This window comes from Sphingomonas azotifigens NBRC 15497, from assembly GCF_002091475.1.
Lineage (GTDB): Bacteria > Pseudomonadota > Alphaproteobacteria > Sphingomonadales > Sphingomonadaceae > Sphingomonas > Sphingomonas azotifigens.
Genome location: NZ_BCTR01000002.1, coordinates 55,950 through 106,575 on the forward strand (window position 1 = coordinate 55,950; position 50,626 = coordinate 106,575).

At 65.9% G+C, this 50,626-nt stretch carries 42 protein-coding genes and 1 pseudogene (1 of these 43 running past the window's edge); 15 read left to right on the forward strand and 28 right to left on the reverse strand.

The genetic code is table 11. From position 1 onward, the window contains the following. Positions 1-559, forward strand: partial view of a response regulator gene (locus SAZ01S_RS01660; RefSeq protein ID WP_245824500.1) — the 3' portion only. The gene continues 59 nt to the left of window position 1, outside the view; only the last 559 of its 618 coding nucleotides appear in the window; its start codon lies off the left edge, out of view; the stop codon is at positions 557-559. A gap of 15 nt (positions 560-574) precedes the next feature. Here the strand turns inward: SAZ01S_RS01660 and SAZ01S_RS01665 are convergent, their stop codons facing one another. Then, positions 575-955: a winged helix-turn-helix domain-containing protein gene (locus SAZ01S_RS01665; RefSeq protein WP_084579423.1), complete on the reverse strand. Its 381-nt coding sequence runs from the start codon at positions 953-955 to the stop codon at positions 575-577. Positions 956-1,166: 211 nt separating this feature from the next. On the opposite strand from SAZ01S_RS01665, the gene SAZ01S_RS01670 reads away from it, so the two are divergent. Then, positions 1,167-4,256: a sensor histidine kinase gene (locus SAZ01S_RS01670; RefSeq protein ID WP_167693030.1), complete on the forward strand. Its 3,090-nt coding sequence runs from the start codon at positions 1,167-1,169 to the stop codon at positions 4,254-4,256. Here the strand turns inward: SAZ01S_RS01670 and SAZ01S_RS01675 are convergent. After that, positions 4,253-4,549 carry a GNAT family N-acetyltransferase gene (locus tag SAZ01S_RS01675; protein WP_084579427.1) on the reverse strand — a complete coding sequence of 99 codons (297 nt, stop codon included), beginning with the start codon at positions 4,547-4,549 and terminating at the stop codon, positions 4,253-4,255. The genes SAZ01S_RS01670 and SAZ01S_RS01675 overlap by 4 nt on opposite strands. 38 nt (positions 4,550-4,587) lie before the next feature. Then, the gene (locus tag SAZ01S_RS01680; protein ID WP_084579429.1) at positions 4,588-5,463 is read right to left on the reverse strand and encodes an alpha/beta fold hydrolase; all 876 of its coding nucleotides are present in this window, start codon (positions 5,461-5,463) and stop codon (positions 4,588-4,590) included. A gap of 207 nt (positions 5,464-5,670) precedes the next feature. Between SAZ01S_RS01680 and SAZ01S_RS01685 the strand changes: the two genes are divergently transcribed. From SAZ01S_RS01685 to SAZ01S_RS01695, 3 genes are all read left to right on the forward strand, one after another. Beyond that, a complete protein-coding gene (locus SAZ01S_RS01685; protein WP_084579431.1) occupies positions 5,671-6,645 on the forward strand; it encodes an alpha/beta fold hydrolase in 975 nt (324 codons plus the stop codon). A gap of 194 nt (positions 6,646-6,839) precedes the next feature. Continuing rightward, positions 6,840-7,814 carry a proline iminopeptidase-family hydrolase gene (locus SAZ01S_RS01690; protein WP_084579433.1) on the forward strand — a complete coding sequence of 325 codons (975 nt, stop codon included), beginning with the start codon at positions 6,840-6,842 and terminating at the stop codon, positions 7,812-7,814. Positions 7,815-8,061: 247 nt separating this feature from the next. Continuing rightward, positions 8,062-9,282, forward strand: coding sequence for an MFS transporter (locus SAZ01S_RS01695; RefSeq protein WP_245824502.1), 1,221 nt, complete (start codon positions 8,062-8,064; stop codon positions 9,280-9,282). A gap of 63 nt (positions 9,283-9,345) precedes the next feature. On the opposite strand, the gene SAZ01S_RS01700 is transcribed toward SAZ01S_RS01695, so the two are convergent. Then, complete coding sequence (locus SAZ01S_RS01700; protein ID WP_167693031.1) at positions 9,346-10,017, reverse strand: GntR family transcriptional regulator; 672 nt, start codon at positions 10,015-10,017, stop codon at positions 9,346-9,348. A 66-nt stretch (positions 10,018-10,083) separates the two neighbouring features. On the opposite strand from SAZ01S_RS01700, the gene SAZ01S_RS01705 reads away from it, so the two are divergent. The 3 genes from SAZ01S_RS01705 (at position 10,084) to SAZ01S_RS01715 (ending at position 15,321) form a co-directional block, all read left to right on the forward strand. Further along, positions 10,084-11,352, forward strand: coding sequence for an FAD-dependent monooxygenase (locus SAZ01S_RS01705; protein ID WP_167693032.1), 1,269 nt, complete (start codon positions 10,084-10,086; stop codon positions 11,350-11,352). Continuing rightward, a complete protein-coding gene (locus tag SAZ01S_RS01710; RefSeq protein ID WP_084579441.1) occupies positions 11,352-12,806 on the forward strand; it encodes a GH39 family glycosyl hydrolase in 1,455 nt (484 codons plus the stop codon). The genes SAZ01S_RS01705 and SAZ01S_RS01710 overlap by 1 nt, the downstream gene beginning before the upstream one ends. Before the next feature lie 85 nt (positions 12,807-12,891). Next, positions 12,892-15,321 (forward strand): TonB-dependent receptor, encoded by a 2,430-nt coding sequence (locus SAZ01S_RS01715; protein ID WP_139809893.1) that lies wholly within the window; start codon positions 12,892-12,894, stop codon positions 15,319-15,321. Between the two features lie 94 nt (positions 15,322-15,415). Here SAZ01S_RS01715 and SAZ01S_RS01720 read toward each other — a convergent pair whose 3' ends face one another. Both SAZ01S_RS01720 and SAZ01S_RS01725 read right to left on the reverse strand, forming a co-directional pair. After that, on the reverse strand, positions 15,416-16,759 hold the full coding sequence (locus SAZ01S_RS01720) for an NCS2 family permease (protein WP_084579445.1): 1,344 nt from the start codon (positions 16,757-16,759) through the stop codon (positions 15,416-15,418). A gap of 64 nt (positions 16,760-16,823) precedes the next feature. Beyond that, a complete protein-coding gene (locus SAZ01S_RS01725) occupies positions 16,824-17,615 on the reverse strand; it encodes a PEPxxWA-CTERM sorting domain-containing protein (RefSeq protein WP_167693033.1) in 792 nt (263 codons plus the stop codon). Between the two features lie 256 nt (positions 17,616-17,871). Between SAZ01S_RS01725 and SAZ01S_RS01730 the strand changes: the two genes are divergently transcribed. Further along, on the forward strand, positions 17,872-18,954 hold the full coding sequence (locus tag SAZ01S_RS01730) for a helix-turn-helix domain-containing protein (protein ID WP_084579449.1): 1,083 nt from the start codon (positions 17,872-17,874) through the stop codon (positions 18,952-18,954). Positions 18,955-19,110: 156 nt separating this feature from the next. On the opposite strand, the gene SAZ01S_RS01735 is transcribed toward SAZ01S_RS01730, so the two are convergent. Further along, positions 19,111-21,171 carry a TonB-dependent receptor gene (locus SAZ01S_RS01735; RefSeq protein ID WP_084579451.1) on the reverse strand — a complete coding sequence of 687 codons (2,061 nt, stop codon included), beginning with the start codon at positions 21,169-21,171 and terminating at the stop codon, positions 19,111-19,113. 174 nt (positions 21,172-21,345) lie between these two features. Next, positions 21,346-21,450, reverse strand: coding sequence for a hypothetical protein (locus tag SAZ01S_RS24345; RefSeq protein WP_245824504.1), 105 nt, complete (start codon positions 21,448-21,450; stop codon positions 21,346-21,348). A 100-nt stretch (positions 21,451-21,550) separates the two neighbouring features. Here SAZ01S_RS24345 and SAZ01S_RS23910 point away from each other — a divergent pair. Continuing rightward, positions 21,551-22,051: pseudogene (locus tag SAZ01S_RS23910) on the forward strand (integrase core domain-containing protein); the annotation flags it as partial. Positions 22,052-22,073: 22 nt separating this feature from the next. On the opposite strand, the gene SAZ01S_RS01745 reads toward SAZ01S_RS23910, so the two are convergent. The 11 genes from SAZ01S_RS01745 to SAZ01S_RS01795 form a co-directional block, all read right to left on the reverse strand. Next, positions 22,074-23,432, reverse strand: coding sequence for an LLM class flavin-dependent oxidoreductase (locus SAZ01S_RS01745; protein ID WP_084579453.1), 1,359 nt, complete (start codon positions 23,430-23,432; stop codon positions 22,074-22,076). A gap of 24 nt (positions 23,433-23,456) precedes the next feature. Next, positions 23,457-24,416, reverse strand: a complete 960-nt coding sequence (locus SAZ01S_RS01750) for an ABC transporter substrate-binding protein (RefSeq protein WP_167693035.1) — start codon at positions 24,414-24,416, stop codon at positions 23,457-23,459. Beyond that, positions 24,416-26,713: a TonB-dependent receptor gene (locus SAZ01S_RS01755; protein WP_218018000.1), complete on the reverse strand. Its 2,298-nt coding sequence runs from the start codon at positions 26,711-26,713 to the stop codon at positions 24,416-24,418. The genes SAZ01S_RS01750 and SAZ01S_RS01755 overlap by 1 nt, the downstream gene beginning before the upstream one ends. 123 nt (positions 26,714-26,836) lie before the next feature. Then, positions 26,837-28,174, reverse strand: coding sequence for an LLM class flavin-dependent oxidoreductase (locus tag SAZ01S_RS01760; protein ID WP_084579459.1), 1,338 nt, complete (start codon positions 28,172-28,174; stop codon positions 26,837-26,839). A 166-nt stretch (positions 28,175-28,340) separates the two neighbouring features. After that, positions 28,341-29,129: a class II aldolase/adducin family protein gene (locus SAZ01S_RS01765; protein WP_084579461.1), complete on the reverse strand. Its 789-nt coding sequence runs from the start codon at positions 29,127-29,129 to the stop codon at positions 28,341-28,343. Between the two features lie 30 nt (positions 29,130-29,159). Further along, positions 29,160-30,110 carry an ABC transporter substrate-binding protein gene (locus tag SAZ01S_RS01770; RefSeq protein ID WP_167693037.1) on the reverse strand — a complete coding sequence of 317 codons (951 nt, stop codon included), beginning with the start codon at positions 30,108-30,110 and terminating at the stop codon, positions 29,160-29,162. After that, positions 30,100-31,188 (reverse strand): LLM class flavin-dependent oxidoreductase, encoded by a 1,089-nt coding sequence (locus SAZ01S_RS01775; RefSeq protein WP_084579465.1) that lies wholly within the window; start codon positions 31,186-31,188, stop codon positions 30,100-30,102. Before SAZ01S_RS01775 ends, SAZ01S_RS01770 begins: the two co-directional genes overlap by 11 nt. Positions 31,189-31,205: 17 nt before the next feature. Further along, the gene (locus SAZ01S_RS01780) at positions 31,206-32,435 is read right to left on the reverse strand and encodes a rhodanese-like domain-containing protein (RefSeq protein WP_084579467.1); all 1,230 of its coding nucleotides are present in this window, start codon (positions 32,433-32,435) and stop codon (positions 31,206-31,208) included. Then, positions 32,432-33,055 carry a cysteine dioxygenase family protein gene (locus tag SAZ01S_RS01785; RefSeq protein ID WP_084579469.1) on the reverse strand — a complete coding sequence of 208 codons (624 nt, stop codon included), beginning with the start codon at positions 33,053-33,055 and terminating at the stop codon, positions 32,432-32,434. The genes SAZ01S_RS01780 and SAZ01S_RS01785 overlap by 4 nt, the downstream gene beginning before the upstream one ends. Beyond that, the gene (locus tag SAZ01S_RS01790; RefSeq protein ID WP_084579471.1) at positions 33,052-33,843 is read right to left on the reverse strand and encodes an ABC transporter ATP-binding protein; all 792 of its coding nucleotides are present in this window, start codon (positions 33,841-33,843) and stop codon (positions 33,052-33,054) included. Before SAZ01S_RS01790 ends, SAZ01S_RS01785 begins: the two co-directional genes overlap by 4 nt. Beyond that, the gene (locus SAZ01S_RS01795) at positions 33,840-34,628 is read right to left on the reverse strand and encodes an ABC transporter permease (RefSeq protein ID WP_084579473.1); all 789 of its coding nucleotides are present in this window, start codon (positions 34,626-34,628) and stop codon (positions 33,840-33,842) included. Before SAZ01S_RS01795 ends, SAZ01S_RS01790 begins: the two co-directional genes overlap by 4 nt. Before the next feature lie 190 nt (positions 34,629-34,818). Here SAZ01S_RS01795 and SAZ01S_RS01800 point away from each other — a divergent pair, with 190 nt between their 5' ends. Together SAZ01S_RS01800 and SAZ01S_RS01805 are read left to right on the forward strand one after the other, a co-directional pair. Further along, the gene (locus SAZ01S_RS01800; protein WP_084579503.1) at positions 34,819-35,655 is read left to right on the forward strand and encodes a LysR substrate-binding domain-containing protein; all 837 of its coding nucleotides are present in this window, start codon (positions 34,819-34,821) and stop codon (positions 35,653-35,655) included. Positions 35,656-35,750: 95 nt separating this feature from the next. Continuing rightward, positions 35,751-36,407: a peroxiredoxin-like family protein gene (locus SAZ01S_RS01805; RefSeq protein ID WP_084579475.1), complete on the forward strand. Its 657-nt coding sequence runs from the start codon at positions 35,751-35,753 to the stop codon at positions 36,405-36,407. On the opposite strand, the gene SAZ01S_RS01810 is transcribed toward SAZ01S_RS01805, so the two are convergent. The 7 genes from SAZ01S_RS01810 to epsC form a co-directional block, all read right to left on the reverse strand. Further along, positions 36,408-37,355 carry an NAD(P)-dependent oxidoreductase gene (locus tag SAZ01S_RS01810; protein ID WP_084579477.1) on the reverse strand — a complete coding sequence of 316 codons (948 nt, stop codon included), beginning with the start codon at positions 37,353-37,355 and terminating at the stop codon, positions 36,408-36,410. Continuing rightward, positions 37,352-38,527, reverse strand: coding sequence for an acyl-CoA dehydrogenase family protein (locus tag SAZ01S_RS01815; RefSeq protein WP_084579479.1), 1,176 nt, complete (start codon positions 38,525-38,527; stop codon positions 37,352-37,354). Before SAZ01S_RS01815 ends, SAZ01S_RS01810 begins: the two co-directional genes overlap by 4 nt. A 2-nt stretch (positions 38,528-38,529) precedes the next feature. Continuing rightward, a complete protein-coding gene (locus SAZ01S_RS01820; protein ID WP_084579481.1) occupies positions 38,530-39,519 on the reverse strand; it encodes an ABC transporter substrate-binding protein in 990 nt (329 codons plus the stop codon). A gap of 131 nt (positions 39,520-39,650) precedes the next feature. Further along, positions 39,651-41,825 (reverse strand): TonB-dependent receptor, encoded by a 2,175-nt coding sequence (locus tag SAZ01S_RS01825; protein WP_245824505.1) that lies wholly within the window; start codon positions 41,823-41,825, stop codon positions 39,651-39,653. A 197-nt stretch (positions 41,826-42,022) separates the two neighbouring features. Continuing rightward, on the reverse strand, positions 42,023-42,973 hold the full coding sequence (locus SAZ01S_RS01830; RefSeq protein ID WP_218018001.1) for an ABC transporter substrate-binding protein: 951 nt from the start codon (positions 42,971-42,973) through the stop codon (positions 42,023-42,025). Then, entirely contained in the window at positions 42,963-45,539 is a 2,577-nt protein-coding gene (locus SAZ01S_RS01835) for a TonB-dependent receptor plug domain-containing protein (RefSeq protein ID WP_084579487.1), read from the reverse strand. The genes SAZ01S_RS01830 and SAZ01S_RS01835 overlap by 11 nt, the downstream gene beginning before the upstream one ends. Before the next feature lie 175 nt (positions 45,540-45,714). Then, the gene (epsC, locus tag SAZ01S_RS01840) at positions 45,715-46,707 is read right to left on the reverse strand and encodes a serine O-acetyltransferase EpsC (protein ID WP_084579489.1); all 993 of its coding nucleotides are present in this window, start codon (positions 46,705-46,707) and stop codon (positions 45,715-45,717) included. Positions 46,708-46,958: 251 nt separating this feature from the next. Here epsC and SAZ01S_RS24205 point away from each other — a divergent pair, with 251 nt between their 5' ends. After that, complete coding sequence (locus SAZ01S_RS24205; RefSeq protein ID WP_139809895.1) at positions 46,959-47,570, forward strand: MetQ/NlpA family ABC transporter substrate-binding protein; 612 nt, start codon at positions 46,959-46,961, stop codon at positions 47,568-47,570. Here SAZ01S_RS24205 and SAZ01S_RS01850 read toward each other — a convergent pair. Beyond that, positions 47,531-48,247, reverse strand: coding sequence for a DOPA 4,5-dioxygenase family protein (locus SAZ01S_RS01850; RefSeq protein WP_084579491.1), 717 nt, complete (start codon positions 48,245-48,247; stop codon positions 47,531-47,533). The two genes, SAZ01S_RS24205 and SAZ01S_RS01850, sit on opposite strands and share 40 nt — an antisense overlap. 35 nt (positions 48,248-48,282) lie before the next feature. Further along, positions 48,283-48,771: a thioredoxin family protein gene (locus tag SAZ01S_RS01855; RefSeq protein WP_084579507.1), complete on the reverse strand. Its 489-nt coding sequence runs from the start codon at positions 48,769-48,771 to the stop codon at positions 48,283-48,285. A gap of 294 nt (positions 48,772-49,065) precedes the next feature. On the opposite strand from SAZ01S_RS01855, the gene SAZ01S_RS01860 reads away from it, so the two are divergent. After that, a complete protein-coding gene (locus tag SAZ01S_RS01860) occupies positions 49,066-49,707 on the forward strand; it encodes a peroxiredoxin (protein WP_084579493.1) in 642 nt (213 codons plus the stop codon). A gap of 4 nt (positions 49,708-49,711) precedes the next feature. Then, complete coding sequence (locus SAZ01S_RS01865; RefSeq protein ID WP_174596072.1) at positions 49,712-50,512, forward strand: gamma-glutamyl-gamma-aminobutyrate hydrolase family protein; 801 nt, start codon at positions 49,712-49,714, stop codon at positions 50,510-50,512. Positions 50,513-50,626 lie beyond the last annotated feature (114 nt).

The window sequence follows — 50,626 nt, forward strand, 5'->3', positions numbered from 1 at the left end:
ACTGATCGCGCGCCAGCCCGACATGGAGATTGCCGGCGAAGCGGCGAACGGCACCGAGGGCATTGCCATGTTCCGCGCGCTCGCCCCGGACGTGACCCTGATGGACCTCCAGATGCCGGACATGGGCGGGGTCGATGCCATCGCCGCGATCCTGGCGCTGAACCCCAAGGCGCGGATCCTGGTGCTCACCACCTATTCGGGAGATGCGCAAGCGATCCGCGCGATTCGTGCGGGCGCGGCGGGCTATCTGCTGAAGAGCTGCCTGCGCACCGAATTGCTGGACGCGATCCGCACCGTCCATGCCGGCCGCCGCGCGATGAGCCCCGAAATCAGCCATGCCGTGGCCGAACATGCGCTCGACGATCCGCTGACCGACCGCGAGATGGCGATCCTCGGCATGGTCGCCGAGGGGCATCCCAACAAGCAGATCGCCCGCAACCTCGATGTCTCGCCGGACACGATCAAGTCCCACCTCAAGAACATCTTCGCCAAGCTGGGGGTGGACGATCGCACCCATGCCGTCACCGTCGCGATCCGGCGCGGCTTCTTCCGTCGCTGACCTCCGGCGCGCGGCTCAGTCCTGCACGTCGGCGACGAAGCGATAGCCGCGACCGGTGACAGTCGCGATGTAGCGCGGCGTCTCCACCACCTCGCCCAGCACCTTGCGCAGGCTGGCGACATGCACCTTGAGGTTGCCGTCCCCGACGAAAGTGTCGGGCCAGGTACGGGCGCGCAATTCGCGCTTGCTGACGACCTCCCCCGGCCGCTCGGCCAGCACGGTGAGTATATCAAGTGCACGGGCACCGATTTTGACCGGCTCGCCGTGCTTGAGCAGCAACTGCCGGCCGGGCTTGAGAACGAACGGACCGAAGCGGAAGCACCGCTCGATCGCCCGCACCAGCGGCGCCGGATAGGCGGGTATCGGCACGGGCACCGATAGAGCAACAGACGGCATGGCGACGACCTCCCGATGGCATCGCTCCGGTCGCCCCAGGCGGGCGCCGCACTGGGTAGGAACGACGATGTTGTGGCGCGAAGACTATGCCGATGGCGCGCCGGCGGCACCCTACCCCCGGGTTCGCCGGCTTCACCCATTTGGGGGATCGACAGCGCGCGGTACCATCGCCCCGCGTGACACCCGCTCCGCTTTGGACGAGATACAGCGCATGTCGCCCGCCGCGAAATTTTGGGTCCTGGCCCTGCTGGTCCCGCTGTGGAGCCCCGGCGGCGCCTGCGCAGCGGGCGCCCCGCGCAGCCTGCAGCAGCTGCGGCATACCGCCTGGACCGTCCGCGAGGGCGCCCCGCCGGAGATCTGGGCGCTCGCCCAGTCGCACGACGGCTATCTGTGGCTGGGCACGGGGAGCGGCCTGTACCGCTTCGACGGCGCGCACTTCGAGAAGTTCCGCCCCTTCCAGGGCGAGCACCTCCCCTCGCTCAACGTCAATTCGCTGCTCGCGACCCGCAGCGGCGACCTGTGGATCGGCTTCGCTGCGGGGGCCGTGGCGCGACTGCGCGGGGGACATCTGGCCTCGTTCGACCTCGGCATCCCCTCGGTTCCCGTGCTGGCGCTGGCCGAGGACCGGTCGGGAGTGATCTGGGCGGTGCTGGGCGAGGACAATCGCGGGGGCGTCGCCCGCTTTCGCCAAGGTCGATGGGAGATGCTCGGTGCCCGCCACGGCGTGGCCGCGGGCGCTGCGACCAGCGTCGTTGCGGGCATGGACGGATCGGTATGGGTCGCGGTGGGGGGCGAACTGGTGGTGCTGCGTCCAGGCGCCGCCCGCTTTGTCCCCGTGCCCGCCTCGGCCACCGAACGCCCCCAGTTGAAGCAGGCTCCGGACGGCGCGATCTGGCTGAGCACCGGAGCCCGTCCCGGTCTCCAACGCATTGCGGGATCTGGGGCCGGCGGCCCCGCGACATGGGTCCAGCCGCCTCCTGCGGCCAATCCGCGCGCAGAGAGCATGTTGTTCGATCGGCGTGGCAGCCTGTGGGGCAGCTATGGCAGCGGCGGCGTCTTTCGGCTGGGCCTGGGCTGGGCGGGTGGCGCCCTGCTTCCCAACGGCGTGCGCGAGCGGTTCGGCGGCGAGCGCGGGCTGACGTCCAACCTCGCCAACCCCCTGCTGGAAGACCGCGAGGGCAATATCTGGGTGGGGACCAATCTCGGCCTCGACCAGTTCCGCGAGACCAGCGCCGTGGTCGCCACCGGGCTGCCGCCGGATTCGCGCAACGGCTTCCGGATCGCGCCGGGTCCCGAAGGCGCGATGTATGTGACGACCAATGACGCCCTTTTCCTGGCAGAGCCCGGCCATGCCGCCCGGAAGCTGGCCCGCCTCCCCCGGCGCCCGCTGATCCTGCACAGGGATGCGCAAGGCCGTGTCTGGATCGGCACGGATCGGACGCTGGGGATCTGGTCCCGCGGCGCCGTGCGCGACGTGCCCCTGCCCTGGCTCCAACCGATGCCGTTTGCGCTGATCGAGGCGTCGCCCGGACGGATCTGCATCGCCTCGGCCAAAGGCGCCTTTTGCCGGGAGGGCGGCCGGTGGACGCCCGACCCGCGGCTCGCGACGACGGGCAATCCACCGACGCAGATGCTGCGCGACGGTGCCGGCCGCGTCTGGATCGCCGAAGGCGACCGTATCGCACTGATCGATGGCGCCGCGCGACGCGTATTCTCCGCCCGCAAGAATCTGGCGCTGGGCACGGTCGTGGTCATCGCGGTGCGGGGGCGCCATGTCTATGCCGGCGGCGATTTCGGCCTGGCGCGGTTCGACGGCAGGCGCTTTGTCACGCTCCGCTCGGACGTGCACCCCTTTCTGAGCCGCACCGCCGGGATCGTCGAAACCGAAGCGGGCGACCTCTGGCTCAACACCGCCGGCGGGGTGGTCAGGATCGCACGGGCCGACCTCGAGCAAGCGTTCGCCCACCCCGCTCGCCCGATGCAGGCGCGTGTGTTCGATCGCGACGACGGCATGCCCGGCGTGGCCCAGCAGGATTCCTGGTCGCAGACCGCGATGGAGGCCTCGGACGGCCGCCTCTGGTTCCTCACCCGCGTCGGCGTTGCCTGGATCGATCCGAACCAGCTTTTCTTCAACCGGCTGCCGCCGCCGGTGATTATCCAGTCGCTGACCTCGGGCGGGCGCAGCTATGTGGGCGAGGCGTCGATCCGCCTGCCGAAGGGCACGTCCAGCCTACAGATCGCCTATACCGCGACCAGCCTTTCCGTGCCCTCGCGCGTGCAGTTCCGCTACCAGCTGGAGGGCGTCGACGAAGGCTGGGTAGATGCCGGCACGCGCCGCGAGGCCTTCTACACCGGGCTCGCGCCGGGCAACTACCGCTTCCGGCTGATGGCGGCGAACGAGGACGGCGTGTGGAACCGGCAGGGCGCGACCCTGGCGTTCGAGATCCCGCCGACCTTCGTGCAGAGCTGGCCCTTCCGCCTTCTCTGCGGCGTCGGCGTGCTGGTGCTGCTCTGGCTGCTCTACAAGCTCCGGCTTCGTGCGCTCGCCCATCGCATCCGCGCGCGGATGGCGGAGCGCATGGGCGAGCGTGAGCGGATCGCCCGCGAGCTGCACGACACGCTGCTGCAATCGGTCCAGACGCTCACCTTGTACGTCCAGGTGGCAGTGGAGGACCTGCCGCGCGGCACCCCCGAACGCGCCAAGCTCGAAAGCGCCCTGATCCGCGCCGATCGCGCGATCTCGGAGGGGCGCGACCGCGTGCACGACCTGCGCACCCAGCTCGATCCCGAGGGTATCGTCGAGATCCTCGCCGCCCTCGTCGCTCAGCAGGGCTTCGATCCTGCGACGAGCGTCCGCATCCAGGCGATCGGCGAGCCGCGCCCGCTCGCGGCGATCGCGCTGGACGAGATCGTCCGCGTCGCCGGCGAGGCGATCGCCAATGTCCGCCAGCACGCGAACGCCACCCAGTTGCGCATCGACATCCGCTTCGCCCGTCCCTTCGCGATCCGGTTTTCGGACGACGGCGCGGGGATCCCGGCGCCGGTCCTCGAATGCGGACGCAAGGCCGGCCATTACGGGCTGCAAGGAATGCGGGAGCGGGCGAGGAAGCTCCGCGGGTCCCTCTCCATCCGTCCGCGCGCCGGCGGCGGCACCGAGCTGCTGCTCACGATTCCCGCGCATGTCGCCTATGCCCGTCGCGGCGGCTCGCGCTGGTCGGCGTGGCGGGACCGGCTGCCGCGGCTGCGCAACCCGCGCCTGTGGCGGCGGCTGGCCGCGTCCCGGCATATCACCATCGATTAGGCGGGCGAGGATTCCGCCAGAAGATCGCGGTCTTCGGGATGGCGCTGGAGATAGGCACTGACGAACGGGCAGCGCGAGACGATCCGCAAGCCCTGCGCGCGCACGTCTGCCAGCGCCCCGGCGACCAGCCGGGTGCCGATCCCCTGCCCTTCGAGCGCCTTGGGGACGATCGTGTGGGTGAAGACCAGGATGTCGTCGCGGCGCTGATAGGCCGAAAAGGCGATGCCCTTCTCGGTCGCCAGTTCGTATCGGCTTTCCGCCGGGTTGTTCCGTACGTCCGTATCGCCTTGCATGGTCGCTCCTTCCCTTGTCGAACGCAGCACGATCCCGTCTAGCCCCAATGGCGCCGGAGAAAATCGCGCATCCGGTCCGCGATCTCCCGCGCGTGCGTCTCCAGCGCGAAATGGCCTGTATCGAGCAGGTGCACCTCGGCGTCGGGCAGGTCGCGCCGGAATGCCTCGGCGCCCGCCGGCAGGAAGAACGGGTCGTTCGCGCCCCATATCGCCAGCAGCGGAGGTTGCCGCTCGCGCAGATAGGCATGGATGGCAGGGTAGAGGGCGACGTTGCGGGCATAGTCGGCGATCAGATCCAGCTGGATCGCGTCCTGCCCGGCGCGCGCGAGCAGCGCGGCATCCAGCCAATAGCCTTCGGGCGCGATCCGGCCTGGGTCCGGCGCGCCTTGGGTATATTGCCAGCGCGTGGTCTCGAGCGTGAGCATGCCGCGCATCGCGTCGCGGTTGGCGGGCGACGGGTCCGCCCAATAAGCGCGAGTCGGCGCCCAGCCCTCACTCATCCCCTCCGCATAGGCGTTGCCGTTCTGCGAGACGATCGCACGAATCGCGTCCGGACGCTCCAGGGCAAGGCGAAAGCCCACCGGTGCGCCGTAATCGAACAGGTACAGGGCATATCGGGTCAGGCCCAGCGCATCGCAAAAGGTGCCGAGGGTCTCGGCGAGGCGGTCGAAGCTGTACACGAAGCCATCGGGGACCTCGGTGAAGCCGAAGCCCGGCAGGTCGGGCGCGATCACGTGATACCGGTCCGCCAGGCGCGGCATCAACGCGCGGAACTGGTGGGACGAGCTCGGAAAGCCGTGCAGCAACAGGATCACCGGCAGCCCGGGATCGCCCGCCGCGCGGTAGAAGAACGAGACGCCGGCCGCCTCGATCCGGTGGACCGTCGTCTCGAGCGGCTCGGTGGTGCGCTGCATGGATGCCTCATGGTGAAACGCCGACGCGGTGCCGGACGCGGTCCCATCTCCGCAGACAACAGGCATGGCGCAAGTAAATCGCTGTATATTAGGGTCTAGGTCGCCATCCCATTTCACGGGATTTTACCACACGCGACACCATCTTGCGCCCGACTTGGCTAGTTCTTGCGGGAACCGACACATGCCCAACCCGCAAGGAGATCCTGCATGAAACGACTGCTTACGGTCGCAGCGCTTGCTGCCGCGACGATCACCACCGCACCTGCGGCGCTTGCTTTACCCGAGGACGCGCCGCCGCCTCCCTCCATCAGCGTCCCGGTAATCCACTATCGCACCGCCATGATCGACGGGGTGAAGGTCTTCTATCGCGAGGCAGGCCCCGCGGACGGTCCGGTGGTCCTGCTGCTGCATGGCTTCCCCACCTCCTCGCACATGTTCCGCAACCTGATCCCGCTGCTCGCCGACAAATATCGCGTCATCGCGCCCGACTATCCCGGCTATGGCCAGAGCGACGCGCCCGACCACAAGCAGTTCGCCTACACCTTCGCCAACCAGGCCGAGATCGTCGACAAGCTGGTCACGCAGATCGGCGCCCGGCGCTACGCCCTGTACGTCAAGGATTACGGCGCGCCGATCGGCTACCGCCTCGCGCTCAAGCACCCGGAGCGGGTGAGCGGGCTGATCGTCCAGAACGGCAACGCCTATGACGAGGGCCTGCAATCGCCCTTCTGGGATCCGATCAAGGTTTATTGGCGCGACCGTTCGCAGAAGAACCGCGATGCGCTGAACAATCTCGTCACGCTCGACATCACCAAGTTCCAATATACCGACGGGATGGGCGACGTCGCCCGGATCAGCCCGGACAACTGGGTGCACGACCAGGCGCTGCTCGACCGCCCCGGCAACCGCGACGTCCAGCTCGACATGCTCGGCGATTACAGCTCGAACGTGCCGCTCTACCCGCAATTTCAGGAATTTTTCCGCACCCGCCGGCCGCCGACGCTGATCGTCTGGGGCAAGAACGACAAGATCTTTCCAGAGGAAGGCGCGCATCCCTATCTGCGCGATCTGCCCAAGGCCGAGATCCACATCCTCGATTCCGGCCACTTCGCGCTGGAGGATCGGCTCGACGTGATGGCCCCGCTGATCCGAGACTTTCTCGATCGCAATCTCACCAAGTAATCGACGCTGCCGTGCCCGCGACATCAGTGCGTCGCGGGCGGCACATTGTGGCGGAGGCCCTGGCGCCTGCCTGTCTGGCCTTGGTCAATTCTGGTAAAACCAGCGCAGCGTCGGTCGCAATAAGATGGCCTGGCGATATAGCGCAGCAGCCGCGCGAGGATTGTCCCGGCGGCGCTGTAGAGAGGGAGTAACGGATGTCGAAGCCGATGGGTTGGACGAGACGATCGACGCTGAAGACCATCGGTGCGATGGCGGGAACGAGCCTGTTCGGTGCCAATGCATGGGCATGTTCCGCCAATATCCCCAGCAGCGACGGCTATGCTTCGGTACCGGGCGGCAAGATCTACTGGCGGCGGTTCGGCACCGGCGGCAAGACCCCGCTGCTCACGCTGCACGGCGGCCCGGGCGCGGCGCACAATTACCTGCTGTCGATGCAGGCGCTGGCCGACGAGCGCCCGGTGATCTTCTTCGACCAGCTGGGCTGCGGCAAGGCGGACGCGCCCGAGGACGAGGGCGTCTACACCATCCAGCGTGCGGTCGACGAAGTCGATGCGGTGCGCGAGGCGCTGGGGCTCCGACAGGTGGTGCTGTACGGCCATAGCTGGGGCACGCTGCTGGCAACCGAATATCTGTGCCAGGGCCGCGGGGTCGGCGTCGAGCGGCTGATCCTGGGCGGCGCCTTTGCGAGCATTCCCCAGGCGGTGGCCGGCATGCAGCGGCTGATCGCCGGCATGCCGAACGGTTTTGCCGCGCAGCTCCACGCGCTGGAGAAAGCGGGCAAGGCCGGTACGCCCGAATATGCAGCGCTCGTCCAGCAATTCTACGACCGCTTCCTGCTGCGCGTGCCGCCCACGCCGGAGGCCGCGGCAAGCTTCGAGGCGCTCGGCAAGTCGATCGCGTACCGGGTGCTCAACGGGCCGAACGAGTTCACCATTGTCGGGAAGATCAAGGACTGGGACCGCCGCAAGGACCTGAAGCGGATCACCCAGAAGACGCTGCTGACCACCGGCGAATTCGACGAAGTGACGCTGGACTGCCACACCACGCTGCGCGACGGCCTGGGCGGCAAGGCGCGGCTGGCGGTGCTGAGCGGGTGCTCGCACATGACCATGATCGAGAAGCCGGAGCAATATAATGCCCTGCTGCGCAGTTTCCTGGCCGAACCCTGATCGCGCGACACCGTAGCGGCCTGCAGCAGGCCGCTACGCGCTTCCGCGCTGCCTCAACAGAACCGCATGCGCCGGGTCGGCGATAGGTAGAGTTTGGCCCGTGGCTGCACACCGAAGGCGTACCGGGCGTCGACACTCCGGACGAGGGCGTTGATCCGAACCCGCAGCCGGCCATGTACTTGTCCCCGCGCGCTTAGTGATATATTACGGCGAATATATGCGCCAGTCAGGCTGAACGGAGAGGGTCGTGGCAAGCTTGCAGCATGAACAGAGCCGCCGGGCAGGCGCGCCACAAGGCTTGACCGTTGTGATCGCGGGATTTTTGCCGATGATCGCGGTCGTTTCGATGTTTCCCGCCGTCCCGTCGATCATCGACCATTTCCACGACGATCCGACGGCAGGCTGGAAAGTGCCATGGATGGTCACGGCGCCGGGGCTCGCGATCGCGGTGATCGCCCCTTTCGCCGGCGCGCTCATCGATCGCTTCGGACGCCGCGCGCTGGTCGTCTGGTCCACCTTGCTCTACGCCATGGCGGGGACGGCGCCCTTCTTCCTCACCAGCCTGAATGCCATGTTCCTGTCACGCATTGCGCTCGGTATCGCCGAAGCGGCAATTCTCACGACGGTGAACACGCTGATCGCCGATTATTGGGACGAGCAGGGCCGAAGGCACTGGCTGAGCATCCAGGGCATGGTCGGCCCGTTCCTGGGCAGCGCGCTGATCCTGGGTTCCGGGTATCTCACGGGCATGCGGTGGAACGGGGTGTTCCTCATCTACCTGACCGCCTTCCCGATCTTCCTCGCCATGCTGGCATTCGTCTTCGAGCCGGACGTCGACGCCCCCCGCGCGACGGCGGAGCAGGGGCCGCACGACCGGCCTGCGTTCCCGGTCCGGAAGATCGGACGGATTGGCTTGGTGACTCTGTTCTGCTCGGCGCTTTATTATGTTTACGCCGTGAATGGCGGCCTGGCCTTTCGCGAGGTCGGCGTGGCTTCGTCCGACGAACTCGGCCGCATCACCTTCCTGCCGAGCCTCATGGTTTCCGTCGGGGCCGGCATCTTCTGGCTCACCGGCAAGCGTCGCTCGGAAGTCGCCTTCGTCCTCCTGCTTGGGCTGGTGGGTGCGGGCCTCTGCGTGATCGGTTTCGCTCCTGACTGGGAGTGGATGAGCGCGGGGGTGATGATCCAGCAGACCGGGGCTGGAATGATGATCCTGGCGCTGGTCGCATGGGCGCAGCGCGAGCTTCCGGCGCAACATCGCGGGCGCGGCATGGGCGTCTGGACCGGCTGCTTCTTTCTCGGGCAGTTCCTGAGCCCGCCGCTCGTCACGTTGGCACAGACCGCCACCGGCAGCATGCAGGGCACCTTTGTCGCCGCCGGCATCATGGCCTTTGCGGGGATGCTGATCGCGCTCGGGTCGCTACTGCTGCGTGGAAACTCGGCAAAGCTGGCTGTCGTCGCGACCTAGCGCTGGGGCTCGCAAACGCCACAGGATGCAGGCGGCAAGGCGAATGCTTCGTGGGAACCAGGCCTAGCTGCCCTGCGTGTAGTCGAACCCCTTCTCGATGATGATCTCCGCGATTTTCGCGCGGCTTATCCTGATGAACTCGCTCGTGTCGTCGACCGACGGAATGGCGGCGTCGAACCGCGTTGCGAGCTCGAAGATGGTACGGACATCCTCGCCGTGATTGCTGATCGAATAAAAAATCCGGTCCATCTCCGCAGACAGATTCCGGTAGATTGTCTCAAGGTGCGGATTGCGCGTAGCCTCTACAAGCAGATCGAACCGTTGCCGCGAGAGTTGAATCCAGTGCTCGGGATTGAGCTTCGCCTTTCTGATCGCCCGCAAATGCTCGCGCTGGATGGCGTTCAGAACGGCGGCCTGCTCCGGCGTCATGCGCTCCTGTGCCAGCTGCATGATCAACGGCGACACGGCGCTCCAGACCGTGAAGAAGTCATCCACGGACTTCAAGGTAAGTCCAGCTACGCGATAGCCGCGGCGGGGGATCGTTTCGACGAGACCATCGTGGTTCAGCCGGTCCAAGGCCTCCCGCACCGGCATCGCCCCGAAGCCAATGTCCTTTGATATCTCTCGTTCGGTAAACCGCATGCGGGGTGGCATTTTGAGGGACACGATCCGCTGCCGCAGAACCGCATAGGCCTGGTCCGCCAGCGTCTGTTTTCGTCCCTCGGCCTCTGCCATCCAGCACCTCCTGCTCGGCACCGTGCCGAGGGCGAACCATGCCCCCGTCGAGGAGCACTGGCAAGATTGGAACCCTTGACCCAAATTTGCGCGCATGCCATCGTAATATATCACCAGCGCGGTGCAGCCGGCGATTGCCTTACGCACGCGGAAATTTCGGGAGAGGTCGAATTGGCAAGGCCTGACAGGATTCTCATTGTCGGCGCGGGCATTGGCGGCCTGTGCACAGCGGTGGCGCTTGCGCAGATCGGCGCGGAAGTCGACGTCATCGATATCAAGCCGGACAACGCGGTGGCTGGTGTGGGATGGGGGCTGCGGACCAACGGCCTTCGTGCGCTGCGCGAGATCGGCCTTCTCGAACCGACGCTGTCGATCGGGTTTCCAACGCCGCCACTTTCCTATTTCGACAGGAACGGCCACCATGTCGTCGACATCCCGTACGGGCGCCAGCTCGACGGCATGCCCAACAACGTCCAGCTCCCCCGCCTGGGCTTCCTGGAGATGGCCAGCGCCCGCGCCCTGGAGGCCGGCTGCTCGATCCGAATGGCGACGACGGCAACCGACATCCAAGAGGATGCCGACGGCGTGACGGTGGAGTTGAGCGACGGATCGTCGCATCGATATGATCTGGTGATCGGCTTTGACGGCATCAACTCGAGTATTCGCCGTTACCTGTTCGGCGAGACCTACGTCCCCGTTCGCAGCGGCGGCGTCGCCTGGCGTGCGCCGGTACGCGCCCCGGACTCGCTGAAGGGCGCCATATTCTGCCATGGCTTTGGCGGCAAAGTGGGCTTCGTACCGCTGGCCGGCGGCATGATGTACGTGATCGTCACCCATTACGAGCCAGGCCGCCCGCGTCACGACCCCGCGGCCTTCCCGCACATCATGCATCAGAGAGCGCGGGAGATGATGGGAGACTCCGCATTCATGGCGGCGGAAATCGACTCGCTGCGCGCCGCCACCAACGTTGCGTACACGCCGCTCGATACGGTCCTGGTCCCCTATCCGTGGCACCGGGGGCGGGTCATGATCATGGGCGACGCCGCCCACGCCATGACGCCCTATCTCGGATCGGGCGCGGCGATGGCCATTGAAGACGGGGTGGTCTTTGCCAAGCTCCTGTGTTCGGACGACACGCTCTACGACGTACAAACCAAGTTCATGGCAAGACGGTACCCGCGCGTGAAGGCCATCTGGGACCAGTCGCTGAAGATGATGCACGAGGAATTCGATTCGGCGACACCCGAGGCGCTCGATCGAAGGCTTGCATATCTCGTGCACGAGGAGCCGGCCGTACTCGATTACATTCACCGCATTCTGGAAAGTGAATATTGATGAACACGAACCGTATCGCGAAGGTGTCGGTCCATGCGGGCGTTTCGACCGGCGACATGCGCAAGCTTCACGGAACATCGGGCATTCCCGGGCCAGCGGCTGGAACGGACGGTGTTCCCGACATCCTGAACGTGTGGAAGGCTGCGCATGTAACGCTCGTTCGGTCGTATGATTGGGTTTCGAGGCTGGACACCGTCGATAACCCGAGGAGCCTGTTTCCCGACTGGTCCGCGGATCCCAGTGACCCAGCCAATTACAATTTCGACGCGACCGATTCCTGGGTGCGGCAGGTCCGTTCGATCGGGGCGGATATCCTTTTCACGATCGCCAGCGAAATCCCGTCGAACAAGCAACCGATCGAGGACTTGGCGAAGTATGAGCAAGTCGTCGAAAACATCGTCCGCCACTATGTATGCGGATGGGGCAACGGCTTTACGGGGGCTGTGACGCACTGGGAATTCGGGGATCAGCCGGACTTCGGGACGCTGCACTTCTCCGGTATCCCGGATCAATTCTATGAAATGTACGCGGCCGCGGCGCGCGCCGTGAAGCGTGTCGACGCCGGCCTGAAGTTCGGCGGCCCCTGTGTCGCCTTTCCACTGAACGAAGGTCCGTTCCGCGAAGGTTTTCTCGGGTTCATCAAAGACAAGTCGCTGCCTTTGGATTTCCTGTCCTGGATGTGGTACGCCGACAATTCACGCGATCCGCTTGATTTTCGAACGATTGCAGCAGACGTCCGCGCGATCCTCGACAAGCACGGCTTCGGCGATACCCAGCTTCTGCTCTCCTACTGGAGCATGACCGGCATCCCGACGGCCAAGTTCGAGGATTCCGAAAATGCAGCGTTCATCGCTGCAGCAGCCGTCTACTTGCAGGACTCGGCGGTCGACCAGGCGATCTTCTTCCGCGCCGATACCGGCACCGACTTTCACTACAATTTCAGGGATCCCGCCGGAATTTTCGAGGCCGACGGCAGCGAGAATGCGAGAACGAGCGCGTTCCGCCTGGTAGGACAGACGCTGGCCGCGACGGAGCGCCTCCCCAGCACGGGTGGCGATGAGAACGGATTTGCCGTGCTGGCCGGCCGCACCGCAAATGGGGATGTCATTCGCGTGCTGATCGCCAATTATGCGATCCCCGATGCGTACTTGATCGCCCGAGAGCGCGACGTGTTCGAATTCCAGGTGCCGATCGGCACCGAACGCGTGAACATGTCTTTGAATGTTCCTTCCAGGCGCGTGCACGCCGGCAGTGCCGGCTATACCGGCTATACGCTCGACATCACCGACATGCCCTGGGGCCAGGGCCGCCACAAAGTGGTTCGGTACCGGGCAGATGCGGATCATTTCGGCGACATCCTCGACTCGCAGGAAGGCGAAGGCGGTTCGATTACCATCCAAGGCACGCTGGCGGCACCGGGCGTGGAACTGATCGAAATCACTCGATCCTCATAATCAAATAACGACCAATTCCAGACGATTGCCCGTTCCTTAAAAATAGATCGCCGAAATCGAGCGACAATATAGGGAGGATGTATTGATGAGGCGACGTATATTATTGCTCTCCGGCACCGCAGCCGCGTTTATTGGCGTCAGCGCGGCGTCAGCCCAAACCACCGCTTCGCCGGGCTCGACGGCGTCGGACGGCACCACCGCGAACGCCGCTTCGGCAGCCGACGGTCCAGCCGTCGCGGACATGGCGGATCCCGCAGGCCAGTCCGCGAACAGCGGCGGGCTTCAGGAAATTATCGTCACCGCCCAGAAAACCGCGTCCAGCGTTCAGAAGACGCCCATCGCGCTCCGCGTCGTCAGCGGCGACGATCTTCGGACGTCCAACATCACCGATGTCAACGGGTTGCAGCGGCTGGCGCCCGATCTCGGCGTGACCACGGACACGATCTACACGAAACTGTCCTTGCGCGGCGTTACCGCGGAGTCGATCGCGGAGGGCGCCGACGCGGCGCTGACGGTCAACATCGATGGCGAATATATCAATCGGCCGGCGGCGCTGAATGCGAGCTTTTTCGATCTTGATCGCATCGAGGTTCTGAAAGGGCCACAGGGAACGCTCTACGGCCGCAATTCCACCGCGGGCGCCATCAACATCATCACCAAGAAGCCGGAGGACAGGTTCGGCGGGTATGCGAGCGCCGGATACGGCAACTACAACGCGTGGAATGTCGAGGGCGCGGTCAACCTGCCGATCGCTGACGGCCTCGCGTTCCGCGTAGCCGGGATCCACACGCAACATGATGGCTATCGCAACAACAGCGTCGACGGCGGGACCGCCGGCAGGAACGACGGCAACAAGACCGATGCCGGCAGGGCCACGCTCGCCTATACCGGGAGCACGCTAAGCGGCTTCCTTCAAGGCGAATATGTCCGCTCGCGATCCTCTGCCTTCGCGCAATATGGCGTTCCGATCACCACCACCACGCCGGGCGTCGTTCAAGTACCCACCGTCGGCGGCGGGAGCGATTTCATCCCGCGCAACAGTTCGTTCAACCTACCAAAGCATGATTTCCCGCTTGTCACGGACGGCTTCACCAACATCGAAAATATCAGCTTTCGCGGCAGCCTGCGCTACGCCATCAGCGACGGCTTGGAATTGTCGTATGTCGGCGGCTATCTGATCAACAAGACAGGCACCTATGTCCCGCTGAGTGGAACGCCGAACTATCTGCAGTTCGTGTCGAACCAGCCGAATGCGGACTCCAGGGACTGGAGCAACGAACTCCGCCTGAGCTACCACGGCCCACGCGGCTTGTTCGTGCAGGGTGGCGCCTTTTACTTTCATGAAAAGCAGGTGGTCACGCAGAGCATTCAAATCTTGAACCCGCCCTTCGGCCCTCCGGGCTCCGAGTACGCCTATGTCAACATTTTCTATCGGCCGTTCGTCAATCTCGATTCCACGGGTCTGTTCCTGCAGGGCGACGTCCCGATCGTGGATACGTTGAAACTCACGGGTGGGGTTCGGTGGTCCCGCGACGAGAAGCACGCGCTCTACGTGAATTCCGGCCTTGGGTTCGTAAATCCTCGCTTTGGACTCACCTTCCCGAGTGCCACGGACATTCTCGCCGTGACCGGACGGCCCGGCCGCTGCAAGGAAGCCGATAGCGGCAACTACCAGTCGCTCGACCAGTGTTACAACCATAGCGAGGTCAACTGGCTGGCGGGCGCCGAGTGGACGCCGGGCGCGGGCCATTTGCTCTATGCCAAGGTTTCGACGGGCTATCGCTCGGGCGGCTTCGACAATCTCACCAACGTCGTCGTCAATGGCCAAACGATCGGCACGTTCCAACCCGAGAAGATCACGTCGTACGAGATCGGCACGAAAAATCGCTTCCTGCACAACACGGTCGAGTTCAACGTCTCGGCATTCCATTATGACTATACCGATCTTCAGATCGACAACTTCATCAACACCACGGTCGGGCACGCGACCGTCAACGCCGGAAGGGCGCGTTTCAACGGTGTCGACACGGATTTTTCGGCAGCGTTGACGCCCAACGACCAGTTCCGCGTCACGTTCAATTATCTCGACGCCAAATTCACGAAGTTCAATGCCTTCGCCACCGGCGTGAACGGGGGAACGGCGGTTCTCGATCTCAAGGGCAATCGGCCGCCACAGGCTCCCAAGGTTACGATTGCGGTCGGATACGACCACATTTTCGATATGGGCGCGGCCGGAAGCCTGCGTGCCAGCGCCTATTCCCGCTTCAAGTCGGACTACCACCTGACGTCGTATAACTATGCGGCCGATCTTCAAAAAGCGTATACCCAGACAGATCTTTCAGTCACCTGGACGGATTCGAGTGGAAAATACAGCGTTCAAGGATTCGTGCGCAACGTAGAGAATTATGTACCAATTACGTTTGCGCAGTTTACGGCAGGCCCTCCGATCAACCTGTACAATTATGCATTCGGTTCGCCACGTACATTTGGCGCGAACCTCTCTGCCAAGTTCTAGATCTTTAATCCCAGGCTTTGATGATGCATTCTTCACGTCCAAGTGGAAGGAGCGCTATGGGCCGGGGTCGCGCGCCAGTGATCGTTTGGAAGTTTTACGGCATACGTTGTGCTATAGCCCAGGCAAGAACGAAGAAGCCACAAACGACAAGCGTTGTTCGGTGCGCTCCGGCAATATTCCAATTCACTATAAGATAGGCTGCAGCCCCGCCGGCAAGTGCGCTCACCAGATCACCGAACATCGAGGTAATGACGACCATCGTCGTGACCACCAGGAGACGAGCCCAAGTCCAAAGAGCGATTTTCATGCCGTCGCAAAACATCCAGACGCCCAGCACCAGCAGGGTTGGTGTTGTGGCGGCAGGCGGAATGGCTGAAATGAGCGGAATGAAGAAGAGCGTCGCGGCGAAGCCGGCTGCGGCGACGAGGGCGGTCAAGCCGGTTCGCCCCCCTGTCTTCACGCCCGCGACCGACTCCACATAGGGGCTGACCGTCGCGGTGCCGACCAACGAGCCGAGAAGCGTCGCAAGTGAATCGCTGACATAGGCGGCGCGCGCGCTCTTCCCCGACATCTCGATATGCGCTGCTCGCGCAACTGTCACCGTCGTCGCCACCAGGCCGACGCATTCGTTGAATGTGACAAAGGCCAGAGCCAGCGCAGCTTGCAGGGGGCACGCCGATAAGGACGAAACGTTGATTGCAAAGGCGGTCTTGTAGGGCCAGTGCGGAAGGACCGGCGAAAGGAGCGTCACCATGTCGGTCGCACCATGCCGCGTCAGCACGGCGAAGATCGCCCATGTAAGCAAGACTGAGATGATCAGTGCGCCGGAGACGCCGCGCCAGGCCAGGACGAACGTGCCGAGCGTCACAAAAGTAAGGATAATGGCCGGCGCCACCGGCGCAGACCAAGCAGCCGGCGGAGGCATGGCCTGACTCAGGCCGATCTGACACAGAAACAGGCCGAAGGCCGCCTGGAGCCCGATCTTGATATCGTCAGCGATGCTGTTCGTCATCCACTCGCGCACGTGAAGCGCGCCGAGAGCGAGGATGATCAGGCTCGACCCCAGCATGATGCCGAGCGCCGCGGGCCAGGGAAATCCCATATGCCGGACGACGACGAACGAGAAGAATGCGTTCGACCACATGGAAGGGGCCAGGCCAAGCGGCAGGTTCGCCCACAGCCCGGTCGCTACGCTCCCGACGATGGAGACGATGATCGTCGCAATCGCCACGTCCTCGCGGTCCATCCCGGCCTGCGCCATGACCGTCGGATTGACGGCGACGATATAGGCCATGCCCGCAAAGGTCGTGCCGCCGGCAAGGACCTCGGTTATCGCGGTGCTACCGCGCTGCGAAATGGAAAAACGACGATCCAGTCGAGCGCCCAGCTTTTGGATCACACCGCGCCTACTGTGGTCGAGCGCATCAGAGATAGCCACGGATTCCTCGCTTGGAGGGCAGGACGTCACGTCCGATCCTTGATCCGTGGCTATCTGCCCGATGTCAAATCGCCAGCCGGACGGGGAAAGCGCGCTTTGGTCTGCGCATTGCTGCCCCGACAAAGCCAAATCCGAGCACCATCATCAACCACGCCGACGGCTCCGGCACAGACGCGATGGACACGTTGAAATTGTCGGCGCGCAGCGTGCCCGCCGAAGGCAGGTTAACAGGCGCCCCGTTGCTATCGACGGCGCCCGCTGCGCGCATCGCAAAACCGAAGGTAATCGCGCTGCCGGCATAATCGAGGCCGGTCAGCGAGCCCGGGGCACTGAAATTGGCGGGATCGAATAGCTTGAAATCGCTGGCCTGAATGTTGCTGGTCGCAAGTGTATGCCAATCGCCGCCCAACTGATTGAACGGGCCGAATGTGAAGACCGCCTGGTATATTTTTCCATTCTGCTCGGCCAGGATGCGTAGCGAATAGCTGCCGACCGCGATGGGAATGGCGTCGACGGTGGGGCTGAAGAACCGATCGAGAGAGGCGGAGATCGATGTGATCGCCCCCCTTACGGTGGGATCGTAGACGAAATTCTGATTGAGGGCGGTGAAGAGGACGCCGGCGCCATTGCCGTTGAAGGCCGCGTAGGTTCCTTCAAGCGCCGTCCCCGGATTCCCCGAAGTGCTTTGGGCGAGTGATGTCGTGACCGACGGGCCGCCAAAACTGGTCAGGATGTAATCGCTCGAACTGAATGTCGTGTCTGAAAAGCGTGTTGAGGCCACTGCCGGAGCGGCCATCAGCACGGCCGACAGAGCGCCACTTGCGAGACATGTTTTCGCTGGCTTGAAAGCAATCATGGTCTTCAACTCCTCCATAGGCGCGCGCAACGCCAAGGAGCACACGGAGCCGAGATGGCCGCAGATCGACCTCGACCATCTCCCCACATCCGGCCCACAGATCATTGTTGCGCCAAGCCCCAGATAGGATAGCTTCCGAGGGACATTATTTCAGAATCCATCGCGCTTTTATCACCAGACGCCGCCGTTCGCAGGGAGGGAGACCTTTGCACAGAATAGCGTATCGTCATGACACACTGCGCCGGCGATCATAGCCATGATGATCGCCGAGCATCTGTGTTTCGACAGCCTCGACTCCGAGCAGGTGCGGATGGGATTGAGCGCGCTTTACGGCGACAACCGCTTCACATTTCACGGACATGATCGGAGTCCTCGAGCATCGATCCTGCGCATCTCGGGGCCGATGGCCGCCATCGTTCGCGCGCGATTTTCCGCCGGTTTCTGCTTGAATCTGGAAGGAATTGGGCCTGATGACGGAGGTCTGGCGATCTTCCACAGAAAGGCCGGCTCGGCGAAGGTTCGGACTTCAGACGGCGTGATCGATTGTCAGCGAGGCAGCATCGTGCCCTTCGCCGTCGGCGCGGCGCGCGAAGTGAAGGCGCCGAGTGGACTTGCCGACACCGCGATTTTCCTGCCGTCGTCGTCGGTCCGGGCGGCATGCCGTGCCTATCTTGGAACGGAGCCCAACGCCCCCCTGAGACTTGATGCCACGCCATTCTCACCATTTCTGGCCACGCGCTGGCGGCAAATCGAAGCTGCGCTGGATGCGCTCATCGACATACCAGGCCGCCCGCCGGAATTGATCCGGGGCCTCCTTGACCATGCGTTGGGTCTGCTGCTGGACCATCACCCACATAATTTCGCTTCGTATCGCCGTCCCGCGGTCGCGTTCGCGGGGCCGGCGGGCGGACAGGAAGACGGCACGCATGGACGAAAGGGGTCGGAGCAACTGGAGCTCACGGCTGCCCAGACCGATCTTCTCAACGCCTATATCCAGGATAATCTCGACCAAAGCATCAGAGTGGCTGCACTTGCCGGCATTGTGGGGATGGGCAGAACCCGCTTCTCGGCGGCCTTTCAAGCGACCTTCGGAACGACGCCCGCGCATCACATCCGGACTGAACGCCTGCGCCGCGCCAAGTGGCTGCTGGACTCCGACACGATGAGCATTGCGGCCGTGGCCGCAGAGTGCGGCTTCTCTAGCCAAAGCCACCTTACATCCGCCTTGCTTGCAAACACGGGCTGCACACCCCGGGAGTATCGCCGTCGCGCCGCGATTGATGAGACGAGCAAGAGAGGCGGCTTCCAGGAAGCCGAAATGGCGCCTACTGAGCGCTAAACGGGCCGATCAGCGGACGGGCTTGAGCAACCCGAATAACATCTGTGGCCCTCGGGTAATCGCGGGTTCGGGTCGAGCGAAATTAGATCACCGCCAGTCGTCGAGATCATAAATATAGTGATCTATACCTATTATATAACCAGGCCATCGTCGTAGTCAGAAGTTGATTCGCGCCGTAGCCAAGATCGATCGTGGTGCCCCCGGAATGTTGAGCAAGGGCGAGGTGCCATGTCCCGAGATAATGTATTTCTCGTTGCTCAGATTGTAGGCGTTGAGCTGGAGGCGCACCGAGCCGACATTCGCCCAAGCCATCGCATCCACCGTGACATAGTGCGGCAATATCGTGGTGTTGGCCGGATCGGCCCAGCGATCACCGACATAGTTCATCCCTCCCCCAATGCCGAAACGCCCGTCGAATGTCTTGGTCAGGAAGGCGCTGACGGCGTTCTCCGGCGTGATCGTCGCGCGCTTGTTCACAAAGGCGGGATTGGCCGACGCGGTGATGCGCGTGTCGAGATAGGCATAACCGGCAATGGCGTGGAAACCCGATGGCAGGTCGAGCTGACCCGACAGTTCCGCGCCGCGGGTACGCTGCGTACCGATCGGCACCACCCTTGTCGGTGTCAGCGGATCGCTGCCCTTGATACCGGTGCGGCGCAGGATGAACCCCGCCGCCTGGATGCTCAGCTTTCCGCCGAACAGTGTGTATTTGGCGCCCACTTCCGTGTTCGTGGTCTCCTCCGGCGCGATATCGGCATTGTTGGCCGCGAGGGCGAAGGTTTCCGCTGAGGGCTGGAAGCTCCGGCTCCACGATACATAATAGGATTGCGTCGCATCCGGCTGGAAGACCAGGCCGGCGCGCGGGCTCCATTTGCGATCAGTCCGAGCGAGGTTCGGCTGCCCCGGCAGCAACTGATAGGTCTTCTGGATGAACCAGTCGTGCCTGGCGCCCACCAAGGCCTTGAACCCGTGGCCGAGATCGGCGAAATCCTGCACATAGAGGCCACGCGTGTCGAACGTCGTGTTGCTGTTGGCGCTCAGCGTGGTGAAGCTCGCATCGTTCACGACAGGCAGCACCGGGTTGAACAGCGAGGTGACGGCAACGCTTCGCGAAGCGAAGGTTTGCGCGCCCTTCACCTGTCGGGCGATTTCGAAGCCGTACAGCAGCGTGTGCTCCATCCCGGCAAAGTGCAGCCTCTGGGTCAGCTCCGATTGGTTCGACCAGCCATCCTCGTCGCGGTTGAGCCGGCCATGCTGGAGCGTCACCGTCAGCGCGGCCGCGTTCACCGCGGAGGGCAGCGTGCTGTGGCGATCGAGTTGATAGTTGTAATGGCGAAAGCCGTTGCGGAAGCTCAGGGTGTCCGAGAAGCGGTGCGTCACTATGACGGTCTGCGACAGCACCTTGCTGGTTGTCGCATCGGCTTCGCGGGCATTGGAGGCGCCGTAATAGGTCGAACGCGGCACGTCGACCGGCCGTCCATTGAGGGCGGGTATGCCGAGGTCCATCAGGCGCGTGTCGCGTAGGTAGTCCGCCTCGACATACAGCGTCGTATCCCGGCCAGCCCCGAGCAGCATCGAGGGCGCGAGCGCGAAGCGCTTGAGGAATTGCTGGTCGCGGAAGCTGCCGTCGTCCTCATAAGCGCCGGTCAAGCGGAAGCCGACGCCGCTCTTCGGGTCGAAGCGACCCAGGTCCCACTCACCGCGCTTGGTGGCGAAGGATCCGGCGGAGAGGGTTGCGGATGTGATGTTTACGTCGGGCTGCTTCAGAACCCGGTTGATGAGCCCGCCCGACGAACCGCGGCCATAGAGCACCGCCGCCGGCCCTTTGATGACCTCGACGCGTTCCGTATTGGAGAGGTCGCGGAAATACAAAGCATCGTCGCGGAAGCCGTTGACGAACTGGTCGGCGATGGCGGTGAAGCCACGGATGTTCACCTGGTCGCGCTGGCCATCGCCGCCGGCGAAGCTGACGCCGGGGACGTTCTTGAGCGCATCCTGAAGCGATAACACCCGTTGGTCGAGCAGGACCTGCGCCGGAACCACCGCGATCGACTGCGGAAGATCGCGCAGGGGCGCCGGGGTCTTGGCGGCGGAGGTGTCGGTTACGGCGTAGCCGTCACGTTTCCCGATTACGATGATCGCCGATTGATCATCGGTGGAATCGGCATCGTCCGCCATGGCGGCACTGTGAAACGACAGCAGGGTCGCGGCGAACATCCAGCCAAGTGATCTCGGGCCCCCCGAAAAATTCCGCATGCTCATTCCCTGTCCTCTGCGCTGCCCCAAACAGCTGTTGTTATTAATGATTTTGTGATTTCGCCGTTCGTTCGAACCAACCGGCTGCCTCGATCTCGGTCCGGCTATATAGGCTAATGCGACTAGGTCGCAATATCAAAATGATGTACCGAACACTTGGATGCTGACGCCCTCGTCGGCGATGTCGAAGAGCTCGGCCCCGCTCTCGGCGGCAACCTGCAACACGTGGGTCGGCGCCACGAACAGGAAGCGCGCATCAGGATCGACGAAGCGCTGGATCAGCGAGCAGCGGTTCCTCCACGCGCGCAACTATTGCGTGCTGCTGTCCGGCCCCGAAGCGCAACTCGACGCGTTGCACCAGCTCTTCCCGTTTGCCCGCAGCCGGATCCCGCGCGATCTGCTTCGGCAGGAGGGCGTGGAGGTGGGCCGGCTGTATGTCGCGACGCTGATGAAGCGGATGGGGACTGGAGGCACCGTACCGCCGGCCGAACACGGTGAAGCCGGTACCCGGGCACAAGGTCTATCCCTGTCTGCTGCGCAACCTGGCGGGGACGCGGCCCAACCAGAGCCTGCCCCCGCGAAGGCGGGGGTCTGGGCGACGGACATCCCCTACGTTCCGATGGCGCGCGGCTTCGTGTACCTCGTCGTCATCGTGGAGCGCCTCTGGCGCTCGGTGAAATACGAGAAGGTCTACCTCAACGCCTACGCATCCGTCCCCGAAGCCGGTGCAGGCATCGGCCGCTACATCGGTTTCTACAATGCCGTGCGACCGCATTCCGCCCTTCGAGGGCGAACGCCAGACCAGATATACTTCGGCCAGCCGCTTCTCGCAGCGGCATGAACAACCAACGGCGATCCACTGATCAACGCCGCGAGCCTGTGCAGACAAACCGAGCCACCTCGCTTCGCCGGTTGGTTGGGATCGGCAGTCCCAGATGCCCGCGCAGCGTGGTATGTTCATAGTCCGTCCGGAACAGGCCGCGCGCCTGCAGCAACGGCACCACTTCCTGCGTGAAGCGGCGAAACTGGCTCGGATGTCCGGCATGGACGTTGATGCCATCCAGCGCTCGTTCCTCGAACCAGCGCTCGATCGCGTCGGCAATCGATGCGGCGGAGCCGACAAAGGGGCTGGCGTACACGTCGCGCTGATATTCGACCGTCTCGCGCAGCGTCAGGCCAAGCGCTATCGCCCGATCGGTGATTGCCTTGGCCTGAGTGTAGAAGCTGCTCCGGGCATGCTCCAGCGCCTCGACCGGGAAAAGCGCGTCGAGATCATAGCGACGGAAATCATGCCAGCCGAACGGGCGGCCGAACTCGGCGAGCGCCTGCTCGAAGCTCTGGTCGATCCGGCGGAGCGCGCGGTCGATCGATTGCGCCTCTGCATCGGTATCGCCGACCGTAATCGTAAAGCCGGGCAGGATCACGAGGCTGTCCGGATCACGGCCTAACGCGGCGGCCCGCCCCTTGAGGTCGGCATAGAAGGCCTGGCCCTGCTCGATCGTCCTGGCATGGGTGAAGATCGCGTCCGCCACCGTAGCGCCCAGCGTGCGTCCCTGGTCGGAATCGCCAGCCTGAAAGATCACCGGTTCGCCCTGCGGCGAGCGCTGGATGTTGAGCGGCCCGACAACCGAGAAATGCTCGCCCTTGTGGTGAAGCGCATGGAGCTTGCTCTTGTCGAGGAACACGCCCGTCGCGCGATCGCGCACCAGCGCGTCATCCTCATAGGAGCGCCACAGCCCGCGCACGACCTCCAGATATTCGAAGGCACGGCCATAGCGGGTGGCATAATCGTAATGCTCGTCTAGCCCGTAATTGCCCGCCGTGCCGGCATCGCCGCTGGTCACGACGTTCCAGCCCGCCCGCCCCTTGCTGATCAGGTCGAGCGAAGCCAGCCGCCGCGCGAGGTTGAACGGCGCATTGTACGAGGTGGTGAGCGTGCCGACCAGGCCGATATGGGTCGTCGCCACTGCCAGCGCGGAGAGCAGCGTCAGCGGTTCCAGCCGATTGAGATAGTGCGGCGGCGAGTCGGCGGTGATGAACTGGCTGTCGACGATGAACACCAGATCGAACTTGGCCGCTTCGGCCTGGCGGACGATGTCGATATACCAGTCGATGTTGACGCTGGCATCGACCGGGATTTCGGGATCGAGCCAGCGGTTGGTCTGACCCGGGCCACCCACGCCCATAGTCACCAGTCCGAGTTTGAGCTGTCGCTTGGCCATCACGGCATTCCTTTGGCTGCGGGTTCAGAGGGGGGCGAAATGCGGCGCGACCTGCACCGGGCGGGCGAGCAGGCCCGCCTCGTGGAACAGGTCCGCGATCTGCTGCTCCTCGGCGATCAGCGCCGCATCGATCGGCACCGGCACATTGACGGTGCGATGGAGGAAGCGGCGCGTCGCCGCGATCGGCAGGCCGGTTTGGCCGGTCAGCATCTGCGCATAGGCCTCGCGGTGCGCCTCGCCCCAGCGCCGTGCGGTGGCGAAGCGGCGGGCGAAGTCCTCGAGCTGCGGCCGCTTGTCGCGCAGCGCGCGGTCCGAGGCGAAGACGAAGCCGAGGCCCGGCGTCCACGACCGCTCGACCGGCACGATCCGCATCCCGTCGCTCAGCTCGGCGATCACCGCATAGGGGTCCCAGATCGCCCAGGCATCGACCGCCCCGCTCGCCAGCGCGGCGCGGCCGTCCGAGGGATTGAGGAAACGGATGTTGATCGCATCGAAGCGCTTGCCCAGCCGCTTGAGCCCCGCAAGCAGCAGATAATGGCCGATCGAGCCGCGCGGGGTCGCCACCTTCTTGCCGAGCAGATCGGCGAAGCTGCGGATCGGCGAGCGGCCGGGCACCATCACCGTCACGGCATCGCCCGTCAGGCGGAAGGCCGCGATCGCCTTCACACCGGCATCGGACTGGAGGCTGAAGATGAAGGGCGCATCGCCGCCCACGCCGGTATCGATCGCGCCGGCGCCCATTGCCTCGAGCAACGGCGCGGCATTGGGGAACTGCGCCCATTCGATCGCAAAGGGCACGTCCTGCAGCTGTCCGGAGACTTGCAGCAGCGCCTGGATGCCGCCGCGCTGATCGCCGATCACCAGCTTTGCGGTCGCAGCCTTGGAGCAGGCAGCGAGCAGCCCGGCGGCGGAGAAGGCAAGCAGGCTGCGGCGCGAAACGGCGGCGTCGAGGGGCATGAACGGCTCCTTCAGGTGGGCGGTCATCAGAAGCGGTTCCGCAGCGTGATGCCGTAGGTGCGCGGCTCGCCGGGGGCGACCTGGGTCAGGCCCCAGGTGCCGTTGACGGTGGCGGTGACGAGGTAGTTCTTGTCGAGCAGGTTGCGGCCCCAGACCGACACGTCCCAGGGGCCGTTCGCCGCGCGCAGACCGAGCTGCGCGCCCACCAGCGCATAGCCCTTGATCTCGGTGAACGGATCGTCGTTCACCGCGGAGAAGAATTTGGAGCGATAGCTCGCATCGGCCGCGGCATAGCCGATCAGGCGGTTGCCCAGCGCCGTCTCGTACCGCGCCTGCACCGCGCCCACCCATTTCGACGTGCCCGAAAGCCGCTGGCCCGAAATGTCGCACGATGTCTTGTAGGATTGCAGGAACGGGCAGATCGCGTTGGTGTACCGCACGTACTTTGCGTCGGTGAAGGTGCCCGAGGCGCTCAGGCTCAGCCCCCTGGCGATCGTCGCGCGCAGATCGACCTCGACCCCGCGGCTGCGCACCTTGCCGGCATTGCCGAGATAGGCGATGCGGTTCGAAACGTCATACAGGTTCGCCTGGTAATTCTCGTCGGTCATCCAGAACAAGGCGGTGTTGAACTGCACCCGGCGATCGAAGAACTGCGTCTTCAGCCCGATTTCATAGGCGTCGACCTTTTCGGGCTCGACGAAGATGTTGATGCCGGCATTCCGGCGGACCAGATTGATCCCCGCCGACTTGTAGCCCCGCGAATAGCTCGCATAGAGATGCGCATCGCTCCCCAGATCCTGGCTCGCGCTGAGCAGCCAGGAAACGGTGCCCTTCGATCGGCTGGCCGAATAGGCCCCGCCCGATGGCGAGAAGGCAGCCCGGATGGCGTCGGCGCTCGCCTGATAGGCGGGCGGCAGGCTGGAAACCGGCGCGACGTTGCCGACCTGGACTGCGTCGTAGCTGCCTGCCTTTTTCTCATAGGTATAGCGCAGCCCGCCGGTCAGACTGGTTCGCGCGGCGACGTGCCAGGTCGCTTGGCCATAGGCGGCATAGCTGTTGGTCGAGGGATCCGCATAGGTGAACGTATCCAGCCCCTGGAGCAGGGCGTCGGGCGCGCTGGGGCCGAAATACCATTTGGCTGCGTCCTTGCTGAACGACAGCTCCTGCTTGAGCTTGGCCTTCTGCCAGAAATAATAGAGCCCGCCGGTATATTCGATCTTGCCGCCGCTGGGCGAGGTGAGCCGCAATTCCTGGCTGAACTGCTTCTGGTCGGTCGCCACCGTCCCCTGCCCCAGAATGTCCGCGCCGAACTGGTCGCCGTCCCAGTTGGGGATCCATTTCCAGAACCGCGCCGCGGTGATCGAGGTCAGCGTGTGCCCGCCGAGCGTCGCATCGATCCGCGCAGTAAGGCCGCCGCTCGGCATCTGGATCGCCTGGGAGCCGTTGATGTCGGTCTGGCGGCGATAGGGATCGATGACGGGTGGCGTGTAGCCGATATCGGCCGAATGCGCGTAGAAGCCCTTCACGGGCGCACCGTTGGCCAGCGTCGTCGGCAGCACCTGTCCGGAGAGATAAAAGCCCATATTGCCGGTCTGGCGGGCGTAATCGCCGGTCAGGCGGATGCTGAGGTCCGCGCTCGGCTTCCACAACAGGTCGGCCTTGACCGCGGCGTTGTCGTAATTGTCCCAGTCCTGCTTCTGGCGGGTGTTGTAGATCGTGCCGTCGCGCCCCGCGACCAGCCCGCTGAGCCGAACCGCCACCGTGTCGCTGAGCCCGCCCGAGACCGAGGCCTGGGCGCGCATGTAATTGTAATTGCCATAGGTCAGCTCGGCCGCGACCTCGCGAGTGAAGCTCGGCGCCTTGGTCCGCACGTCGATCGCGCCGGCGACGGTGTTCTTACCAAATAACGTACCCTGCGGCCCCCGCAAAACCTGCACGCTGTCGATGTCGAGCACGTCGTTGATCACCGTCCCGGTGCGCGGACGATAGACCCCGTCGATATAGAGGCCGACCCCCTGATCGAGCCCGTCATTGGTGCCGCCCGAATTGGTGCCGAGACCGCGGATGGTGATCGTCTGGTTGCGGCCGCTGAACCCCTGGATCGTCACGCTGGGCGTGAACGCCGCGAGCGCCTTGAGGCTGGTCTGCCCGCCCACCGCCTCGATCTGCGCCGGCGACAATGCCGTGATCGCGATCGGCACGGTCTGCAGCGTGTCGTTCTTGTAGCGGGCACTGACGACGATGTCGTCGCTACCGCCAGCCTGATCCGCGGCTGGGGGTGTCGTCGGGGCGGCGGCCCGGTTCTGGGCATGGGCGGGCGCCAACGCCGTCGCAGCCAAAAGGAGCGCGAGCGAAGAGGCGGCCGGACGAGGCGATCGAAGGTACATCAAATTCCCTGTCTGGATTAAGAAGCGCGGCGGCGCCGGGCGGCACAGCGCCCGGCCCGCTCAGGCGGCGCTGCGCAGCGCCCGTGCGGCGGTGTAGCGGTTGACCGGCACGTCGAGCCCCAGCGTGTCGCGGAAGGTCCGGCCGGGATAGTCGCGCTTGTAGATGCCGCGACGTTGCAGGATCGGCACGACTTCGTCGACGAACAGGTCGAGTTCGCCGGGCAGCGATTCGAAGGTGTTGAAACCGTCCGCGCCGCGCGCCTCGAACCAGTGCTGGAGCGCGTCCGCCACCTGCTCGGGCGTGCCGACAAAGGGCGAGCGCGGCGTGGCGAAGCGCAGCGCCAGTTCCCGCAGACTCAGCTTCTCGCGCCCGGCGGTCTCGACGATGTGGGTGGAAGCGCTCTGGTTGCTGCGCAGCCCTTCCGCGATCACCGCTTCGGGGAACGGCCCATCGGGATCATAGACGCTGAAGTTGTGGTCGTTGAACGAACGGCCCAGCGCCCGCAGCGCATTTTCCAGCGTGACCAGTTCGGTCAGTTCCCGGTATTTGCGGTCCGCTTCCGCCTCGGTCGAGCCGATCACCGGCCGCGCGCCAGGCACGATCAGCACCTTGTCGGGATCGCGGCCGAAGCCGGCGGCGCGCGCCTTGAGATCGGCATAATAGGCCTGAGCATCGGCCAGCCCTTCATGCGCGACGAAGATCGCTTCGGCATGTTTCGCCGCAAAGTTGCGGCCATCCTCCGAGGCGCCGGCCTGGAAGATCACCGGCTGGCCCTGCGGCGAGCGGGAAATGTTGAGCGGCCCCTTCACCGACAGGAACTCGCCCCTGTGGTTGAGTTCGTGCAGCTTGTCGGGATCGAGGAACTGGCCGGTCGCCTTGTCGCGCACCAGCGCATCGTCTTCCCAGCTGTCCCACAGCCCCTTCACCACGTCGAGATATTCGGCGGCGAGCCGATAGCGGACGTCGTGCGCCAGATGCTCCGCCTTGCCGAAATTGGCGGCGCTGCCCTCCAGCCACGAGGTCACCACGTTCCAGCCGGCGCGGCCGCCGCTGATGTGATCGAGCGAGGCGAGCTGGCGGGCGATATTGAACGGCTCGGTATAGCTGACGGTGATCGTGGCAACGAGGCCGATCCGCTCGGTGACGGCGGCGAGCGCCGACAGGATGGTCAGTGGCTCGAACCGGTTGAGATAATGCGGGCTGGAACGCGCGTTGATCGAGACACTGTCGGCGACGAACAGATAATCGAACTTGCCGCGCTCGGCGGCCAGCGCCTGGCGCTTGTAGAAGCCGAAATTGGTGCTGGCATCGACCTGCGCGTCGGGGTGCCGCCAATCGTCCCAACCGGGGCCGACGCCGTGCAGGATGAAGCCAAGCCGTAACTGACGGTCGCTCATGTTCGGTGCTCCTGAAAGATGGGCAGAGGCTATGGGAGCGTGCGAAGCACGGGAAATGCGAATGGCTGATCCGCTGATGAGAAGCGCTCAAGCCGAGGAAACGAGAAAGAGGGGCGAGCGCCAAGGCACCCGCCCCAGGGATTCCGCGAAGGGAGCGGACAGCGAATTACTGGTCGTAGCCGGGGGAATGCCGATCGAGCTTGCGCAGCGCCGCTTCCCAGACGAGCTGGAAGATATTGCGCCCACCGCCGCGATCGACGGCACGTCGCTCGGCCATCTGGCGGCGCACTTCCTCCTGCGCGGCCTCCGGCGCGATCAACACATGCTCGCGGCCGATCGACAGCGTGCGGACCTGCGCGGTGCAGGCGGATTCGATCGAATAGATGTTGAGCCACGCTTCCCCCACGCTCTCGCCCAGCGCGAGCGTGCCGTGGTTGCGCAGCAGCATGATCTTGGTGTCGCCAAGGTCGGCGGCGAGGCGCTCGCGTTCGTCGAGGTTGAGCGCCACGCCTTCATAGTCGTGGTAGCTGAGCCGCGGGATGATCGCGAGCGCCTTCTGGTTGAGCGGCAGCAGCCCTTCGGCATGGGAGGAAACGGCGGTGCCGTCCGGCGAGTGGAAATGTGCGATGAAATGTGCGTCCGGTCGCGCGGCATGCACCGCCGAATGGATCACATAGCCGGCATAGTTGATGCCATAGTCGCCCGGATCGATCAGATTGCCGTCGAGATCGACCTTGACTAGGCTGGAGGCGGTGATCTCGTCGAAGCCGAGCCCGAACGGGTTTATCAGAAAATGATGGTCCGGCCCCGGCACCCGCGCCGAGATATGGGTAAAGATCAGATCGTCCCAGCCATAGAGCGCGGACAAGCGATAGAAGGCGGCAAGGTCGACACGGACCTGCCATTCGGCATCGGAAATCGTCTTGGGTGCGGGGCGTTCGAGCACGGTAGCCATGGAGTCACTCCGAAAACGGGGAAGGAAGGATCATCGCAGCGGGACCAGCACCTCGGCCGCCGGGCGCCCGGACGGCTTGAGCAGCCCAGCCCGCGCGAAGCGGGCGGCGACCGCGTCGAGATGTGCGGCCAACGCGCTGTCGAGCGCAGCGGGCGCGTGGCGATATTTGCGGACGAATTGCTCGGCGACCGCCGGCGCCAGTCCGGTATCGCGGGCGAGCGCCACCGCCCATGCGTGCGGATGGGCCGCGGACCAGTCGAGCGCCTTGGCCTCGCGCGCCAGGAAGTCGCGCAGCAGATCGGCCTTGTCCCGGATCGCCGCTTCGTTGGCGACTTCGAAGCGGAAGAGCGGGCCATAGTCCTCGGCATCCGCGATCAGCCGCGCGCCGCCGTTCAGCGCGAGCGTCAGATACGGCGTCCAGGTCGCCCAGGCGTCGATCGAGCGGGCGTCGAACGCGCTCTTGGTATCGGCCGGCGACAGGAAGATCACCTGCACCCGGTCATAGGCGATACCGGCGCGCTCCAGCACCTCGAGCAGCAGATAATGGCCGATCGAGCCGCGCGTGCTGGCGATCTTCTTGCCCACCAGATCGGCGGGGCTGCGGATCGGCGAGCCCGGCGGCACTGCGATTCCCAGCGCCTCGCGGCCGCCGGCCGAGCGCTGGACCGACACCGCCTTGACCGGGCTGCCGTTGCGATAGGCGAAGACGAAGGGCGCATCGCCGACCAGCCCGACATCGGCGGCGCCGCTGCCCACCGCTTCGAGCAGATTCTGCGCGGCCGGGAATTCGGACCATTCGATCCGGTAGGGCGCGCCCGCCAGCACGCCCACGGCGGTCAAGAGTGCCTTGGTCGATCCCTTCTGGTTCGCGACCTTGAGCACCCGTGCGCTACCGCCCTTCCCCCGACATCCCGCCGCCAGCGCCAGGGCACCCAGCCCGGCGGCGGAGACAAAGGCCCGCCGTGTCCCATCAGCTGGCAAGCGCAACCTCCCGCGCGGCATCACGCGCGGCGACCTTTTCGTGAACCAGCGGGATCAGGTCGCGGCCATAGGCGATCGAGTCCGCCAGCGGTTCGAAGCCGCGGATCAGGAAATGATCGATGCCGAGATCGTAATAGTCGAGCAGCGCGTCGGCGACCTGCTCGGGCGTGCCGACCAGGCCGGTGCTGTTTCCCTGCGCCCCGGTAAGCGCGGCGACGGCGGTCCACAGCCGCCCGTTACGGGGCGCGGTCCTGACCGTCTCCAACAGGCGGCGGGCGCCGTCATTGGGCGGCTGGTGATCGGTCAACGGCAGGCCCGCCGCCGCGCGCGCGGCGCGCACCTGCTCGACAATCTCGTCGGCGCGCTTCCAGGCGGCTTCCTCGGTCTCGGCGATCACCGGGCGCAGCGACAGCGAAAAGCCCGGCCGGCGATTGTAGCGCGCCGCCGAGGCGCGGACGCGCGCCACGATCTCGCGCACCTGCTCGTGCGTCTCGCCCCACAGCGCATAGACATCGGCATGGCGACCGGCGACGTCGATCGCCTCGGGCGATGCGCCGCCGAAGAACACCGGCAGGTTGTCCGGCTTGATCGCGCTGAACGCACCTTTCACATGGTAGAAGCGGCCATCATGATCGAACGGGCCGGCGGCGGTCCATTCCTGCTTGAGCAGGCCGACATATTCGTCGCTGCGGGCATAGCGATCGGCCTTGATGCTATGGTCGCCGTCGCGCGCCATCTCCTCGTCGGCAGCGCCGGTGATGATGTGCACCGCAACCCGGCCGCCGCTCAGCTGGTCGAGCGTGGCCAGCTGGCGCGCGGCGAGCGTCGGCTGGGTGAAGCCGGGCCGGTGCGCGACAAGAAAGCCAAGCCTGGTGGTGATCGCCGCCACATGCGCCGCGACGATCTGGCTTTCGGGCGAGGCCGAGCTGAACGGGATCAGCACCCGGTCGAATCCACCCGCTTCCTGCGCGCGCGCCGCCGCTTCGACATAGTCCCTGTCGAGAATGCGCGAGCGAGTGCCGGCATGGATCTCCGAATGATCGTTGAAGCCGATATAGCCGATGAACTTGACGGTCATGGACCTACTCCCGGGTGTCAGAGGACGTGAAAACCGTGGGTGCCGTCGCGGGCGAGCTGGTCGACCAGGCCATATTCCCAATCGAGATAGGCCTGCATCGCCGCGGCCTTGTTGTCGGTGCCCTCATAGGGGCGCTTGTAGCGGCCCTCGGAACCGCGGGGCCGCGGCGCGCCGTCGCTGCCGGTCTCCAGCGGACCGTCGAATCCGCCATCGAGCACCAGCACCTCCCAGCCCATCTGGGCGAGCCAGGAGGCGGTCATGTCGGCGCGTGGGCCCAGGTCGTCGGCAACGACGATGCGCGCGCCGCGCACCGGGGCGTTGTGATCGGTCTCCTGCACAAGCTGGCCGCCCTGCGCATTGCGGAAGCCGGGGATATGCCCGGCCTCGAACGCGGTGGGCTGGCGCACGTCGTAACGGTAGAGGGTGCGACTGGTGTCCCGCTCCAACTCGGCGAGATCGGCGAGGCCGATGCGCTTCACCCCGGCACGATAGGCGACGTTGCGGGCGCGCAGCCGCGCCTCGTCGGCGCCTTCCAGCGGAAGCTCGGGTGCCTGGCGGGTCTGGCCGGTATCGAGCCCCTGTCCCGCCAGGGTCCAGCCGATGGTGCCGTTGCGGAGGGCAAAGACCGGGTTCGGCACGCCGGCGTTGATCAGCGACTGGGCGCCGATGATGCTGCGCGTGCGGCCCGCGCAATTGACGATGATCGTCGTGTCGGGATCGGGCGCCACCGCCTTCGCCGCCAGCACCAGCTCGGCGCCCGGCGCGCTGACGCCGGTGGGGATGCTCATCGTGCGATATTCGTCGAAGCGGCGCGCGTCGAGGATGGCGATGTCGGCCTTTTCGCGGATCAGCGCATGCACTTCCTCGGCGGGCAGCGAAGGCGTGTGGCGACGATGCTCGACCAGCTCGCCGAACGCCTTCGAGTAGCTGTTCACATCCTCGAACAGCTCATGGCCGGCGTCGCGCCACCCGGCGAGGCCGCCCTCCAGCGCATGGACATCAGTGTAACCGAGCGCGCGGAGCGTCGTGATGGCCGGCTCGACCAGCCCGTCGCCATCGTCATAGAGCACCACCGTCACGGCGCGGCGCGGCAGGCGCCATTCGGCTTCGATTTCCAGCCGTCGCAGCGGGATCTGCGCGGCGAAGAGCGGATGGCCGAGGGCAAACGCGGCTTCCTCGCGCAGGTCGATCAGGGCGATTTCGCGGTTGGTCAGCAGGGCACCGCGTATCTGGGCAGGCGTGGTCATCGAAGCTCCTCGGAACGGTCCCAGAGATTGGGGAGATCGGTGTTGGCGTAGCCGGAGACGAAGCGGCGGGGCTCCGCATCGGGGCCATAGGTGGCGCGCTCGACCGCGCCGATGTTCGCGCCATAGACATGGATGCTGACCGACACGCCGTTGGCGACGCCGTTCGACACCTGGTGCAGATCGTTGCCGCCCGCAGGCGAGAAATGCTCGACCTCGCCGGCGCGCAGCTCGCGCTCGGGTCCGGCGGGGAACAGCACGCCCGCTCGGCGGACGAAGGATTGGACCCGCTCGCGCCCGCGCAGAACGCCGACCAGACCCCAGACGCGGTGGTCGTGCACTGGCGTGCGCTGCCCCGGCCCCCAGACGAAGCTGACGACCGAGAAGCGTTCGCGCGCGTCGCAATGGAGCAGATATTGCTGGTAGCGATCGGGATGCGGTCGGGCATAGACCTCGGGCAGCCAGTCGTCGCTGGCGACCAGCGCACCGAGCAGTGAAGCGCCCGAGCCGAGCAACACCGCTTCGTCGCGCTCGCGCTCGACCAGTTCCGCCAGCGCACCGACGAAGCGGCGCAGCCGGGCGACATTGGGCCGGGCCGCCGGGACCACCGCCGCCAGGCTCATGGCCGTGCCGCCTTGGTGAAGGGCACCACGTCCGCCGCCGGCTCGCCGCCGAGCAGCGACAGCAGCCGTTCGCGCAGCGCCGCGCTCAGCCCGACGCGTTCGCCGCGCGGGGCGGCGATCCGCTCCTCGGCGAGGATGCGACCGGAATCGAGCACCACGATCCGGTCGGCGAGTGCGATTGCCTCGTCGACATCGTGCGTCACCATCATCACGGCGGGCTTGTGGCTGCGCCACAGTGCCAGAACGAGGTCGTGCATCCGGTGCCGGGTCAGCGCATCGAGCGCAGCGAAGGGCTCGTCGAGCAGCAACAGGCTCGGCTCGCGGACCAGCGCCCGGGCCAGCGCCGCGCGCTGCGCCTCGCCGCCCGACAGCGTCAGCGGCCAGGCTTCGAGCCGATGACCGAGGCCCACCTCGACCAGCGCCGCCTGTGCCCGCTCTCGCACCTGCGGGCCCTTCAGGCCCAGCGCGACGTTGCGCCACACCCGCTTCCACGGCAGCAGCCGGGCATCCTGAAACACCACGGCGCGCGAGGTCGGCACCGCCACGTGCTGCCCGCGCGCGTCGTCGAGGCCGGCCAGCGTGCGCAGCAACGTGGTCTTGCCGCTGCCGGATCGGCCGAGCAGCGCGACGAACTCGCCGGGGGCGATGTCCAGATCGAGGCCGCGCAGCACTTCGGTCTGGCCGAAGCGGCGGACAAAGCCCCGCAGACGCACCACCGGCTCGGCGACATCTTCTACGGCAGATTCGACGGGAACGACGATGTCACGGGCGATTTCGGCGATGCTCATGCGGCTTGCTCCACCAGGTTGGGGCGCCAGGCGAGGGCCCGGCCTTCGATCGCGCGTACCAGCCAGTCGGCGGCGAGGCCGAGGGCGGCGTAGACCAGCAGGCAGACGACGATGACGTCGGTCCGCATGAAGTCCCGCGCATTGTTGACGAGGTAGCCGAGGCCGGCTGAGGCATTGATCTGCTCGGCCACCACCAGCACCAGGATCGAGATGGTCAGCGCATAACGCAGACCGACCAGCAGCGAGGGCAACGCGGCCGGCAGGATCACGTGCCATACCTGCTCGGCGCGGCTGAGGCCGAAGCTGCGTGCCGCATCCAGCAGCCGCACGTCGGCGCTGCGGATGCCGCTATAGAGGTTGAGATAGACCGGGAAGGTGCAGGCGAACGCGATGAGCGCCACCTTGGGCGTCTCGCCGATCCCGAACCAGACGATGAACAAGGGCGTCAGCGCCAGCGTGGGGATGGTGCGCTTGATCTGCATGAGCGGATCGAGCGCGATCTCTCCCTTGCGCGACAGACCGGCGGCGAGCGCCAGCACGACGCCTGCGGTGACGCCGAACCCCAGCCCCAGTGCGATCCGCCAGAAGGATACGAGCAGGTTGGACGGCAGCTCGCCGCTCCACAGCATCTCGAGCCCCGTCGACAGCACCGTCGAGGGTGCGGCGAGCGTGCGGGCGGGAATGATGCCGGTGCGCGATCCCGCCTCCCACACGAGCAGGAAGGCGATCGGCGACAACCACCGCGCCCCCCAGGCGAACCCATTTCTGCGCGTGTGCTGCGACATGACACCCCTCGATCGATGGAGGTGCAATCCTGCGCCTAATTCCCATCACATCAATCGAGTTTTACGCGAGCGCATATAAGCGGTGCTTGCCTGACCAAGCCCAGCTTGGAGGGGGCGCAGGCAAGCTTTGTTGAGCAACGCTAAACCTACTGCATAACTGGGAAATAAAAATCATAGGGGAATGGGCGCGATGCCGGTGAATCTACCGACCAATATCCTGCGCAGCTTCGTATCGATCGTCGATACCGGCTCCATGCTGCAGGCGTCGGAGCAGGTGTTTCTCACCCAGTCCGCGCTCAGCCTACAGATCAAGCGGCTGGAGGAGCTGGTGCAGCAGTCGCTGTTCCACCGCGAAGGCCGCCGGCTGGTGCTCACCCAGCCCGGTGCGGTGCTGCTCGACTATGCCCGCCGCGTGCTCAACCTCCATGACGAAGCGGTGGCGGCAGTGACGGCGGGCAAGTTCGCCGGCCCCGCGCGGGTCGGCATGGTGCAGGACTTTGCCGAGACGATGCTGACCGGTCTCCTCGCCCAGTTCGCCGAACTCCACCCCGAAGCCGAGATCCTCGCCCGCGTCGCCGGTACGGCGGAACTGCAGGAGCTGCTTGGCCGGCGCGAGCTGGACGTGATCGTTGGCTTCGCCGCCGCCAATGCCGCCGACGCGCTGGCGGTGACGCCGATGGCCTGGTTCGGCGCGACCGACCTGCTCGATCGCGAGGTTCTCCCACTTGCCGTGCTCGAATCGCCCTGCCGCTTTCGCGAAGCGGCGATGCACGCGCTCGAGGACGCGGGCGTGCGCTACCGGATCGCGGTGGAAACGCCCAATTTGTCGACGCTGCGCGCCGCCGTCCATGCCGGCCTCGGCGTCACCTGCCGCACCCATCTGTTCCTGAGCGACCTGCCGACGGCCGAGGATGCGCGGCTGCCGCCGCTGCCCAAGGTGGCCTGCATCGTCCAGAGCGGCGAGTTGCTCGACGACGCCTGCACCCGCCTGGCGACGCTGACCCGGGCGCTCGTCGCCGAGCGCTGATCTATCAGCAATCCTCAATGGCACCGCAGCCGGTTTCATTTCCGGCCGCGCGCGCGCGCGCCTAGCCTTCCCTCCTTTCCATCGGAGGGTCATCCATGACGCAGCTCGCCACCCTGTTTGCCGAACTCCAGGCCGAACGCGAACGCAGCTGGGCGCCCGCGCAGCTGCAGGCCAATGCCGCGCAGCGCACCGAACTGATCGAACGCTACGATCCGCGCCAGCATGTGCAGGTTGGCGAGCGAGTCGGCCCCTTCCTGCTGGTCGCGTCGACCGGCGAGGCGCTGACCCGCGACACGCTGCTGGCCGAAGGGCCGGTGGCGCTGGTCTTCTTCCGCTTTGCCGGCTGCCCAGCCTGCAACCTCGCCCTTCCCCATTACGACCGGACGCTGCGCCCCGCACTGGAAGCACGCGGCATCCGCCTGGTCGCGGTGAGCCCGCAGCTTCCCGAGCGGCTGGGCGAAATCCGCGACCGCCACGGCCTGGGCTTTCCCGTCGCCAGCGATCCCGACAACCGACTGGGCAAGGCGCTCGGCATCACCTTCGAACCGAGCGACCAGCCCGAGATCGCCCCCGGTGCCAGCTGGATCGGCGCGGTGACCGGCACCAACAGCTGGACGCTGCCCCAGCCGACGATCCTAGTGATCGACACCGACGCCACCGTCCGCTTCGTCGATGTCAGCCCGGACTGGCTGACGCGCACCGAGGCGGAAACCGTGCTGGCCGCGCTGGACGGGGTGCGCGCGGCCGCCTGATCAATAGCCGAGGGCCGGATCGACCAGATCGGACGGCCGCTCGCCCCGCGCGAAGCGGGAGAGGTCGGCGGTGATCTTGTCGGCCAGCAGGTGGCGCACCGCCAGGTAATTGGCCGAGATGTGCGGCGTGATCCACACCTTGGGATGCGTGTAGAGCGGATGGCCGGCGGGCAACGGCTCGGGATCGGTCACGTCGAGCGTGGCAAAGGCCAGGCGATCCGCATCGAGTGCCGCGAGCAGCGCCTCCTGATCGACGATCGACCCGCGCGCGATGTTGATCAGGTGCGCATGCGGCAGGGCATGCGCCAGCAGCGCGGCATCGACGAGGTGCCGCGTCTCCGCCGTCGCCGGCACCGCGATCACCAGATGATCGGCCGAGGCAACCACGTCCGCCGCGCTGCCAAGCAGTTGCACGCCAGCGACACCGGCGGGCCGATCGCGGCGTCGCACCGCCGTCACCTGCGCATCCAGCGCCAGCGCGCGCCGCGCCACCGCCTGCCCGATCGCACCGAAGCCGAGGATGCCGACGGTGGTGCCGCGCACCCGCCCGAGCTGGCGCGGGCCCCATTGCCCCGCCTCGGTGACCGCCGCGCCGACCAGATCCTTGGCCTGCGCATAGATGGCGGCGATCACATAGTCGGCAATCTCTTCCGAGGCGACACCGCGCCCGCAGCTGACCAAAGGTGCGTCGAGCAGCCAGGGCGGATAATAGTCCACGCCCACCGAGGCGACACAGACCCAGCGCAGCCGACCGGGCCACAGCCCCGGCTTCTGCGCTGCCGGCGCCGCCCGCCAGGCGGGGGCAGGCCGCACGATCAGCACGTCGGCCTCGGCGGCAGCTTCCCAGGGCCGCTCCTCCGGCGCGTCGATGATCGTCGGTGCGACCGGATGGGCCGCGAGCAAGGCGCCGAACTCGGGTCCCAGCTGGTTGGCGATCACCAGGCTCATGCGACGATTCCCAGCCCGGCGCGGCCGGCGGCGACAAGGATGGTATCGTCCTGCGGCGAATGGATGCGGCTGCACAGCACGTCGCGATAATGCCGCTCGAGCGGATTACGCCGGGTGAGCCCCGGATTGCCGGTGAGCTGCAGGCCGATCTCGACGGCGCGGATCGCATTGGACGTGGCGACGAACTTGATGTTGTTCGCCGCCGTTGCGGAAGGTGGATCGCCCGCGTCCGCGGCCTCGGCTGCCGTGCGGATCAGCGTGGCGTTGACCTGCAGCAGCGCCTCGATCTCGCCGAACTTCTCCTGCACCCGCGGCAGCGTAGCAAGCGATGCGCCGAGGTTGCTCGGCACCCGCTCGTTCAGATAGCCCGCAAGCCAGCCCCGCGCCGCCCGGGCAGCTCCGTCGTAGATGGTCGAGATCGCCAGCGCGTTCCACAGCAGGGGCGCGGAGTCGCCCGGCTTGGGCAGCCATTCCTCCGGCCGGCGCAGGTCCACCGCGTAGGCGGCAGGAATCGGCGCATCGCGGAACTCGACCGCGTGGCTTACCGTCGCGCGCATGCCGAGATGGTCCCAGGCCGGGTGAATCGTCACACCGGGCGTACCGGCGGGCACCAGGAAGTTGCCGAGGCGCGGCTCGGGCTCGTCGGTCTTGGCCCAGACGCCGTACCAGTCGAGCCCGGTCGATCCGGTCGAATAGATCTTGGTGCCGGTCAGCGCCCAGCCTTCCTTCGTGCGGCGCGCGGTGGTGGCGGGAATGCCGCCGCGCACCGGCGTGCCGAGTTCTGGCTCGACGCGGAAGAAACCGATCAGCCCACGCCCCTCCGCCGCCTCGCGGGCGAGGCGGGCATAGAGCTCGGGCGGCCAGCGATCCCCTTTCCCGGCATGGAAGCTGTAGGTCATGAACAGGATCAGGCCGACCGAGGGATCGCCCTTCGACACCGCACCGAGCACCCGCAGCGCCTCGGCAAGGCCGGCACCGCGTCCGCCGAACTGCGGCGGAACGGTGAGGCCGATCAACCCTTCGCGCGCCAGCAGGTCGAAACTCGCATGCGGGAATTCGCCGCTGCGGTCATAGGCTTCGGCCTGGCTCGCAAGCGTGCGGGTAATACGGTCTAGCAGCTGCTGCGGCACCGGGCCGGGGGCGATCTCGGGGGCGAGGGCAAGCGTGGCCATGGTCAGGCTCCTTGGGCGAGAAGGTCGTGGAAACGGGTGTCCCACAGCGGACGCACATCCACCTTGGGGACCAGCCCGGCGGCGGCGAAGGTGTCCGCCACCTGCTGCTGGGACTGGATGGCGGCATCGCTGACGGGCAGCAGCCGGGTCGGCTCGCTCTGGTGGTTGAGCCCATCCTCGACGAAGGGCAGCGGCACGCCCACCGCCTGGGCGACGATCTTCGCCCATTCGGCTTGGTGGCTGTTCGTCCAGTCGCGCGCCTGGCGGATCAGCTTAAGATAACTACCGATCTGCGCGACGCGCTCGGGATCGTCCAGCGCCTTGTGATGCGCGGTGAAGACATAGTTGCCGGAAAGGAAGCCCAGCGCCGTCTTCAGTACCCGCGCGCCATCCTTGGCGACGGCGCGCTGGATCGGATAGCCATAGATCGCCCATGCATCGAGCGACTCTTGCGAAAATGCCGCCGCGCCGTCGCTGACGTTCATCGCGATCGGCTGAATGTCGGACCAGCCGAGTCCCACCGACTGCAACATGCGGATCAGGAAATAATGCGTCGTCGTCGCCCGGACAAAGCCGATGCGCTTGCCCTTCAGATCGGCCAGCGACCGGATCGGCGACCCCCGCGGCACGAGCAGCGCCTGGTTTTTCACGTCGCTGCGCGCCACCGCGATCTGGCGGAAGCTGTGGATCGACGAGGCGGCGGCGAAGATCGGCGGGATCTCGCTCATCGATCCCACATCGAGCGAGCCGCCGTTGAGCGCCTCGACGACCAGGTTGCCTGCCTGGAACTCGCTGTACTGGATCGGGAAACCGGGCGTTATCCCGGCCGCGCGGAAGGCCAGCCGGTAATCGGCGTCGCCCTTGCCGGTGATCGAGACGCGGAGCGGCTTCGCCCCGCTGCGGCCGTGGCATCCGGCAAGGCTCAGCGCCCCCAGCCCGATCAGGGCGGCGCGACGCGACGGGGGCGGAAACGGTGGACCGGCAGACGACATGAACACCTCGATTAATACCTAGTGTATCGATAGGCATTAGGCTGCTCCAAGGAGGATTGCTTGGGCGCATATTAGCTGGGCTCAATCGCCCGCATTAGCCGAGCGGATCGCCGCCTGCCCGCCCCTCTCCGCTATCGGGTCAGGCGCAGCCGGAGCAGCACCGTCGCGGGGTCCGGATAATTCTTGTAATAGATGCCGGTCGACGGCGTGTAGGCGGTGCCTACCGGCGCATCGGCGCCGAGGATGTTCTTGCCCTCCAGCGCGATCTGGACGCGATCGTCCTTCGCGGCCCAGGTGATCGCGCCGTTGACGAAGGTCTGGCCCGGCACCCGGTCCTGCGGGCGGTGCAGCGCGCTGGTGTAGAAGCTGCTCTGATACTGGGCGGTCGCCGAGAAGCGCAGATGCGCCGTGCCCTGCAGCCGCAGCGTGTAGGTGCCGCCGCCCGAAAAGCTCCACTCGGGCGCATTGACCAGCGGATTGCCATCGGCGTTCACGCCCGCGCCGCCCGCCCCCTTATATGCGTCGTACTTCGCCTTGAGATAGCCGCCAGCGGCCTGGAGCGAGAGCCGCGCGGTCGCGCGCAGGTCGTTTTCCAGCTCGATCCCCCAGCTATGCGCCTTGCCGGCGTTGCCGCGCCGCGAACCGACATAGGCGGGATCGTAAAACGATACCTGCAGGTCGCGATAGTCGTTGTAGAATAGGGCCAGGTTGCTGTGCAGCGCCTTGGCCAGCGCGGTTACCTTGAGCCCGCCCTCATAGGTCGAGACCTTTTCCGGGTTGAACGGCAGCGTCGCGAGGTCGAGCCGGGTGGCGCGATTGTCGAACCCGCCCGATTTGAAGCCGCGCGCGAAGCTCAGATATTGCAGCACCTCGGGCGACCATTGCGCCTGGAGCGACACCTTGGGGGTGAGTGCCCGCCAGGTGTCCGCTGCACTGCCTTGGATCGACTGGGAGACGACCTGGCGGTTGTCGTCGATCACCTTGTTGTCGAAGGTGAAGCGCTTGCGCTCGATCGTGCCGCGTAGGCCGCCGGTCAGGCTGAAGATCGGCCCGACGCGATAGGTCGCCTCGCCGAAAATCGCATAGGCATCGGTGTAGGTCACGTTGTGGGCGCGCAGCTTGCTCACCGGCGCGGTGGAGGCGGTCCCAGTGCGGCTGAACCCGTCGCGCTCGACGAAGAAGCGTTCGTGCAGATAGAACAGCCCGGCGGTGAAGGTCAGCGCACCATAGTCGCCGTTCAGCTGGATTTCTTCGTTGATGTACTTGTCGTTGTAATGGATCAGGTTTTTCTGGATCAGCGCCGCCTGCCCGTCATTGTCATAAGCGACCGGATTGAGATCGAACCCGCCGACCGCGCTCACCGACTTCAGGCTTAGCTGCGGCGAAAGGGTGTAGCGCAGGCGCAGCGCTGCGCTTGAGCCGTCCAGATTCTGCACCGGCTCGACTTCCGAATAGGAGTATCTTCGGTTGAACGTACCCGGCTGGCTGACCGGGATATAGGACCGGGTGTCGCTGCGGTCGCGGGTTAGGTTCCCCGTCAGCTGCGCGTCGAGATTGGCGATACCGGTAAAGCGCAGCTTGCCGCGCAGCGAGTCCAGGTCGATGCGGTTGACATCGTGGCCGAGCGTCGGGTCCCAGGTCACGCCGTCGCGGGTGCGGTGGATATAGGCGATGCTGGCCGCCAGCGTGTCGGACAGCGGCCCGCTTGCCAGCCCGCGCACCTGGACGTCGTTGAAGCTGCCATAGCCGAGCTCGCCGACGAAATGCGTGGTCTGGTCTGGATCGCGGGTGATAATACGCAGCGCGCCAGCGCTGGAATTGCGGCCATAGAGCGTCCCCTGCGGCCCGCGCAGCACCTCGACCCGCTCCAGGTCGACGAACTCGGTCATCGAGCCGATCTGGCGGGGCACATAGACGTCGTCGACATAGACGGCGAGCACCGGCTCCTGGATGGGATCGGACTCGCCCACCCCGCGCAGCGAGAAGGTCTGGGTGGTGTGGCTGATCGAGGTGCGCGCAACGAACAGGTTGGGAATCTGCCCGGCAAGATCGCGGACGTTCTGGATGTTGCGTTGCTCCAGCGTCTCGGGGGTGAAGGCGGAAATCGCGATCGGCGTCTTCTGCAGGCTGGTTTCCCGCCGCTGCGCCGTGACGACGATATCGCCCGACTGCGGGGCATCCGGCTCGCTCGGCGTCGCTGCCTTGTCGGGCTCCGGAGCGATGGCGCCATGGGCAGCGGGCTGGGTCAGCGCCAGCACCGCCATGGACGTCGAAACAAGAGCGATCGCGCGTACCCCGAATTGCATTCTCATTCCCTGACGTCTGGAGAAGTGGCTCGCGAGGGCCAATTGCCCATCAATTCAGTATGAATTGTTCCGTCGAGCAAACGAGTTCGATCCTGACACCGATCGGAAATGCTCAAGCGACGTCGCGTGTGCGCGCGGCCGCCAACCTCGCACTCCGTGCCCTGGGTGCGATCGGGCGATCGACGGCACACCGCCGCTCAGGCGGGAAAGAGGCTCGCATCGACGATCGACGCGACGTCGACATGCGCCGGCAGTTCGCCATCGGCATGGAAGCGGTCGACGACGCGCTGGAGCGGACCGATGACCGCGGCGTCGGGCGCCACCAGAAGCGGGTTCTGGCGATCGACCACCAGTTGCGCCAGCTTGGGGTCCATCCCGGTCGCCTTGGCGAGGACCCGTGCATAGTCGGCAGGGTGCGCCCGCGCCCAGAGGCTCGCATTGCGGAAGCGCGCAAGCACGTCCTTGAGCGCGGCGCGCTTTCCGGTATCGGCCAGCGCCGCGTCCGATGCCGCGATCACCGAGAGACCGGTATTGATACCCTGCCCGTCGCGCAGCAGGCGGGCGCCGCGCTGCTCGGCGGCGATCTGGTAGGTGCCGAACGTCGCCCAGGCATCGATCCGCCCGGCGGCGAACGCCGCGGCGGCATCGTTGGGGAGCATGAAGCCGATGTCGACCTTGTGCCGATCGAGCTTCGCTTCCTTGAGCGCTTCCAGCAGCAGATAATGCGCGATGCTGCCGCGCGCGCTCGAGACGATGACACGGTGGCCGGCAAGCCCCGCAACCGAGCGGATCGGCGAGCCGGGCGGCACGAGGATGCCGATGTCGCGAGGCGCGGAAACCGACGCGGCGATGACCTTGAGCGGCACCTTGGCCGCCGCCGCCAGCACGACCGGCAGGTCCCCCGCTGGCGCGGTATCCACCGCCCCGGCGTTTAGTGCCTCGAGCAGCGGGGCCGCGCCAACGAAGTTGGCCCATTCGACATCGTAGGCGAGGTTGCCGAGCGCCCCCGCCGCTGCCGCCTTGGACTGGAGCAGATGGACCTGGTCGCCCAGCACCAGCCGGGTGCGACCGCCCGTCCCGCCGCGGCCGCAGGCGGACAGCGCCACGGCGCCCGCGCCGACGAGAAAGCCCCGGCGATCAGAATGCAAGTGCGATCCGTCCATAATAATAGCCACCTGCCGGATTGAAGGGAGACGGGCCATAATAGCCCTGCCCCGTCTGGGGATTGCCGGGCCCATTGGTTTCGGGCCGCACGTCGAACAGGTTGGTCGCGCCGATCGACAGCGTCGCGAACCGGGTCACCTTGGCGCTGATACTGGCATCGGTGATGAACTTCGCGCCGAAGGAACGATCGTCCCCGGCCGCGGTGCGCTGCGTATAGGCGCCATAGCGGGTGCCGGTGACGTTGACGCCGAAAATGCCCTTCTGCCAGCTGAGCGTGCTGACCAGCTTGGTGTGCGGTTGCAGCACTTCCAGCTCGCCGATCTTGTCGCCGCCGAAAAAGGCCGAGCCCGCGCCCAGCAGCGACGCGCCGTTGGCGCCGAAGAGTTGCGACGGGGTGGCGACGACATCGGTGACCTTGGTCCTGGAATAGTTGAACGCCAGCGTCGCGCCGAGCCTGCCGAACCGCCCGAGCGTGCGGCTATAGTCGGCGACGAGATCGAAGCCCTTGGTCTCGGTGTTGGCGGCGTTGATGAAATATTCCGCCTGCTCGATGTCCGAAAGTCCGTTCGCCGCGAGGATCGCCGAAATGCCGGGGCCGAACAGGCGGCCGGTGCGCTCGATGCGATCTCGGATGCGAATGTAATAGCCGTCGAGCGTGACCGACAGCGCAGGTGCCGGGGTGAACACCACGCCCAGCCCGGCATTCAGGCTCTTCTCGGCCTTGAGCGGCTGCGCACCGAGCAGCCGGCCGACCGTCGAGGTGGCGGTAACCAGCTTGGCCACGGTCGGGCGCAGCTCGGTCTGGCCGGTCGCGGCGTTGAAGAAGGAGGAGGTACGGCCGTCGGTCTGCGCATAGCCGATCTGGGTCAGCGACGGCGCACGAAAGCCGGTGCCCACGGTGCCGCGCAGCGCCAGCGTCGGCGTCAGCTCATAGCGGCTGTTGAGCTTGAAGCCGGTCGGGCTGCCCGATCCGTCGCCATAATGTTCGGTACGAATCGCGACGCCGACATACCAGGCCTCGCTGGGGTAGATGCCAAGGTCGACATAGCCGGCATAGACTTTCCGGGCGATATCGGCCTGGTCCGCCGGCGACAGGACGATCGCGCCCTGCACCACCGGCGAGGCGACGCGCCCGACATTCCAGTCATATTGCTGGTCGCCCGGTCGGAAGGTGTAGGTCGCGGGCTGATAGGCGAGCGGATCGCCGGCAAAGGTGCGGAAGCGATCGAGCCGATATTCGCCGCCGATCGAGATTTCCAGCGGCTTGGCCAAGCCGATGTCGACGCTGCGGTGCAGATCGACATTGTGGGTCCATTGGCGAAACTCGAAATTCGCGAGGTTCGACCATTTGGTCGGGCTGGCGGCCCCGAGCGACGGCCGGACCGACAGGTTCGAAAACTGGTGGCTGAAGTTGCGGCCGAACGACGAGGAAACGTCGAAATCCCAGCCCGCCAGCGTACCGCGCAGGCCGGTGACGAACTGGAAGTCGTCCTCGGCGATGTTGTTGAGCGGATAATAGCCGTCGGGGAACAGCGCGGTGAAGTTCGCAGTGCTGTTGGGGCGGCGGAAATTGTTGCCGATCTGGGCATCGCGCTCGCCATAGGTGCCGAAGCTGTAGAGGCTGACATTGGCGGACAAGGGCAGCTTGGCGTTGTAGCCCAAGTTGAACGCCTTGATCTGCGGGTCGCCATTATGCGCGCCGTCGCGGTTCCACTGCGCGTTGCGGGCATTGGCGGCCGCGATATTCGCGTCGACCTGCGCACGGGTGAGGCCGCTGGTCGCCACCACCTGGTCGACCGTCCGCCCGGCAGGCAGGCCATAGAGGTTGGTATCGGTAGCCGGCAGGTTCCACCACGCGCCGCCCCGCTTGCGCACATCGCCGCTCACGGTGAGGAAGCCGCCCTTGTCGCCGATCTTCGTGCCGTAGCGCAGCGTGCCCTTCCAGCTGTCGGGGTCGCCCTTGGCATCGTAGAGCGTGCCATAGGTGAAATCGCCGGTCAGCCCGGGCTTGTCCGCGAGCTGGATGTTGATGACGCCGGCGATCGCATCGCTGCCATATTGGGCGGCGGCCGAATCCTTCAGCACCTCGATCCGGTCGATCGCGCTGGTCGGGATCAGATCCAGGTCGACCGGGTTGGCGCCCGACGTGTCGGTCGGGCTGTTGTTGAGGAACGCGCCGTTATGCCGCCGCTTTCCGTTGACCAGTACCAGCGTATAGGCCGGGGACAGGCCGCGATTGGTGACCGGACGCCCGATCGAGAAGACTCCGGCATTGGTGGCGCCGAAATTGAGCGAAGGCAGCAGCTTGGTCAGCGCCTCGCCGAACTCGGCCGCGCCGGTGCCCTGGAGCTTGTCTGCGCCCACCACGTCGATCGGCGCGGGGCTTTTGGCGATGGTGCGCGGCGCGCCGCGTACCCCGGTCACGATGATGGGGCTGGTATCCGTACCGCCGGTGTCACTCCCAACAACATCCTGCGCACGCGCAGGTGCGATCACGAGGTGGACTGCCGTCAGCACCGTCGTTGCGAGAAATATGCTGGCTCTTGCCATTTTTGCGACCCCCGAGATTTTCGGGATCGGTTTATTTCCTACATTTCTTATAGGAAAATAAATTTGGGCATGGGATCAATGACAATCGCTCAACTGAAGCAACGCTTTCACATGAAAGAACTTATGCTTTCACCACCACCCCAGTGTCGCCGTTTCTCTTGGTCGTCGCCATTCGTTAGATGAGCCCCCGCGCCGCGTTGGGGTCGGCTTCCTCGACGACATTGCCCCTCGGCAGCGCGGAGGCGCCGCCCCGTGCGCGCTCAGCAAAAGCCTGGTGGATCACGCTGCCCGGCGGCACGCTCTCGGTGAGCCAGACATTGCCGCCGATTACCGCGCCCGCGCCCACGGTGACGCGCCCGAGGATCGTCGCGCCCGCATAGATCACCACATCGTCCTCGACGATCGGGTGCCGCGCCATGCCCTTGGTGAGGGTACCGTCCTTCTCCGAGGGGAAGCTGCGCGCGCCCAGGGTGACCGCTTGGTAGATCCGCACGCGCTCGCCGACGATCGCGGTCTCGCCGATCACCACGCCGTTGCCGTGATCGATGAAGAAGCTGCCGCCGATGCTGGCGCCCGGATGGATGTCGATGCCGGTCTGCGAATGGGCGATCTCGGCGATCACGCGCGCGATCAGCGGCGCGCCGTGCCGGTACAGGCTGTTCGCCAGCCGATAGGGGATCACCGCCTGGATGCCGGGATAGCAGATCAGGACCTCGTCGACGCTGCGCGCCGCGGGATCGCCGGCATAGGCCGCCTCGATATCGCTATCGAGCACGCGGCGGATGGCCGGCAGTTCCTGCGCAAAGGCCGCGACGATCCGCCCGGCCTCCGCCCGCGCCTCGGGCTCGGGGGTCGTGCAGCGCGCGACGATTTCCAGCTGCACCTGGTCGCGCAGCGCCGCCAGCGCCCGGCCGAGCGCCTGCTCGACATAGCCGGCCTCGTTCTCGGCGAGCACCGAGCTCGGCCCCAGCCGCAACGGAAACAGCGCGCCCGAGAGATCGGAGAGGATCAGCTCCAGCCGCCGTCGCGAGGGGAAGCGCACCAGCGCGCACGGGCCCGGCCGGTAGGCGGCGCGCCAATCCTCGCGGGCGACGAACAGCCCGGCGGCGATCTCCGCGACGTTCCATTCGTCCGTATCGGGGCGGGCGTCTCCGTACGTCCCCGTCATCGAGGCGAGGCCGCCTCGCCCCTGTGGACCTCGGGGATCGCTTCCGTGAAACCGCAATGCACTGTCATGGCCGGCAAGATATTCCCACTCGTTCGGTGGGGAAGCGATAAGAGCTACGCCGCTTGAAAGGGGAAGTTGCTCCCCTCATAGGGCGCGTGCCTATCAACCATGGCGGGCACGGCCTGTGATCCGCCGGTCCGCACCCGATTGCCGGTGTCGTTTGCTACCGGCACTCCGATGGCGAGGCGGCTATGATCCTGGCGGACATCAATCCCCTATATTCGATCGCTGGCGTGCTCGTCGGCGTGACCGGCGTCGGCGGCGGCTCGCTGATGAAGCCGCTGTTGGTGCTGGCGTTCGGCTTCCACCCCGCGACGGCGGTGGGGACCGATCTTTTCTATGCCTCCGCCACCAAGTCGGTCGGCACGGTCGTCCACAGCGGCCGCGAGCATCTGATCACGCTGCGCGACCCGAACAATGCGACCACCACGCCCAAGGACATCGCCAGCAACCCGCGCGGGCTGGTGTTCCGCGAGCTGGAGGCGGCGACGCTGCCGCGCGTACTCGACCAGGTCGATCTCGCGCTGATCAACACCAACTATGCGCTCGACGCCAAGCTCAATCCGACGCGCGACGCGCTGGCGATCGAGGACAAGAACAGCCCGTACGTCAATTTCGTGGTCGGGCCGGAAAGCGCGAAGAACGATCCGCGCGTGCAGAAGCTGGTCGCGGCGCTGCGCAGCCCGGAGGTGAAGGCGTTCATCGCCAAAAAATGTGACGGCCCGTCGTGCCGGCCTTCTGACCGGGACGACGGGCCGCGAGGTCACACCTCCAGCGGGTGGGTCGGGCAGATGTTGGGATAGATCCGCTCGATGGGTTCGGCACCGGGCTCGCCGGCCTTCTTCCAGTTGAAGGCGTTGACCGGCTGCGAGCGGTTCACCCACAGCGTGTAGTAGAGATGGTCGGCGCGTGGATCGTCGGTGTTGGGGTGCAGCAGGATCGTCAGCCCCAGGCTGTTGAGCTGCAGCCACGGCACCACCACCGGCAGCAGATCATTGGTGAAGCCGAAATAGAAGGACGGCGTCACATGCGGCCCGCGCGGCGTGAGGTTCCAGTTGCCCAGCTCGACCGGAAAGCGTTCGATCACCCATCGGCGAAGCCGCGCGGCCTTGGGATAATTGTCCTCATCGAAATAGATGTGCGCGTGATAGCTTTTCACCGCCGTGTAGGGCCGCGGGCGGTCGGGCAGGCCGTCGCCGCCTTCGGGACGGATGCTCAGCGGGCGGGTGGCCGGCTCGAGCGCGGTCCTGTCTCCCCAGGGGCTCTTGCCCACGTCGCGCGACGGCAGGACCGGGCGGAAGTTGGGATCGCCCAGCGGGGCCTGACTCTGGGCTTCCGCCACCCCGACCCCCAACCCGGTGGCGGCGATCCCCGCCGCCGCAAGCGTCGAGCCGGTGATCAGCCCGCGCCGCGTCGGCGACAGCAGATCGGCCCAGGCCTGATCTTCGGCACTATTCGGAGCGATGGTCTCTTCGTGCATGCTTCCCCCCGGGAGCGGTTCGCCTGACGATCCCCTCATCGCGCCCACTGTGCCAGCCAGTCGGCCAGCGCCTGCGGCGTGAGGCTGCGGGCATCGGCCAGTGCCGAAACGCGCCCGGCGTTCAGCAGCTTGTCGGTCTTGGGGTCGACAACAAGCAGCGCGGGCACGCCTTCCGGCCGCGACCCGACGCCGTAGCGGACCGGGATCGCAAGGTTGCGATCGAACCGGCCGATGTCGACGGTCACCAGTTCATAATGCCGAGCCACCCAAGGCTTGAGCTTGGGCAGTTCGATCGTCCCGGCGAGCAGGCGGCAATCGAGGCACCAGTTGCCGCCGAGATCGATCAGCAGCAGCTTGCGCCCCTTGAGCGCACGCGCCTTGGCCGCCTTCACCGCCGCTTCGGCATCGGCCTTCTCGTCATAGGGCAGCGGCAACGGCTTGGGCAGCGCCTCGAAGCTGGCGACACCCACTGCCGGGGCGCGATCCGGCGGCGGGCAGCGCGAGGACGCATGCGAACAGTGCAGCGGTAATGGGAAATTGCATATTGCCCCCTTTTGGCGCGCGACACGCGCGACATATCGAGGCACAAACTCCCATTCAATTTATAGGATTTGAACGTACAAAAACTGTCTACGTCTTCAAGCTCGGCTTTACCCCACGTCGGCGCACCGCCTGCAACGGGCGCCTTTTTACGCCAATGCGCGTCGATCCACGCACCCCCGCGGCCGCTTCTGCAGCCCCAACAATTTCTTCGCTACAATTCCTATCTATATAAGGGACATTAGTGCCTGCCGGTCGTCGGCCACAGGAGGATTTCCATGTCGCTCAAGATTCTCGACACCTTCCCAGACTTCACCCAGGAATCGACGCAGGGCCCGCTCAACTTCTACGACTGGGCCGGCGACAGCTGGGTCGTGCTGTTCTCCCACCCCAAGGATTTCACGCCCGTCTGCACCACCGAACTGGGCGCGGTCGCGAAGCTCAAGCCCGAGTTCGACAAGCGGAACGTCAAGGCGATCGGCCTCTCGGTCGACGCGGTCGCCCAGCACCTCGCCTGGGCCGGCGACATCGAGCGGACGCAGGGCGCGGCGCTCAACTTCCCGCTGATCGCCGATGTCGACCGCCGCGTGGCAACGCTGCTCGACCTGATCCACCCCAATGCCTCGGATACCAACACCGTGCGCAGCGTGTTCGTGGTCGATCCGGCCAAACGGGTGCGCCTCACCCTCACCTATCCCGCCTCGACCGGCCGCAACTTCGACGAGCTGCTGCGCACGATCGACAGCCTGCAGCTGACGGATGCGCACAAGGTCGCGACCCCGGCCAACTGGCACCAGGGCGACGACGTGATCATCCTGCCGTCGCTGGACACGGAGGCCGCCAAGGCGCTGTTCCCGGCCGGCTGGACCGAACACACCGCCTATCTGCGCACGGTGCCGCAGCCCGAAGGGGTGGACTGAGCGCATGGCCCGATTCGTCCGCCGCGATCCCGCACCGGCCGCCCGGCGGCCGGTGATCGGCGTGCTCTGCTGCAACGAAGTGGCGGACCGGCCCATCCAGGCGGTGGCCAGCCGCTTCATCGAGCCGCTGTCGCGGATCTCGGGGGCGACGGTGCTGCTGGTCCCCGCCCTGGTGGAGGTGGCCGACGTGGCAGCGCTCACCGGGCGGCTGGACGGGCTGCTGCTCACCGGCTCGCGGTCGGACGTCGAACCCCACCATTATGGCGGGCGCGCGGTGCCGGAGTCCCACGCCGACCCGCAGCGCGACCGCGTCGCTCTGGCGCTGGCCGAGCGGATGATCGAGAGCGGGCGGCCGGTGTTCGGGATCTGCCGCGGGCTGCAGGAGATCAACGTCCTGTTCGGCGGCTCGCTACGCCGCGACCTTGGCGAGGAGCATCACCGCGCCGGCGACCTGCCGTTTGAGGCATTGTTCGACCAGCGCCACGATGTAACGCTCACGCCAGGAGGGCTGCTGGGCGGGCTGTCGCCGAGCGCCCGGATCAGCGTGAATTCGGTCCACCGGGAAGGCATCGGCCGGCTAGGCGACGGCCTGGCCATCGAAGCATGCTCGCCTGACGACGGGTTGATCGAAGCGATCTCCGCGCGCCCCTGCGGCGCGGAAGTGCTGGCGGTGCAATGGCATCCCGAATGGGATGGGGCAAGGGCAGCAGTGGATCGTGCCTTTTTCGAACGGGTCGGCGCTAGCTTGGGGGGCCAAGCTGCAGACGAGCGGCGTTCGCGCGGCGGAGTTTATCGGGGACATTGATCTCAAGCCACCGCCGGATGCGCGAGCGTCTGGTCCCACGGAGCCGCACACCGGCTGCGGGCGGCCAAACGCAAACAAGCCCCGACGTGGATGCGTCGGGGCTTGTTTGCGTTA

Bases quoted from the DNA above. Each gene is read 5' to 3' on its own strand.
- SAZ01S_RS01665 (WP_084579423.1), bottom strand. From the start codon at position 955: ATGCCGTCTGTTGCTCTATCGGTGCCCGTGCCGATACCCGCCTATCCG.
- SAZ01S_RS01670 (WP_167693030.1), top strand. From the start codon at position 1,167: ATGTCGCCCGCCGCGAAATTTTGGGTCCTGGCCCTGCTGGTCCCGCTG.
- SAZ01S_RS01675 (WP_084579427.1), bottom strand. From the start codon at position 4,549: ATGCAAGGCGATACGGACGTACGGAACAACCCGGCGGAAAGCCGATAC.
- SAZ01S_RS01680 (WP_084579429.1), bottom strand. From the start codon at position 5,463: ATGCAGCGCACCACCGAGCCGCTCGAGACGACGGTCCACCGGATCGAG.
- SAZ01S_RS01685 (WP_084579431.1), top strand. From the start codon at position 5,671: ATGAAACGACTGCTTACGGTCGCAGCGCTTGCTGCCGCGACGATCACC.
- SAZ01S_RS01690 (WP_084579433.1), top strand. From the start codon at position 6,840: ATGTCGAAGCCGATGGGTTGGACGAGACGATCGACGCTGAAGACCATC.
- SAZ01S_RS01700 (WP_167693031.1), bottom strand. From the start codon at position 10,017: ATGGCAGAGGCCGAGGGACGAAAACAGACGCTGGCGGACCAGGCCTAT.
- SAZ01S_RS01710 (WP_084579441.1), top strand. From the start codon at position 11,352: ATGAACACGAACCGTATCGCGAAGGTGTCGGTCCATGCGGGCGTTTCG.
- SAZ01S_RS01715 (WP_139809893.1), top strand. From the start codon at position 12,892: ATGAGGCGACGTATATTATTGCTCTCCGGCACCGCAGCCGCGTTTATT.
- SAZ01S_RS01725 (WP_167693033.1), bottom strand. From the start codon at position 17,615: ATGATTGCTTTCAAGCCAGCGAAAACATGTCTCGCAAGTGGCGCTCTG.
- SAZ01S_RS01730 (WP_084579449.1), top strand. From the start codon at position 17,872: ATGATGATCGCCGAGCATCTGTGTTTCGACAGCCTCGACTCCGAGCAG.
- SAZ01S_RS01735 (WP_084579451.1), bottom strand. From the start codon at position 21,171: ATGTTCGCCGCGACCCTGCTGTCGTTTCACAGTGCCGCCATGGCGGAC.
- SAZ01S_RS01745 (WP_084579453.1), bottom strand. From the start codon at position 23,432: ATGGCCAAGCGACAGCTCAAACTCGGACTGGTGACTATGGGCGTGGGT.
- SAZ01S_RS01750 (WP_167693035.1), bottom strand. From the start codon at position 24,416: ATGACCGCCCACCTGAAGGAGCCGTTCATGCCCCTCGACGCCGCCGTT.
- SAZ01S_RS01760 (WP_084579459.1), bottom strand. From the start codon at position 28,174: ATGAGCGACCGTCAGTTACGGCTTGGCTTCATCCTGCACGGCGTCGGC.
- SAZ01S_RS01765 (WP_084579461.1), bottom strand. From the start codon at position 29,129: ATGGCTACCGTGCTCGAACGCCCCGCACCCAAGACGATTTCCGATGCC.
- SAZ01S_RS01775 (WP_084579465.1), bottom strand. From the start codon at position 31,188: ATGACCGTCAAGTTCATCGGCTATATCGGCTTCAACGATCATTCGGAG.
- SAZ01S_RS01780 (WP_084579467.1), bottom strand. From the start codon at position 32,435: ATGACCACGCCTGCCCAGATACGCGGTGCCCTGCTGACCAACCGCGAA.
- SAZ01S_RS01785 (WP_084579469.1), bottom strand. From the start codon at position 33,055: ATGAGCCTGGCGGCGGTGGTCCCGGCGGCCCGGCCCAATGTCGCCCGG.
- SAZ01S_RS01790 (WP_084579471.1), bottom strand. From the start codon at position 33,843: ATGAGCATCGCCGAAATCGCCCGTGACATCGTCGTTCCCGTCGAATCT.
- SAZ01S_RS01795 (WP_084579473.1), bottom strand. From the start codon at position 34,628: ATGTCGCAGCACACGCGCAGAAATGGGTTCGCCTGGGGGGCGCGGTGG.
- SAZ01S_RS01800 (WP_084579503.1), top strand. From the start codon at position 34,819: ATGCCGGTGAATCTACCGACCAATATCCTGCGCAGCTTCGTATCGATC.
- SAZ01S_RS01805 (WP_084579475.1), top strand. From the start codon at position 35,751: ATGACGCAGCTCGCCACCCTGTTTGCCGAACTCCAGGCCGAACGCGAA.
- SAZ01S_RS01810 (WP_084579477.1), bottom strand. From the start codon at position 37,355: ATGAGCCTGGTGATCGCCAACCAGCTGGGACCCGAGTTCGGCGCCTTG.
- SAZ01S_RS01815 (WP_084579479.1), bottom strand. From the start codon at position 38,527: ATGGCCACGCTTGCCCTCGCCCCCGAGATCGCCCCCGGCCCGGTGCCG.
- SAZ01S_RS01820 (WP_084579481.1), bottom strand. From the start codon at position 39,519: ATGTCGTCTGCCGGTCCACCGTTTCCGCCCCCGTCGCGTCGCGCCGCC.
- SAZ01S_RS01825 (WP_245824505.1), bottom strand. From the start codon at position 41,825: ATGCAATTCGGGGTACGCGCGATCGCTCTTGTTTCGACGTCCATGGCG.
- SAZ01S_RS01835 (WP_084579487.1), bottom strand. From the start codon at position 45,539: ATGGCAAGAGCCAGCATATTTCTCGCAACGACGGTGCTGACGGCAGTC.
- epsC (WP_084579489.1), bottom strand. From the start codon at position 46,707: ATGACGGGGACGTACGGAGACGCCCGCCCCGATACGGACGAATGGAAC.
- SAZ01S_RS24205 (WP_139809895.1), top strand. From the start codon at position 46,959: ATGATCCTGGCGGACATCAATCCCCTATATTCGATCGCTGGCGTGCTC.
- SAZ01S_RS01850 (WP_084579491.1), bottom strand. From the start codon at position 48,247: ATGCACGAAGAGACCATCGCTCCGAATAGTGCCGAAGATCAGGCCTGG.
- SAZ01S_RS01860 (WP_084579493.1), top strand. From the start codon at position 49,066: ATGTCGCTCAAGATTCTCGACACCTTCCCAGACTTCACCCAGGAATCG.
- SAZ01S_RS01865 (WP_174596072.1), top strand. From the start codon at position 49,712: ATGGCCCGATTCGTCCGCCGCGATCCCGCACCGGCCGCCCGGCGGCCG.